Source organism: Rhizobium sp. PRIMUS64 (assembly GCF_023006465.1).
Classification (GTDB): Bacteria; Pseudomonadota; Alphaproteobacteria; order Rhizobiales; family Rhizobiaceae; genus Rhizobium; species Rhizobium leguminosarum.
This window is the reverse complement of sequence record NZ_JALBGX010000044.1, coordinates 1-51,924: the sequence shown is the minus strand read 5'-3', so window position 1 is coordinate 51,924 and position 51,924 is coordinate 1. Positions and strand designations below refer to the sequence as shown.

Here is a 51,924-nt window from a genome sequence, read left to right as displayed (position 1 = left end):
CGCTCGGCGTCGAGGCCTGGGTCGCCGGCCTTGCCGCCGTGCCGATCTGGCAGGCGATCGCACTGGTGATGACCTCGCCCTTCTTCATCATTCTGGGTGCCCGGCTTTTCCTCGGTGAGCGCGTCGGCCCGGCCCGCTGGGCCGCGACGGCGGCGGGTTTCACCGGAGCGATGATCATCCTGCAGCCATGGTCGGACGGCTTTGGCTGGGCGGCACTCCTGCCTGTGCTCTCGGCGATGCTGTGGGGCGCCTCGTCGCTGATCACCAAAAGCCTGACGGGCATTGAACGACCGGAGACGATCACCGTCTGGCTGCTCGTTCTGCTGACCCCGATAAACGGCGGGCTGGCGCTTGCGGCAGGTTTTGCAGTGCCGACGGGCGCAACCCTTGCCCTGTTCTTGCTGGCGGGGCTGCTGACCGCCGCAGCGCAGTATTTCCTGACGCTTGCCTATGCCGCAGCCGATGCCGCCTACGTCCAGCCATTCGATGATCTCAAGCTGCCGTTGAACGTGCTGGCCGGTTGGCTGTTCTTTGGCTATGCGCCGGCGGGTTACCTTTGGCTGGGAGCAGCTCTCATCCTGTCTGCCTCGCTCTTCATCATGCGAAACGAGATGCGCCGGGAGCGCAAACCAGCCTGATGTGGTCTGGCGCAAAATGTCGCCTCTGTCATGCCTCTGTCATGCCGCTCGCGCAGAAAACTCCTGTTTCGAATGTTCGACACATGGGGGATTTCATGACAATTTCATCGCGCAAGGCAGCGCTCGCTGCCGTGCTTCTCGCATCCGTTGCCTTTCCGGCCGCGGCCGAACCGGTTTTCAATCGCATCGCTTCCTTCCCGGTTGCGCAGAACCTGCCGGCTGACAAGGACAAGCTTTCGGTGAGCTCCGCCGAAATCATCACCGCGACCGACGACGGCAACACGCTGATCTATAGCGACAGCCCGCTCGGCGCGATCGGCTTCATCGACATTACCGATGCCAAGGCTCCGAAGGCCGGCGGCGCGGTGATGATGGACGGCGAGCCGACATCGGTCACCTCGAGCGCCGGCAAGGCGCTCGTTGCCGTCAACACTTCCGAAAACAAGGCGAAGCCCTCGGGCCGTCTCGCCATCGTCGACGTGGCGACCAAGAAGATCGAAAACAGCTGCGATCTCGGCGGCCAGCCGGATTCGATCGCCCTCAACAAGGATAAGACACTCGGCACCATCGCGATCGAAAACGAGCGCGACGAAGACGTCAATGACGGCAAGATTCCGCAGATGCCGGCTGGCGACCTCGTCGTCTTCCAGGTCAGGAACGGCACCGTCGATTGCGGCACGATCAAGCACGTGGCGCTGACCGGGCTTGCCGGCGTCGCCCCGGAGGATCCGGAGCCGGAATTCGTCGCCTTCAACAGCCTGAACGAGATTGCTCTGACGCTGCAGGAAAACAATGAGATCGTCATCATCGACGCCAACACGGCTGAAGTGAAGACGCATTTCTCCGCCGGCAGCGTCGATCTCACCGGTATCGACACCAAGCGTGACGGCGCCCTGAAATTCTCGGGCGAAGCCAAAGGCGTGCTGCGCGAACCCGACGCCGTGAAGTGGCTGGACGACAACCGCCTTGTCGTCGCCAATGAAGGCGACTACCAGGGCGGCTCGCGCGGCTTCACCATCTTCGACAAGACGGGCAAGCTTCTCTACGAATCGGGCGCATCCTTCGAACGCGCCGTCGCCCATATCGGCCACTATCCGGAAAGCCGGTCAGGATCGAAGGGCGTCGAGCCGGAAGGCCTCGAAGCCGCCAAGTTCGGGGACGATCAGTATTTCTTCCTGCTCGCCGAGCGTGCTTCGGTCGTCGGCGTCTATAAGGATACCGGCGCCGATCCCGAACTCGTCCAGCTGCTGCCGTCCGGCATTTCGCCGGAAGGCGCGATCGCCATCCCTAGGCGCAATCTCCTCGCGACTGCCAACGAACTCGACCTCGGCAAGGATGGCGGCGCGCGCTCGCATGTGATGATCTACGAGCGCTCGGAAGGCGAAAAGGCCTATCCGCAGATCGTCTCCGCCGAGAAGGACGGCAATCCGATCGGCTTTGCAGCCCTTTCGGGTCTCGCAGCCGTTCCGGGCAAGCCGGGCATGCTCTACGCCGTCAGCGACAGCGTTCTGGGTTCGCAGCCGACGATCTACACGATCGATGCCAGCAAGAAGCCGGCCGTCATCACCGATGCCCTCGTCATCAAGCGTGACGGCGCCCCGGCCCAGAAGCTCGACATCGAAGGCATCGCGGCTGCTGCCGACGGCTCCTTCTGGCTCGCCTCGGAAGGTTACAGCGAGCGTCTGGTTCCGCATGCCCTCTACAACGTCAATGCCAAGGGCGACATCAAGGCCGAGATCGCCCTGCCGAAGGAGCTCGTCGCCAACGAAATCCGCTACGGCTTCGAAGGCGTGACCATTGTCGGCACCGGCGACGATGCGACGCTGTGGATGGCGGTCCAGCGTGAGTGGAGCGATGACGAGAAGGGCTTCGTCAAGCTCGTCTCCTACAATCCGAAGAAGAAGGAATGGGGTGCTGTGCGCTATCCGCTCGACAAGACGGAAAGCGGCTGGGTCGGCCTGTCGGAAATCTCGGCCCAGGGCGACAGCGTCTACATCATCGAGCGCGACAACCTCGTCGGTGATGCCGCCAGGCTGAAGAAGCTCTACAGGGTCGCGATATCGGACCTGAAGCCCGCCAAGCTCGGCGGCGAGCTGCCGGTCGTCAAGAAGACCGAAGCCCACGACTTCCTCGGTGAGCTGAAGACCGCGACCAACGGCTACGTGCTGGACAAGCTTGAAGGCTTCACCTTCGACGCATCGGGCAAGCCCTATGCGGTCACCGACAATGACGGCGTCAGCGACTCCTCCGGCGAGACCCTGTTCTTTCCGGTTGATCTGGTCGGCACCAACTGAGCCCACCAACTGACCTTGACGGATCGATGACACGAAAATGGCCGGGTTTTCGCCCGGCCATTTTCGTTTCGAAATGTCGGACGGCCTACCAGCGCTGATGCACATGCGGCGCGATCAGCCGCTCGTAAATCTCGCGCGTTGCTGCCATGACATCGGCCGAAAGCGGCGCCAGATTGGCAGCAGCCGCATTGCCCTTGGCCTGCTCGGCGTTACGCGCGCCGGGGATGACGACGGTGACGGCGTCGCTCATCAGGATCCAGCGGAGCGCGAAGGCGGCCATGGTGGCGCCCTCGGGCACCAGCTTGCGCACCTCTTCCACCGCCTGCAGGCCGACCTCGAAGGGCACCCCGGCAAAGGTCTCGCCGACATCGAAGGCTTCGCCGTTGCGGTTGAAATTGCGGTGGTCGTCGCTGGCGAAATGTGTGTCCCGGGTGATCTTTCCCGAGAGAAGACCGCTGGCGAGCGGTACGCGGACGATGATCGCCACGTTCCTGCGGCGTGCTTCCTGGAAGAACAGGTGATCGGGGCGCTGGCGGAAGATGTTGTAGATGATCTGGATGCTGACGACGCCGGGATATTCGATCGCCTTCAGGCCGTCCTCCACCTTTTCGACGCTGACGCCGTAACCCTTGATCTTGCCGGCCTTCTGCAGCTCGTTCAGGTCCTCGAAGACCTCCGGCTGGTAAAGCACCTCACGCGGCGGGCAGTGGAGCTGCACGAGGTCGAGACTGTCGACGGCAAGATTCGTCAGGCTGCGGTCGATGAAGCCTTCGAGATTAGCCTTGGTGTAGCCTTCCGCGACATGCGGGTTGAGGCGGCGGCCCGCCTTGGTAGCGACCATCGGACGCACATCGCCGCGCGTCTTCAGCACGTCGGCAATGATCTTTTCCGAGCGCCCGTCGCCATAGACGTCAGCCGTATCGATGAATGTCATGCCGGCATCGAGCGCGGCATTGAGCGCCGCGCGTCCGTCGGCCTCGCTGATATCGCCCCAGGAGCCGCCGATCTGCCAGGCGCCGAAGCCGACATTGGTGACGGTGAAGGGCATGCGGCCAAAAGCATGGTGTTTCATGAAAAATCCTCCCTACTGCATGTCGCCCGGAAGTGTGCGGGGACAACGACATGCATAAAAACAAAGAGCCAAAGCGCATCGCATGAATCAAGCACGATGCGACGCGCTTTGGTGATGAAAGCCACTGGAACTATCAGGCGGGTGACTCCGCGGCAATTACCGATCCGGCTTTGATTGGTCGCCTCGATGAAATATCGTCGCGATATAAGGCTTCAACCGCAATGAATGGAAAAGGAAAGATCATGGAGATCAAACCCGCCGGCTCTCGCCCCTCGACGAAGCCACCGGCCGACTATTTCACCGGCGCCGTTCGCCAGGATCCGCTGATGGAAACGCCGGCGCCGGCACGGGCGAGGGCGGTCTCCGTCACCTTTGAACCCGGCGCCCGCACGGCCTGGCATACGCATCCGCTCGGCCAGACACTGATCGTGACATCAGGTAAGGGCCTCGCCCAGAGCTGGGGCGAGGACATCCGCGAGATCCGCCCCGGCGATACCGTCTGGTTCGCGCCAGGCGAAAAACATTGGCACGGCGCTGCCCCGGACACGGCGATGACGCATATCGCCATCCATGAAGCGCTGGACGGCAGCCACGTCGACTGGATGGAAAAGGTCAGCGACGAGCAATATTCCGGTAAAATGTGAGCTGATCAGAGCCGTTTCAGGCAATAGGAAAAATGCGCGTGCGATTCGACCGTCAGGAACTCGAATTGCCAGCCGTAATCCTTGCAGAATTTGGTGACCGCCTCGACGACGCCATAGACGATCGGCTTGACCGTATTGCCGGTGCAGAAATCATGCCCGGCAATACGCCCCGTCCGCTTCACCTTCTTTTCGCAGAGCTGGAGTTCCTGCCAGGTGAGCTCGAAGGAATGGTCGGTATCGATATAGGCCCAATCGAGGAAATCGTCCTCGAATTCGGCAAGCTTGTCGAGCGATGTGCCTTGCATCAGATGCAGCCGGCCGGCCGCGATCTCGGCCGCGAAATTCGTGTGGATCGCATCGAGCCCGGAGCTGTAGCGATCCATTGACCAGGGATCGATGAGGTAGAGCTGCGCCGGGCGATTCTTTTCCAGGATCTCCGCCGTATATTCGCCAAAGGCTGCCCCGACCTCGACGCCGATGCCGCCGTTCGGGATCCGATAAAGCAATTCGCCGCGATCCGGCAGCAGCCGGGCGTTTTCCATATGATGGGCGCTGAGCGGGGTGCGCGGCATGCTCGCCCGGAGCGCCTGCCTTTCTTCACGTGTCTTCATTTCTGATCTCGGGATTGCGGGCGACTGACGGCCCTGATGCGGTTTGACGGCAAGGTAGGAGCAGCCGGCACCGATGACAACCGCATGACGGGAATTTGCTTCTTTCGAACAAACCGCTAAGTTCCATCTGTGAACTGACGAAAAAGCCTCGGGAGGAGCGATTTCATGAGACGCATGTGGCCTGAAGAATTCAACGCCATCATCAGCGGAGCTGAGGAGGTGATGTTGGAAACACCAGCCGAGGCCGGCGAAGCGCCGCTGCAGCGCAAGGCGCTGAAGGCGCGAATCACCATGCAGGATTACGAGCGGATCTGGCCGCTCGCCGAGATGCGCTTCCGGCTTGGTGAAAGAGATGGCAAGGCCATCACGCTGATCACCACCAATCCCCACTACCACGCCTGGCACCCGAAGGACGGCGGCAGCGTCGATTCCGTGTCGGACAGCGGCCGCCATTACAAGACGGATTATCTCGTCGTGCACTTCCTGCTCGACGACGTGAAGGAAACGTCTCCCGCCTGAGGCTAAGGCCCGGTGCGGCCGGAAGCCGTACCGGCGTCCTGTGGAAGCCAAGTTGATCCCGACGCTGATGACAACGGCGGCGATATCGGTAAGCTTGGGCGAAACATATCCTTACGAAATTGGAGGTTCCCGTGACGGGCAACGTGCTGGATATCCCGGTCAAGACTGTGGATGGTCGTGAGACCACGCTCAACGAATACAGGGGCAGGGTGCTCTTGGTCGTCAATGTCGCCTCGAAATGCGGGCTGACCGTCCAATATGAGGGGCTGGAAAAGCTCTATGGGGAAAAGCGCGAGCGCGGCTTCGTCATCGCAGCTTTCCCCGCCAACGACTTCAAGGGTCAGGAGCCCGGCACCGACGCCGAGATCCTCGATTTCTGCACCAGCACCTATGACGTCACCTTCCCGATCTTCTCGAAGATCTCGGTCAAGGGCGAGGCCCAGCACCCGCTTTACCGGCAGCTGACCAAGTCGGGTGTCGCGACGACGGGTGACGGCCCGATGCGCGAACGCCTGAAATCCCATGGCATGACAGGCGGAGATGAGGACGACATCCTCTGGAACTTCGAGAAATTCCTGATCGGCCGCGACGGCAAAGTCGCCGCCCGTTTCGCGCCTGACGTGACGGCGGACGATTCGCGGCTGGTTTCCGCTGTGGATAAAGAACTGGCGAAGGGATGAATGGTGGGCCATGAGCACCCACCGGACAGCGGGATGCTCACTACCCCGATCACGCTCTCACATCTCAGTCGGAGAAAATGAGAAAGCGCATCCGGCGCCGTTCCAAGATCCTCAGATCCCAAGCACGGTCACAAGCGGGGGCGTAAAGTTCTTGAAGCCCACCCTCGGCCAGTCGCACCTCTTGTCGAATTTCGTCTTTGGTTCGTGGCGCTGGCATGTCGGATTCGTCTTGAATGCATATCCGGGCAGGGCGACGTATGTGGCACTTGGCGTGCCAAGGGCAATCGCGATGCACAGCATCAATGCGGAGCGCAGGGTCCTCATGGCACACCTCCAGGCGTGATGAACCTTCAAGCGCGGAGACTTTCCGGGCGGCGAATTCTCCCACTTTTGCCGGCCCCTATCCATTCGCCCAATAGGAGGTGGCGCGGTGGTTGGGAGTAGTCCGTTTTGCGGAGCGCTGGCGGGACGGCGCGCATCTGAAGCTGCCGGGATGTACGTCTTGCTGCGCCGGAACGTCTTGCCGCATGCTGCCTCGAGAACGCAGTCCTGCCCACAACTCGGACCGTGGTGTGCCGCCGAACGGGGGCATCGGCAGCCAGTTCACCGGATACGGAGAGTCGTGACGAAGCGATAGGCAGCGGGTGGGTTTTCGGCGTGGATGTAATCGCATGAAATGGCAGACGATGGGCGTCCTCCAAACGGCGAGGGATGCCCATCACCCCACAGTCACTTCTGCGTGAGAGAAAATGAGAAGGCGCACCGGGCGCCGCTCATAAATGAAACGCGGTTTTGGAAAAACGAAAACGTATATTTATCGCCACTTTGACCGCTGTCTCTGAAAGACGCAGGGAATCGGCTGATGGTGCTTAAGACGCCGCGCTGGCTGGCTTTGCTGATTTCCAAGCTGCAGGCTGAATTGTCGGCATCGACCGAAAAATTAATCGGCAGATCTGACTGCATTCTCAGCAGATATGTTCTGGCTTCACGCGCCGGGGTTTCTCCCGAGGTTGTAATCGCCTGATCCCCGGCAGACAGGAACACCTCTTGCGCTGGCTCTCTGGCAATGCACGGCGGCGCAGCCACGCTGGCGAGAAGCAGCGTAGAGATGATGGCAACGGTTTTCATGAGGTGTCTCCTGACAAAACACCTTGCGCAGATCCTGATCGGATTAGCGAGCTAATTCGGGAGTCTAATTCCGATGAACAAGCAGCAGGAAAGATTGAAAATGGTGGGCGATGAGAGACTCGAACTCCCGACATCCTCGGTGTAAACGAGGCGCTCTACCAACTGAGCTAATCGCCCATCGCAAACGAAGCCGGATCGGCCTGCCGCGTTGGTGGCCGTGATCTATGCGGATCGCGGCAAAACCGCAAGAGTGTTTGTGAAGATTTTTTGATTTTTTTGGCGGTGGCCCCGTGTCTTCAATGCCGCTTAGGTTTGGCTCGGCTGTGGAAAAGTGAGGGGAGGGCGGCGAGCATCTCCGTTTCGAAGGCGCTGCGTCTGCGCCTGAGCATCGCTGCGGAAGACGGAAGTGCCGGCTTTTGTTCGTCTGGCACCCAACCCGCAGAAACATTTCACGGACTGTCATGGTTTTGTCTCCAAACCTGCTTGACACTAAAAGGCGAACCCCGTAGTTAGCCGCTCATCGAAACGGGCAGCCGTTTTGGAGAGGGTGCGAAGGCATCCGGACTGCTTGAAATGAATTGCGGGTGTAGCTCAGTTGGTTAGAGTGCCGGCCTGTCACGCCGGAGGTCGCGGGTTCGAGCCCCGTCACTCGCGCCATTTCAAGTCTTGTAAAACGCAAATGCGATTTGTCGTTTGTCCGGTTCTCTTCTTCCTCGCGGCCGCAAAATGGCCGATCAATGCGCGGGTGTAGCTCAGTCGGTTAGAGTGCCGGCCTGTCACGCCGGAGGTCGCGGGTTCGAGCCCCGTCACTCGCGCCATTTCTCTTGAAAGCTATGCAGTTTCCAGTGGTCCGGCATGCGCGCTGAAGCGGCTTGCGCGGATTTGTCGCGACATCATTGCATGTGCTTGATAGTGTCCCTCGGCTACTCGTCGAATTGCTTCTGTAAAAGTCTTGCGCCGGGGCTTCGGCTGCGCTAACCACGGCTTGTTGCAACGCACGTTCGCTTGCCGGGCATTTGCCCAAATGCGCCACCTGGCGTCTCCGGCAAGCAGGGATGAACATGATGACTGAACTACTCAGTTCTTATATTCCAATCGCTATCTTCATTGCTATTGCGCTCGTGATCGGTCTGGCGCTGCTCATCGCGCCGTTCGCCGTGGCTTTCAAAGCGCCAGATTCGGAAAAGCTCTCGGCTTACGAATGCGGCTTCAACGCTTTCGACGACGCCCGCATGAAGTTCGACATCCGCTTCTACCTCGTGTCGATCCTCTTCATCATCTTCGACCTCGAAGTCGCCTTCCTCTTCCCCTGGGCCGTTTCCTTCGGCGCCATCGGCTGGTTCGGCTTCTGGTCCATGATGGTCTTCCTTCTCGTGCTGACCATCGGCTTTATCTATGAATGGAAGAAGGGAGCCCTGGAATGGGAGTAGCCCCTGTGAGCAATCAGCCGCTCGTCGCACAGCAGCCAAAAGGGATCATCGATCCTTCGACCGGCAAGCCGATCGGCAGCAACGACCCATTTTTCGGTGAGATCAACAACGAGCTCGCCGACAAGGGTTTTCTCGTCACCTCCACCGACGAGCTGATCAACTGGGCCCGCACCGGCTCGCTGATGTGGATGACCTTCGGCCTTGCCTGCTGCGCCGTCGAAATGATGCAGCTGTCGATGCCGCGTTACGACGTCGAGCGCTTTGGTTTTGCGCCGCGCGCCTCGCCGCGCCAGTCCGACGTGATGATCGTCGCCGGCACGCTGACCAACAAGATGGCGCCGGCGCTGCGTAAGGTCTATGACCAGATGCCCGAGCCGCGTTATGTCATCTCGATGGGCTCCTGCGCCAATGGCGGCGGCTATTATCACTATTCCTATTCGGTGGTGCGCGGTTGCGACCGCATCGTGCCGATCGACATCTACGTGCCGGGCTGTCCCCCCACGGCAGAGGCGCTGCTTTATGGCGTGCTTCTGCTGCAGAAGAAGATCCGGCGTACCGGCACGATCGAACGCTAAGGGTTAAGGACAAGGCATATGAGTGAAGCCCTGACTGAGCTTGCGTCCTACCTTGGCGAAGCGCGCGCCAACCTGATCGCCGCATCGCAGATGAAGTATGGCGAGCTGACGCTGACGACGACGGGTGAAAACCTGGTCGCTCTTCTGACCTTCCTGCGCGACGACGCCAAATGCGGTTTCGTCAACCTGATCGATATTTGCGGGGTCGACTGGCCGCAGCGCGAGTTGCGTTTCGACGTCGTCTACCACCTGTTGTCGCCGAAGAAGAACCTGCGCATCCGCGTCAAGGTCCCGACCGACGAGGATACGCCGGTTCCGTCGGCCTGCCCCGTCTATCCAGGTGCCGACTGGTTCGAGCGCGAGACCTGGGACATGTATGGCGTGCTCTTCACCGGCCATCCGGACCTGCGCCGCATCCTGACCGACTATGGCTTCGAAGGCCATCCGCTGCGCAAGGACTTCCCGACCACCGGCTTCGTCGAAGTGCGTTACGACGACGCCGCAAAGCGCGTCGTCTACGAGCCGGTCGAGCTGAAGCAGGAATTCCGCAACTTCGACTTTATGTCGCCTTGGGAAGGCACGGAGTATGTGCTGCCCGGCGACGAAAAGGCGAAGCAATAAATTCAAGGCGGCTGGTGGGCTTAGCCCGCCATTCACTGGTTATCTGAGAACGCGAGCCCATCGCCATGACAGAACATAACGTCCGCAACTTCAACATCAACTTCGGACCGCAGCATCCGGCGGCGCATGGCGTTCTTCGTCTTGTCCTGGAGCTTGACGGCGAAATTGTGGAGCGTGTCGATCCGCATATCGGCCTTTTGCATCGCGGCACCGAGAAGCTGATCGAGACAAAGACCTATCTTCAGGCCGTGCCCTATTTCGATCGTCTCGACTACGTCGCGCCGATGAACCAGGAGCATGCCTATGCGATGGCCGTCGAAAAGCTGCTCGGCATTGAGATCCCGATTCGCGGCCAGCTGATCCGCGTTCTCTATTCGGAAATCGGTCGTATCCTCTCGCACCTTCTGAACGTCACGACGCAGGCCATGGACGTCGGCGCGCTGACGCCGCCGCTCTGGGGCTTCGAAGAGCGCGAAAAGCTGATGGTGTTCTACGAGCGCGCCAGCGGCTCACGCATGCACGCCGCCTATTTCCGTCCGGGTGGCGTCCACCAGGATCTGCCCGAACAGCTCGTGCAGGATATCGGCAACTGGTGCGACCCGTTCCTGAAGGCGCTCGACGACATCGACAACCTGTTGACCGGCAACCGTATCTTCAAGCAGCGCAACGTCGATATCGGCGTCGTCTCGCTGGAGGAATGCTGGGCCTGGGGCTTCTCCGGCGTCATGGTGCGCGGTTCGGGTGCGGCTTGGGATCTGCGTCGCGCCCAGCCGTATGAATGTTATTCCGATCTCGAATTCGACATTCCGATCGGCAAGAATGGCGACAACTACGACCGCTATCTGATCCGCATGATCGAGATGCGCGAGTCGGTTCGCATCATGAAGCAATGCGTCAACCGGCTGCTCTCGGATGCGAAGACCGGTCCTTTCTCGTCGATTGACGGCAAGGTCGTGCCGCCGAAGCGCGGCGAGATGAAGCGTTCGATGGAAGCGCTGATCCACCACTTCAAACTCTATACCGAAGGCTACCACGTGCCGGCCGGCGAGGTTTACGCCGCCGTCGAGGCGCCGAAGGGCGAGTTCGGCGTCTATCTGGTCTCCGACGGCACCAACAAGCCCTATCGCTGCAAGATCCGCGCCCCGGGCTACGCCCATCTGCAGGCCATGGATTTCATGTGCCGCGGCCACCAGCTTGCCGACGTCGCGGCCGTCCTCGGCTCGCTCGACATCGTCTTCGGTGAGGTGGACCGCTGATGCAGCTTCTGCCGCTGGCCGTCGTAATCCTTCTTTCGGCATCCGGGGTTTCGGCTCAGGAGTCCGATAGCCTCGGCACGCCGCTGGGCCGTAAGGAAGAGACGCCGCCGGCGCAGCAATCGTCCATGGGCGAGCTTTTGTCCAAGGGCTATCAGATCAAGGCTGCCATTCAGAACGGCAGCAAATTCGTAGTGTTTATGCAAAAAGACCAGTCGGCCTATGCCTGCGAAATGCAGTCTTTGACCGCTTCGCGGTGTGGAACCCTAAACTGACAAGGCGTGAGGAAGAATGTCCGTTCGTCGATTAGCCGAAGATCAATTCCAGCCTGCCGCATTCGCCTTCAGCGATGAGAATGCGGTCTGGGCGGACAAGACGATCCAGAAATACCCCGCCGGCCGCCAGCAATCGGCGGTCATTCCGCTGTTGATGCGGGCGCAGGAGCAGGACGGCTGGGTCACGCGCGCGGCGATCGAAAAGATCGCCGACATGCTCGACATGGCCTATATAAGAGTGCTCGAGGTCGCGACCTTCTATACGCAGTTCCAGCTGCACCCTGTGGGAACGCGCGCCCATGTCCAGGTCTGCGGCACGACGCCCTGCATGCTGCGCGGCTCGGAAGCGCTGATGTCGGTCTGCAAGAGCAAGATCCATGCCCATGCCTTCGAGCGTAACGCCGAAGGAACGTTGTCCTGGGAAGAGGTCGAATGTCTCGGGGCCTGTGTCAACGCCCCGATGGTGATGATCGGCAAGGACACCTATGAGGACCTGACGCCCGAGCGTCTCGAAGAGATCATCGACGTCTTTGCCGCCGGCAATGGCGCCAGCATCAAGCCCGGCACCCAGATCGACCGCGTGTTTTCGGCGCCTGAAGGCGGCCTGACCTCGCTGACGACGGAAGAGCCGAAGGCAAGGACGCGCGCCAAGAAGGCCAATGCCGAAACCGTGTCGGCTCCAGTCGACGCCGCGCCGGTTCCGCCCTCCGAGGCCGCGCGCCCGAAGAGCACCGACGCCGAGACCAATGCTGCCCTGAAGACGCCGGCAACGGCGCCGAAGGCGGCTGCGAAAAACGCAAAGGCTGCCGAGCAGCAGCCGATATCAGGCACTGCGGCCGCCGAACCGGCGCCGAAAGCTGCCGTCAAGGCTGAAGCTGCCCCTGCGGCAAAGCCTGCTCTGACCGACAAGAACCGTCCGGCCGGCGTCGAAAAGCCTGCCGCACCGGATGATCTGAAGATGATCTCGGGTGTCGGCCCGAAAATCGAGGCGACGTTGAACGAAATCGGCATCTTCACCTTTGCGCAGGTCGCAGGCTGGAAGAAGGCCGAACGCGAATGGGTCGACGGCTACCTGAACTTCCGCGGCCGCATCGAGCGCGATGACTGGGTCAAGCAGGCCAAGGCGCTCGCCAAGGGCGGGGAAGCGGAATATATCAAGGTCTTCGGCAAGAAGCCGCGGTAAGAGGTGAAGCATGTTACAAGATAAAGACCGCATCTTTACCAATATCTACGGCCTCAAGGACAAATCCCTGAAGGGCGCGATGAGCCGCGGCCACTGGGACGGCACCAAGCAGATCCTCGAAAAGGGCCGCGACTGGATCATCAACGAGATGAAGGCGTCTGGTCTTCGCGGTCGTGGCGGCGCCGGTTTCCCCACAGGTCTCAAATGGTCCTTCATGCCGAAGGAAAGCGACGGCCGCCCACATTACCTCGTCGTCAACGCTGACGAATCGGAGCCCGGCACCTGCAAGGACCGCGATATCATGCGCCACGATCCGCATACGCTGATCGAAGGCTGTGTCATCGCGAGCTTCGCCATGGGCGCCAATGCGGCCTACATCTATGTGCGCGGCGAATATATAAGAGAGCGCGAAGCGCTGCAGGCGGCGATCGACGAATGCTATGATTATGGCCTGCTCGGCAAGAACAACAAGCTCGGCTGGGACATGGACATCTTCGTCCATCACGGCGCCGGCGCCTATATCTGCGGCGAGGAAACCGCGCTGCTCGAAAGCCTCGAAGGCAAGAAGGGCCAGCCGCGCCTGAAGCCGCCGTTCCCGGCCAATATGGGCCTCTACGGCTGCCCGACGACGGTCAACAATGTCGAATCGATCGCTGTTGCGCCGACGATCCTGCGCCGCGGCGCCGGTTGGTTCTCGGCCATCGGCCGCCCGAACAATGTCGGCACCAAGCTGTTCATGCTCTCCGGCCACGTCAACAAGCCGTGCACGGTCGAAGAGGAAATGGGTATCACCTTCCGCGAACTGGTCGACCGCCATGCCGGCGGCATCCGCGGCGGCTGGGACAACCTGCTTGCCGTCATTCCGGGCGGGGCGTCCTGCCCGATCGTTCCTGCCAAGGACATCATCGATTGCCCGATGGATTTCGACGGCCTGCGCGGCGTCGGCTCTTCCTTCGGTACTGCCGCCGCGATCGTCATGGACAAGTCCACCGACGTCATCAAGGCGATCGCCCGTATCTCCGCCTTCTTCAAGCATGAGAGCTGCGGCCAGTGCACGCCCTGCCGCGAAGGCACCGGCTGGATGTGGCGCGTGATGGAACGCATGGCCAAGGGCAATGCCCAGAAGCGCGAAATCGACATGCTGTTCCAGGTGACGAAGCAGATCGAGGGCCATACCATCTGTGCGCTGGGCGATGCAGCCGCATGGCCGGTGCAGGGTCTGATCCGTAACTTCCGTCCCGAGATCGAAAAGCGCATCGACCAGTATACGGCAAGCGCCCTCGATCACGGTGCGGTTCTGGAGGCGGCTGAATAATCATGGCGGACAACGCATCCAAGGTTGGGAAGAAGGAAGAAGTCACCGATTTCGCGGCCGGTTTCGGCCGTCTTGCCGCCGAGATGCTGGAAAATGCACGGGCGATGCCGGTGCATCCGCTGATGGCGCATCCCGCTGCAGCCTTTGCTGCCGCAACGGCGATCGGCTTCGGTTTCTCGACCCAGATGGCGGGCGCCTTCTTCGGCGCCTTCCAGAGCGCCCTGGAAACGACCGGCAAGGTCGCGGCCGCCCTCGATGACACGCCGCCGGACGAACTGAAGCCCGATGTCGATATCCGGCCGGAGAATATTCGCCCGGATGTCAGGGCTTTCACCAAGCCGCCGGCTGAGAAGAAGGCAAGGCCGACCCTGACTGTTGTCAAGCCGGTCAGCGAGCCGACCCCAGCCAGCCACACGAAGCCAGCAAGCCAAGTGAAGACCAGCCAACCAAAGCCGGCTGTGAAGGCAAAACCGGTTGCGCGTAGGAAGGCCGACGATCTGAAGCTGATCGCCGGCATCGGCCCGAAGCTGGAGCAGGTGCTGAATGCCAAGGGCATTCGCAACTTCGCTGAGATCGCCGCCTGGACCGACGAGGAAATCGCCCGGCTCGACGCCGAACTCGGCTTCAATGGCCGCATCGGCCGTGACGACTGGACCGGTCAGGCGAAAATTCTGGCGGGACGGGGCCGCAGGAAGAAATGAACTGTCCGGCCGTGCAATCGGCCGGAAGGATGGGCAGATCGGCGGACGGGCGGGGACCTCAAGCTGTAGATGCCGGTGCGGGTTCCGGGTCTGGAATGCGCGACAGAGAATTTGGGCGACATCAGATGTCGGCAGGACGAAAGATCCGGCTTGGCAATGAGAGTGTTGCAAAAATAGGTTTGTTTGCCGTCATCAGGCAAACGGGAAACAGGACTGAGCGACGATGGCAAAACTGAAGATTGACGGCAACGAGATCGAAGTTCCGGATCATTTCACGCTATTGCAGGCGTGTGAGGATGCCGGTGCCGAGGTTCCGCGCTTCTGCTTCCACGAGCGCCTGTCGGTTGCCGGCAATTGCCGCATGTGCCTCGTCGAGGTAAAGGGCGGACCGCCGAAGCCGCAGGCTTCCTGCGCCATGAGCGTGCGCGATATCCGCGGCGGCCCTAACGGCGAACTGCCTGAGGTCTTCACCAACACGCCGATGGTCAAGAAGGCCCGCGAAGGCGTGATGGAATTCCTGCTGATCAACCATCCGCTGGATTGCCCGATCTGCGACCAGGGCGGCGAATGCGACCTGCAGGACCAGGCGATGGCCTTTGGTATCGACACCTCGCGCTATCAGGAAGACAAGCGCGCCGTCGAAGACAAGTATATCGGCCCGCTCGTCAAGACGGTGATGAACCGCTGCATCCACTGCACGCGCTGCGTCCGCTTCACGACCGAGGTCGCCGGCATTTCGGAACTCGGCCTGATCGGCCGCGGCGAGGATGCCGAGATCACCACCTATCTCGAACAGGCGATGACCTCCGAGCTGCAGGGCAACGTCGTCGACCTTTGCCCGGTCGGCGCGCTTACCTCGAAGCCCTTCGCGTTTACCGCGCGCCCGTGGGAATTGAACAAGACCGAATCGATCGACGTCATGGATGCCGTCGGTTCGGCGATCCGCGTCGATACCCGCGGCCGCGAAGTCATGCGCATCCTGCCGCGCGTCAATGAGACGATCAACGAAGAGTGGATCTCCGACAAGAGCCGCTTCATCTGGGACGGCCTGAAGACCCAGCGCCTCGATCGGCCTTATGTTCGCCGCGACGGCCGCCTGCAGCCCGCTACCTGGGCCGAAGCCTTCGGCGCCATCAAGGCCGCGGTCGGCGCGACCTCGGGCGACAAGATCGGCGCTATCGCCGGCGATCTCGCTTCCGTCGAGGAGATGTATGCGCTCTCCGAACTGGTGAAGTCGCTGGGGTCAGCCAATCTCGACTGTCGCCAGGATGGGGCGGCACTCGATCCGTCGCTCGGCCGTGCAAGCTACCTGTTCAACCCGACCATATCGGGCATCGACCAGGCCGATGCGCTGCTGATCATCGGCGCCAATCCGCGCTTCGAGGCCGCCATCCTCAACGCCCGCATCCGCAAGCGCTGGCGCCGCGGCAAGTTCCCGATCGGCGTGATCGGCGAGCCGGGCGAACTGCGCTACAGCTATGATTACCTCGGCGGCGGTCCCGACACGCTGAAGGATCTGGTCGACGGCACCCACGCCTTCGCCGACGTGCTGAAGAACGCCGCCAAGCCGATGATCATCATCGGCCAGGGCGCGCTGTCGCGCACCGATGGCGCCGGCGTTCTCGCCAGTGCTGCCAAGCTCGCCGGTTCGGTCGGCGCGGTCGTCGAAGGCTGGAACGGCTTTGCCGTCCTCCATACCGCTGCCTCGCGTGTCGGCGGCCTCGATCTCGGCTTCGTGCCGGGCACCAAGGGCGTCAACGCTGCCGAGATGCTGACGGCGATGGACGTGCTCTTCCTGCTCGGTGCCGACGAACTCGACTTCACCGCCAAGAAGGCCAAGCTCACCGTCTATATCGGCTCGCATGGCGACAACGGCGCACACCATGCCGACGTCATCCTGCCGGCGGCAGCCTATACCGAAAAGTCCGGCACCTGGGTCAACACCGAAGGCCGCGTCCAGATGGGCAATCGCGCAGGTTTTGCGCCGGGTGACGCCCGCGAGGACTGGGCGATCATCCGTGCCCTTTCCGACGTGCTCGGCAAGAAGCTTCCCTTCGATTCGCTCAGCGAATTGCGTGTCCGCCTCTATGCCGCTTTCCCGCATTTCGCCGCCATCGACGAGATCGCCGAAACCGATAGCGCCCAAATTGCCGCAGTTGCGAAAAAAGCCGGCAAGATGAACAAATCCGGGTTTGCGTCGCCGGTGAAAGACTTCTATTTGACGAACCCGATAGCGCGTGCCTCGGCTGTCATGGCGGAGTGCTCGGCATTGGCCCGCAACAACTTCAAAGTCGCGGCAGAGTAAGGGCAGGGGACTATGGATTCTTTCTTTTCGACCTATGTCTGGCCGGCGATCATCATGATTGGTCAGTCGCTGCTGCTTCTCGTCTGCCTGCTCGTCTTCATCGCCTACGTGCTGCTCGCCGACCGCAAGATCTGGGCGGCCGTGCAGCTGCGCCGCGGGCCGAACGTCGTCGGTCCCTTCGGCCTGTTTCAGTCCTTCGCCGACCTTTTGAAGTTCGTCTTCAAGGAGCCGATCATTCCGGCCGGCGCCAACAAGGCGGTGTTCCTGCTTGCCCCGCTGGTGACGGTGCTTCTGGCGCTATCCACCTGGGCGGTGGTGCCGCTGGCCGACGGATGGGTGATCGCCAACATCAATGTCGGCATCCTCTATATTTTCGCGATCTCCTCGCTCGAGGTTTACGGCATCATCATGGGCGGCTGGGCTTCGAACTCGAAGTATCCGTTCCTCGGTGCGCTGCGCTCGGCGGCCCAGATGGTGTCCTATGAAGTCTCGATCGGCTTTGTCATCGTCACCGTGCTTCTCTGCGTCGGCTCGCTGAATCTGACCGATATCGTCAATGCGCAGCATACCGGCCTCGGCACCATGCTCGGCCTGCCGGCGTCGTTCCTCGACTGGCACTGGCTGTCGCTGTTCCCGATGTTCATCATCTTCTTCATTTCGGCACTCGCCGAGACGAACCGTCCGCCCTTCGACCTTCCGGAAGCTGAATCGGAACTCGTTGCCGGCTTCATGGTCGAATACGGCTCCTCGCCCTACATGATGTTCATGCTCGGCGAATATGCGGCCGTCTGCCTGATGTGCGCGCTGACGACGATCCTCTTCCTCGGCGGCTGGCTGCCCCCGGTCGATATCTGGATCCTCAACTGGGTCCCAGGAATCATCTGGTTCACGCTGAAGGCCTGCCTGGTGTTCTTCATGTTCGCGATGGTCAAGGCCTTCGTTCCGCGCTACCGCTACGACCAGCTCATGCGCCTCGGCTGGAAGGTCTTCCTGCCGCTGTCGCTCGCCATGGTCGTCATCGTTGCATTCGTGCTGAAACTGACGGGTTGGGCATGATCATGCCCGCTCTTGTTTCCGGCAAAATTGGAGGTTGAAGATGGCTAGCTTGTCCGGCTCCATCAGCTCGCTGTTTCTCAAGGAATTCGTCGGCGCGTTCTTTCTGTCGATGCGCTATTTCTTCCGCCAGAAGGCGACGATCAACTATCCCTTCGAAAAAGGCCCGGTCTCCCCGCGTTTCCGCGGCGAGCATGCGCTGCGCCGTTATCCGAACGGCGAGGAACGCTGCATCGCCTGCAAGCTCTGCGAGGCGATCTGTCCTGCCCAGGCGATCACCATCGAGGCGGGTCCCCGCCGCAATGACGGCACGCGCCGTACGGTGCGCTACGACATCGACATGGTGAAGTGCATCTATTGCGGCTTCTGCCAGGAAGCTTGCCCGGTCGACGCGATCGTCGAAGGCCCGAATTTCGAATTTGCGACGGAAACCCGCGAAGAGCTCTATTTCGACAAGGCGCGGCTTCTGGACAACGGAGACCGGTGGGAGCGCGAAATCGCCCGCAACATCGCGATCGACTCGCCGTACCGCTGATCGAGTTTTTGAAATGCCGTAATGGAGCTTGAGCGCTTCGGTCGCGGTCAATATGCACAGGAGTTTTGCCGGTCAGCCGCGCAAAGTTCTATCGGGCAGAAAAACTCCCGGCTGCCCGGGGGAAGATGAAAAAGGCACCAACATGGGTCTGCAGGCTCTATTTTTCTATCTTTTCGCCTTTGTCGCGGTGGCGTCGGCGTTCATGGTCATCTGGGCGAAGAACCCGGTTCACTCGGTTCTGTTCCTGATCCTGGTGTTCTTCAATGCGGCCGGCCTCTTCCTGCTGCTCGGTGCCGAATTCCTGGCGATGATCCTGCTTGTCGTCTATGTCGGCGCCGTCGCCGTGCTCTTCCTCTTCGTGGTGATGATGCTCGATATCGACTTCACCGAACTGAGGGCCGGCGTTCTCGAATATGCGCCGATCGGCGGGCTGATCGGGGTGATCCTCGCAGCCGAACTGATCGTCGTCATCGGTGGCAGTGTCATCTCGCCTGAGATCGCCAAATCAGTCGCCATGCCGATCCCGGCGCTGAGCGAGCGCACCAATACCGCCGCTCTCGGCGACGTGCTCTACACCAACTACGTCTATTTCTTCCAGATCGCCGGTCTGGTGCTGCTGGTCGCCATGATCGGCGCGATCGTGCTGACGTTGAGACATCGCACCAACATCAAGCGGCAGAATATTCCCAGGCAGGTTGCCCGCACGCCGGCCACCGCCGTCGAGGTGGTTTCGGTCAAGCCCGGGCAGGGCGTCTAAAGGCAGGTCAAGGAACAAAGAACATGGTCATCGGACTTTCCCACTACCTGACGGTCAGCGCCATCCTCTTCACGCTTGGCGTCTTCGGCATCTTCCTGAACCGGAAGAACGTCATCGTCATCCTGATGTCGATCGAACTGATCCTGCTCGCCGTCAACATCAACATGGTCGCCTTCTCCTCCTTCCTGAACGACATCGTCGGGCAGGTCTTCGCGCTGTTCATCCTGACGGTCGCGGCTGCCGAAGCGGCGATCGGTCTTGCAATTCTCGTTGTCTTCTACCGCAACCGCGGCTCGATCGCGGTCGAAGACGTCAATATGATGAAGGGCTGAGTGGCTCATGTTCCTCTATAAGGCTATCGTCTTTCTTCCCTTGATCGGTGCAATCGTCGCCGGCCTTTTTGGCCGCTCGATCGGCGCCAAGGCTTCGGAATATGTCACCAGCGGCCTGATGATCATCGCCGCCATCCTGTCCTGGGTCGTCTTCTTCACCGTCGGCATGGGCCATGCCGAAGGTGGCCCGATCAAGGTCGAGGTGCTGCGCTGGATCCAGTCCGGCGGCATCGACGTCTCCTGGTCGCTGCGCGTGGATACGCTGACCTCCGTCATGCTGATCGTCGTCAACACGGTCTCGACGCTGGTGCATGTCTATTCGATCGGCTACATGCATACCGATCCGCATCGCCCGCGCTTCTTCGCCTATCTCTCGCTCTTCACCTTCGCCATGCTGATGCTGGTGACCGCTGACAACCTTGCCCAGATGTTCTTCGGCTGGGAAGGCGTCGGTCTCGCCTCCTATCTGCTGATCGGCTTCTGGTTCAAGAAGCCGTCGGCGACGGCTGCGGCAATGAAGGCCTTCATCGTCAACCGCGTCGGCGACTTCGGCTTCGTGCTCGGCATTGCCGGCGTCTTCGTGCTGTTCGGCTCGATCAACCTCGACACGATCTTCGCCAATGCCTCGAACTTCGCCCCGCATGAAGGCGGCGAAGCGGGCGAGGTGTTCCTCAATCTCTTCGGCATGCAGCTCGATAAGGCGCATGCGCTGACCGGCATCTGCCTGCTGCTCTTCATGGGCGCGATGGGCAAGTCGGCGCAGTTCCTGCTGCACACCTGGCTGCCGGACGCCATGGAAGGCCCGACCCCGGTCTCGGCTCTGATCCATGCCGCCACCATGGTCACCGCCGGCGTCTTCCTCGTCGCCCGCATGTCGCCGCTCTTCGAACTGTCGCCGGATGCGCTGGTTGTCGTCACCGTGATCGGCGCCATCACCGCCTTCTTCGCGGCAACAGTCGCTCTCGTGCAGAACGACATCAAGCGTGTCATCGCCTATTCCACCTGCTCGCAGCTCGGCTACATGTTCGTGGCACTCGGAGCCGGGGCTTATGGCGCAGCGATCTTCCATCTCTTCACGCACGCTTTTTTCAAGGCGCTGCTCTTCCTCTGCGCCGGCTCGGTCATCCATGCCGTCGATGGCGAGCAGGACATGCGCTACATGGGCGGCCTGTGGCCGCATATTAAAGTTACTGCCGTGCTGATGATCATCGGCACGCTGGCGATCACCGGTTTTGGCATTCCCTTCACGCCGATCGGTTTTGCCGGCTTCTTCTCCAAGGACGTGATCATCGAGGCGACCTATGCATCGCATTCGCCGGTCTCGGGCTTTGCCTTCTCGCTGCTGGTCATTGCGGCTCTGTTCACCAGCTTCTATTCCTGGCGCCTGATCTTCATGACCTTCTTCGGCAAGCCACGCGCCTCGCACGAGGTGATGCACCACGTCCACGAGTCGCCGCAGGTCATGCTGGTGCCGCTCTATCTCCTCGCGATCGGCGCTGTGCTTGCTGGCGTGATCTTCGAAGGTCGCTTCTACGGCGAGGAATATGCCGAGTTCTGGAAGGGTGCGCTCTTCACCGGCGCCGAGAACGAACTTGTCGAAGAGTTCCACCATGTTCCGGCGCTCGTGGGCTTGAGCCCGTTCATCGCTATGATCCTCGGCTTTGTCACCGCCTGGTACATGTATATCCGCTCGCCGCAGACGCCGCGCATCCTGGCGCAGCAGCACCGCGTGCTCTACCAGTTCCTGTTGAACAAGTGGTATTTCGACGAGCTCTATGACTTCCTCTTCGTCCGCTCCGCCAAGGCACTCGGCCGCTTCCTGTGGAAGAAAGGTGATGTCGGCGTCATCGACACCTACGGCCCGAACGGCGTCGCCGCCCGCGTCGTCGCCGTCACCGATCGCGTGGTTCGCCTGCAGACCGGTTACCTCTATCACTACGCCTTCGCCATGCTGATCGGCATTGCGGCGCTCGTTACCTGGATGATGCTCGGGAGTTCCTTCTGATGACCGATTGGCCTATTCTTTCAACGGTCACCTTCCTGCCGCTCGTCGGCGTGGTGCTCCTGCTATTGATGAACGGCGAGAGCGAAACCGGCCGGAAGAACGTGCTGTGGATCTCGCTGATCACCACCGTCTTCACTTTCGTCGTCTCGCTTTTCATCTGGACCGGCTTCGACAATGCCAATCCGGGCTTCCAGATGCTCGAAAAGCATGACTGGCTCGGCACCGGCATCGGCTACCACGTCGGCGTCGACGGCATCTCGATGCTGTTTGTCATCCTGTCGACCTTCCTCATGCCCTTCTGCGTGCTGGCGAGCTGGCTCTCGATCGAGAAGCGCCTGAAGGAATATATGATCGCCTTCCTCATCCTCGAAACGATGATGATCGGCGTCTTCGTCTCGCTTGATATCGTGCTCTTCTACGTCTTCTTCGAGGCGGGCCTCATTCCGATGTTCCTGATCATCGGCGTCTGGGGCGGCAAGGACCGCGTCTATGCGAGCTACAAGTTCTTCCTCTATACGCTGCTCGGCTCGGTGCTGATGCTGCTCGCCATCATGGCGATGTACTGGCAGGCCGGCACGACCGATATCACCGCGCTGCTCGCCTACAAGTTCCCGCCGGCGCTGCAGACCTGGTTATGGCTTGCCTTCTTCGCCTCCTTCGCGGTGAAGATGCCGATGTGGCCGGTCCATACCTGGCTTCCGGATGCCCACGTTCAGGCGCCGACGGCAGGTTCGGTGATCCTGGCCGGCGTTCTGCTGAAGCTCGGCGGCTACGGTCTCATCCGCTTCTCGCTCGGCATGTTCCCGGTGGCGTCCGATTATTTCGCGCCGCTTGTCTTCGCCATGTCCGTTATCGCCATCATCTATACCTCTCTGGTGGCGATGATGCAGGATGATATCAAGAAGCTCATCGCCTATTCCTCCGTGGCGCACATGGGCTACGTGACCATGGGCATCTTTGCCGCCAACATGCAGGGCGTCCAGGGCTCGATCTTCCAGATGCTCTCGCACGGCATCGTCTCCGGCGCGCTCTTCCTCTGCGTCGGCGTCGTCTACGACCGTACCCACACCCGCGAGATCAACGCCTATGGCGGCCTCGTCAACAATATGCCGAAATATGCCGTGGCGATGATGGTCTTCACCATGGCAAATGTCGGGCTTCCCGGCACGTCGGGCTTCATCGGCGAATTCCTGACGCTGATCGGCGTCTTCCGTGTCAATACCTGGGTGGCGCTCTTTGCCGCAACCGGCGTCATCCTCTCGGCCGCCTACGCGCTCTGGCTTTATCGCCGGGTGATCTTCGGCGCGCTGGAGAAGGAGAAGCTGAAGGCGCTGCTCGATCTTTCCAGACGCGAACAGTTGATCCTCTACCCGCTGGTCGCGCTGACCATCTTCTTCGGCGTTTATCCGGCTCCGGTCTTCGATGCGACGGCCGCCTCGGTGGATCTGCTGGTCAACAACTACACGGCCGCCGTGCACGCAGCGCAGAATGTTGCGCTGTCTATGAAATGATGACGGGACTTATTGGACATGACCGCTGAAACAATTCTCCTCAGTCTGCATCTTTCCGCGCCGGAGCTCATCCTCGCGGTCGGCGCCCTTGTCCTGTTGATGGTCGGCGTCTTCTCAGGCGAGCGGTCGGGCCTTGTCGTCACCGGCCTCGCCATCGTCCTGCTCCTGGCCTCCGGCCTGTGGCTGCTCTTCGTGCCGGCAGAAGGCCTTGCCTATGGCGGCGTCTACATGGCCGACGGCTTCTCGCGCTTCATGAAGCTGGTGGCGCTCATCGGTTCGCTGGTTGCCATGTTCATGTCGATCGGCCACGCCCGCGAAAATCAGCTCGACAAGTTCGAGTTCCCGGTTCTCCTGGTGCTTGCGACCCTCGGCATCCTGCTGATGATCTCGGCCAACGACCTGATCTCGCTCTATCTCGCGCTGGAACTGCAGTCGCTGGCGCTTTATGTCGTCGCCGCGATCAACCGTGACAGCCTGAAGTCGACCGAAGCCGGCCTGAAATATTTCGTCCTCGGCGCGCTTTCCTCCGGCATGCTGCTCTACGGCATGTCGCTGATCTATGGCTTCACCGGCCACACCCACTTCTCCGAGATCGCCCAGGCGCTGTCCGTCGAGGGTGCGCGCTCGCTCGGCCTCATCTTCGGCCTGGTCTTCATCCTCGCCGGCATCGCCTTCAAGATCTCGGCCGTTCCCTTCCACATGTGGACGCCGGACGTTTATGAAGGCGCGCCGACGCCGGTCACCGCCTTCCTTGCCGCAGCACCCAAGGTCGCCGCCATGGCGATGATGACCCGCATCGTCATCACCGCCTTCCACCCGGTTCTGGCGGACTGGCAGCAGGTCGTCGTCTTCATCTCGATCGCCTCGATGCTGCTCGGCTCGTTTGCCGCGATCGGCCAGAAGAACATCAAGCGGCTGATGGCCTATTCCTCGATCGGTCATATGGGTTATGCGCTGGTCGGCCTTGCCGCCGGCAACCAGACCGGCGTCACCGGCGTTATGCTTTATATGGTCATCTACATGGTCATGACGCTCGGCAGCTTTGCGATCATCATGTCGATGCGCCGCAAGGACGGCACCGTCGTCGAGGAGGTCAACGATCTCGCCGGCCTCTCCACAACGAACCCGTTCATGGCCGTGGTGCTGACGGCGCTGATGTTCTCGCTCGCCGGCATCCCGCCGCTCGCCGGCTTCTTCGCGAAGTACTTCGTCTTCGTTGCCGCCATCGAGGCCAAGCTCTATGCGCTCGCCATCATCGGCGTTCTCGCCTCGGTCGTCGGCGCTTACTACTATCTGCGTGTCATCAAGCTGATGTGGTTCGATGAGGCGACCGGCGAATTCGCCCGTGTCTCCGGAACGCTGCGTCTGGTCTTCGGTCTCTCCGGTCTCTTCGTCACCGCCTATGTCCTCATCGGCGGCCCGATCGGTGGCGCGGCAGAGCTTGCCGCTGCGACGCTCTTTTGATGGCTTCCGACAGACGGCGCCGGATATCGCTCGGCGATTTCAGGCACGAGGCTCTGTCGGAAACATCGTCTACCAACAGCGAATGCCTCGCCCGGGCTCGGGCGGGCGATGGCGGTAATCTCTGGGTGACCGCCGAGAGGCAGACGGGCGGCCGCGGCCGCCGCGGCAGGCTCTGGGTTTCCGAACGCGGCAATCTCTACGCTTCTCTTCTTCTGATCGACCCGGCCCCGATGGAGCGCCTGGGCTCTCTGCCGCTGGCGATCGCCGTTGCGGTGCATCAGGCGATCCGCCGGGTGCTGCCGCCGGGTGCCGAACCGCTCGAGGTCAAATGGCCGAACGATATCCTCATCGGTCGAAAGAAGACCTGCGGCATTCTCGTCGAAGGTGAGGGGCTGCCGGACGGACGTTACGCGCTGATCGTCGGCATTGGGATCAATATCTCTGTGATGCCGGACAATCCGCTTTACCCGGTCACCTGCCTGCGTCAGCAGGGAAGCGCGGCTTCGCCGGAGGAACTCTTCGCGCATCTCTTCGCCGCCACGGCGGAAGTGCTTGAAATATGGGACCAGGGCCGCGGCATCGGCGAGATCACGGCGCTCTGGCGCGCGATCGCCTGCGGCATCGGCGAAAAGATTACGGTGAATTTGCCGGACAGATCGATTTCCGGACAATTCGCGGGAATTGATGATAATGGCTTGTTGATGCTCGATACCGGCGCTGGCAGGATAATGCCCATTGCTGCCGGTGATGTGTTTTTTGGATAGCGGAACAAACGAAAATTATGGCGAAACAGGACGAACTGGTATTCCTGCCTCTGGGCGGCGTTGGCGAGATAGGCATGAATCTCGCTCTCTATGGCTATGGCCCGCCCGAGCATCGCCAGTGGATCATGGTCGATTGTGGCGTCACTTTTCCGGGGCCTGACCTGCCGGGTGTCGACCTCGTTTTGCCCGATATCCGCTTCCTCGCCAGCGAACGAAAGAACCTCAAGGCGATCATCATCACCCATGCGCATGAGGACCATTATGGTGCGCTCGCCGACCTCTGGCCCGGCCTCAACGTGCCGGTCTATGCCTCTGGCTTTACATCAGGCCTGCTCGAAGCCAAGCGAAATTTCGAGAAGGCGACGATCGGCGAAGTGCCGGTGACGCCGTTCAAGGCAGGCGATACGATCAATGTCGGCCCCTTCAGCATCGAAGGTGTGGCCGTCAACCATTCGATCCCCGAGCCGATGTCGCTGATGATCCGCACGCCGGTCGGCAATGTCATCCATACCGGCGACTGGAAGATCGACCACGAGCCTTCGCTCGGCCCCCTGACCGATGAGACACGTTTCCGCCAGCTCGGCGACGAGGGCGTGCTGGCGCTGATGTGTGATTCCACCAATGCGTTGCGCGACGGTGTTTCGCCCTCCGAGAAGGATGTGTCCGAAAGCCTGCGTAAGATCATCGAGAATGCCGAGGGCCGGGTGGCGATCACCACCTTCTCGTCGAATGTCGGGCGCATCCGTACCGTTGCCGAGGCTGCCGAGGCGGCAGGCCGTGAAGTGCTACTGCTCGGCAGTTCGCTGAAGCGCGTCGTCAACGTCGCCCAGGACATCGGCCTGATGGAAGGCGTGAAGCCCTTCATCTCCGAGGACGAATACGGCTATATCCCGCGCGACAAGGTGGTCGTCATCCTGACCGGCAGCCAGGGCGAGGCGCGGGCAGCACTTGCCAAGCTCTCCCGCGACGAGATGCGCAATGTGGCGTTTGCGGCAGGCGATATCGTCGTCTTTTCCTCGCGCGCCATTCCCGGCAACGAGAAGGCGATCCAGGACATCAAGAACGGCCTCGTCGAGCAAGGTGTGCACATCATCACCGATACCGAGGCGCTGGTCCACGTTTCAGGCCATCCGCGCCGCAACGAGTTGCAGAGGATGTACGAGTGGACGCGGCCGAAGATCGTCGTGCCGGTGCACGGCGAGGCGACGCATCTGACGGCGCACAAGGAACTTGCCGAGCAATCCGGCATCGCCGTGGTGCCGCGCGTGCGCAACGGCGATATCCTGCGGCTGGCGCCCGGTCCCGTCGAGGTGATCGGCGAGGCGCCGCATGGCCGCATTTATAAGGACGGCACGCTGATCGGCGATTTCGACGAGATGGGTATCGGCGAGCGCAAGAAGCTCTCCTATGTCGGCCATGTCGCTGTTAACGTCGTGCTCGACGCCCGCTATGACATCGTCGGCGATCCCGATCTCGTTTCGATCGGCCTGCCGGTCTATGACGACGAGGGCGAGGAGATGGAGGACACCCTCTTCGACGCCGCGATCAGCGCCATCGAGAGCATTCCGCGCGCCCGTCGCAAGGATATCGATATGCTGCAGGAGGCCGTGCGCCGCGCCATTCGCTCTGCTGCGAACCAGGCCTGGGGCAAGAAGCCCGTCGTCACCGCCTTCGTCACCAGGGTCTGACCATGCTCGGCCGGGTCAACCATATCGCCATCGCAGTGCCCGACCTGGCCGCGGCGACGGCGGCCTATCGCGATAGGCTGGGTGCTGCCGTGTCGCAGCCGCAGGCTCTGCCGGAGCATGGCGTCACCGTCGTTTTCGTCGAATTGCCGAACACCAAGGTAGAATTGCTGCAGCCGCTCGGCGATACTTCGCCGATCGCAGCCTTCCTCGAAAAGAACCCATCCGGCGGCATGCACCACATCTGCTACGAGGTGGACGATATTCTTCTCGCCCGTGACCGACTGGTAGAGGCGGGCGCCAGGGTGCTCGGCGACGGCCAGCCGAAAACCGGCGCGCATGGCAAGCCGGTGCTCTTTCTGCATCCCAAGGATTTCTTCGGCACGCTGATCGAACTCGAACAGGCCTGAGCTTGCGGCAGAGTGAAAGCCCTGCTGCGGCAGAGTGACCAGAAGGCGGTTAAACGCTTCGCCTGCTTTGAGTTGGTCGCCATTCCGCCGTATAAGGACGCGATATCAGCGCGGCATCAACGGGAACCATAATGCTCCAGATCTTTCTTCAGGGATTTGCCGTCTACTTCATCATCTGGTGGATGACGCTTTTTGCCGTCCTGCCGATCGGCCTGCGCACCCAGGCGGACGACAACGACGTCGTGCTCGGCACCGTTCCGAGCGCGCCCACCCGGTTTCGCGCTGCTTTCGTGTTTTCGCTGACGACGCTGATTTCGGCTCTGATCTACGGCCTATGGTATGTCTGCGACACCTATTTCGGCTGGGGCTTCGATGCCCTGCCGCAACTCGGCCCCAGCTTCTATTGAGCCGTGGCTTTTGCTCAAACTTTGAGCAGATGCAAGCTTAATGAAAGCGAACTTCGTCATACCAGCGTCATGCTGTTGCGGCAAAGAGCTCGCGTAACGGAATGAGGATCATCCCGTTACGGAAGTCGGCGGGACTTTTGGATGGGGCGAGGCCGAAATGCCAAAAAAAAACAAGGCTAAAAGCCTTGTTTTAAGTATCGCGTGATCTGTAACCGTTGCCGGGGCTGCGACGAGCGCGCCTAAGATCTGATCCTCCCAAGACTTGACCGCGAATTCGGCAAGAATTTAACTCCCTGCCTGTTTTGTGAGCTAAAACTAGCTCAAACATTGGGCTTTGTCATCAGCTTTTTTTGCATTTTTGCTACACTCTAGCAAAATTTTTCTGTTGACAAGATTTTCGTTCAAGTCCTTATAAACACGCGCTTTTTCACGCCCTTCCATTTTGCGGGTGCGAACATGCGCTTCCGGGAGGTTGCCGACATCCGTTGCGGGTTTCCTTCCTGCCGCGAAGCGGCTATGAACGCTCCCACATCAACACTTGCCTTCGATTCCGCCTGCCGCGGGATCTCAACTGCTCCGGAATCCGCCATGCGTCTGTCCCGTTATTTCATGCCCATCCTCAAGGAAAATCCCAAGGAGGCGGAAATCGTCTCGCACCGGCTGATGCTGCGCGCCGGCATGATCCGCCAGCAGTCACAGGGCATCTATTCCTGGTTGCCGCTGGGCAAACGCGTGTTGGACAAGGTCAACGCCATTATCCGCGAGGAGCAGAACCGTGCCGGCGCCATCGAGCTTTCGATGCCGACCCTGCAATCGGCCGAGCTCTGGCAGGAAAGCGGCCGCTATGACGCCTACGGCAAGGAGATGCTACGCATCAAGGACCGTCAGGATCGGCCGATGCTCTACGGCCCCACCAACGAAGAGATGGTGACGGATATTTTCCGCTCCTCCATCAAGTCCTACAAGGACCTGCCGCTTAATCTCTATCATATCCAGCTGAAGTTCCGTGACGAGATCCGTCCGCGCTTCGGCACCATGCGCTCGCGCGAATTCATGATGAAGGATGCCTATTCATTCGATCTGACGCGCGAAGGGGCGGAGCATTCCTATAACAAGATGTTCGCCGCCTATCTCAGAACCTTCGACCGGCTCGGCCTGCGCGCCATACCGATGCGCGCCGACACCGGCCCGATCGGCGGCAAGCTCAGCCATGAATTCATCATCCTCGCCGACACGGGCGAATCCGAGGTCTTCTGCCATAAGGATTTCGTCGATTTCGATATTCCTGGTGAACATACCGATTTCGACAGTGTCGAGGGTTTGCAGGCGATCTTCGACAAGTGGACCTCGCTCTATGCGGCGACCTCGGAAATGCACGACGAGGCGGCCTTCAACGCCGTTCCCGAAGGCGACCGCCTGTCGGCACGCGGCATCGAGGTCGGCCATATCTTCTACTTCGGCACGAAATATTCCGAGCCGATGGGCGCGAAAGTGCAGGGACCTGATGGCAAGGAACACTTCGTTCACATGGGTTCCTACGGCATCGGCCCGACACGCCTTGTTCCCGCCATCATCGAAGCATCGCATGATGATAACGGAATCATCTGGCCGGCATCGGTCGCGCCCTTCGATATCGTTGTGATCAACATGAAGGCGGGCGATCAGGCCTGCGACGATACCTGCGAGCTGATCTATGCCGCGCTGACCAAGGCCGGCAAGGATGTGCTCTACGACGATACCGACGACCGGGCCGGCACCAAATTCGCGACCGCCGACTTGATCGGTGTGCCTGTCCAGATCATCGCCGGCCCGCGCGCGGTCGCAAACGGCGAAGTTGAGGTGAAAGACCGCAAGACCGGCGCCCGCGAAACGATGACCATCGAAGCGGCGATCAATCGGTTTGTGGCTTAGGAAACGGAGGCGAAATGGCAGAGGCAGCAGTGGACCGGAGTTCAAAATCCGGCTTGGGTCCGGCTGGCAAGCCATTTTCCACCTTTGAACGCCTCGTGGCGTGGCGTTATCTGCGCGCCCGCCGCAAGGAGGCCTTCATTTCAGTCATCGCCGGCTTCTCCTTCGTCGGCATCATGCTGGGTGTTGCGACGCTGATCATCGTCATGGCCGTGATGAACGGCTTCCGCACCGAACTCGTCTCGCGTATTCTCGGCATCAACGGCCACATGATCGTCCAGCCGGTCGACGGCCCCTTCACCGATTATCCTGTCCTCAGCGGCAAGCTCGCCGCCGTACCCGGCATCAAGATGGCGCTACCCCTGGTGGAAGGCCAGGTGCTCGCCTCCGCCCAGGCCGGCGGCAGCACCGGTGCGCTGGTGCGTGGCGCGCGCGCCGAGGACCTGACCAAGCTCAAGACGATCTCCGACAACATCAAATCAGGCGACATGGTGGGTTATGCCTCCGGCGAAGGCGTGCTGATCGGCACCCGCATGGCCGACCAGCTCGGTCTGCGCGTCGGCGACCTCATCACGCTGACCTCGCCGGAAGGCGACATCACGCCGATGGGCGTCAATCCGCGCATCAAGTCCTACAAGATCTCCGGGCTCTTCGAGATCGGCATGTCGGAATATGACTCCTCGATCATCTTCATGCCGCTCGAGGAAGCGCAGCTCTTTTTCAATGCCGAGGGACTGGTGCAGTCGATCGAGCTCTTCGTCGACAACCCCGACGATATCGACAATCTAAGGCCCAAGGTGGAGGAGGCGGCCGGCCGCCAGATCGCCATCACCGACTGGCGCCAGCGCAACCAGACCTTCTTCTCGGCGCTGCAGGTCGAGCGCAACGTCATGTTCATGATCCTGACGCTGATCGTGCTCGTGGCGGCTCTGAACATCATCTCCGGCCTCATCATGCTGGTGAAGGACAAGGGCAGCGATATCGCCATCCTGCGCACCATGGGCGCCAGCGCCGGTGCGATCATGCGCATCTTCTTCATGACCGGGGCGGCGATCGGCATTGTCGGTACCATTGCCGGCGTTCTGCTCGGCGTCCTCGTCTGCGTCAACATCGAATCCATCCGCCAGTTCTTCTCCTGGATTTCAGGCACCGTGCTCTTCAATCCGCAGGTCTATTTCCTCAGCCAACTGCCGGCCGAGATGGATCTCAGCGAAACGATCTCGATCGTCGTCATGGCGCTGACGCTCTCCTTCATCGCGACCATTTTCCCGGCCTGGCGTGCCTCCAGGCTCGATCCGGTGCAGGCCCTGCGCTACGAATAAGGAATGCCGCCTTCATGAATCGCAACGTCGTTCTCAAGCTTACCGGCGTCGAGCGCCAATACGGGCAGGGCCATACGCTGCTCCCGATCCTGAAGGGCGCGGATTTTTCGATGTCGAAGGGCGAGATCGTCGCTCTTGTCGCGCCCTCCGGCACCGGCAAATCGACGCTGCTGCATATCGCCGGCCTGCTGGAGCATCCGGACGGCGGTGAAGTCAACATCAACGGCCATGCCTGTGACGGCCTGAGCGACGAGAAACGCACTGCGATCCGCCGCAGTGAAATCGGCTTCGTCTACCAGTTCCATCACCTGCTGCCGGAATTCTCGGCGCTTGAAAATATCATGATGCCGCAACTGATCGCCGGGCTGTCCTGGAAGGAAGCCGGAGAGCGGGCCGGCCAGCTTCTCGATTATATGCGCATCGGCCATCGTGGCTCGCATCGCCCGGGCGAGCTTTCCGGCGGCGAGCAGCAGCGCGTTGCGATTGCCCGTGCCGTCGCCAATGCGCCGACTCTTCTTCTTGCCGACGAGCCGACCGGCAATCTCGATCCCGAAACGGCAAGCTACGTCTTCGATGCGCTGGAAGCGTTGGTGCGTCAGTCCGGCCTTGCTGCCCTCATCGCCACCCATAATCACGAGCTCGCCCGCCGCATGGATCGCCGCGTGACGATCTCTGACGGCAAGATCGTCGATTTCTGATGCATGTCGCCCAAAAGCCTGCAGTGGTTTTGGGATAACGACATGCATAAATCAGAGACTTAATGTGCATCGCATGAATCCAGATTGACGCGATGCGCTTTAAGGCTGTGATCAGGGCACGATCAGCCCGCCGCGATAATCAAGCGCATAGGCCTTCTGGCCGCCGACCATGATGCATTCGTGGCCGCTGAACCGCTCGCAGCAGCCTTCGTTGCGATCGAGATAGCGGCCGAAAGGATGGTCGAATTCCATTCCGCCAAGAAATCGGCCCTCTCGATACATCGCCGAAAGTGCAGCCTTGATCACCGTCCCGGCTACTGTGCCGTCGATGAGCTTCGGCGCGATGACGCAGCCGAAATAATTCATCGCCCAGATGGGCTCGTCGGCAAGCCACACCACCTCCTGTCCGGCGAAATCGGTGCCGCCGAAATAGCTGTCGAGATAGCGCCAGTCGCCGCGTTCGTAACCGATATCGTGGGAGCTCGGCCGGCAGGGTACGCGCGCCACGCCGCCGCCGACATAGGTCGCAGCCTTCGCCTCCACGACGAATTCGTTCAGCATCGGAATATCGAACATCTCGTTCTCCTCTTCTCGGCTGGATGCTGGCAAATATGCTGCGAGGTGTAAAGAACAAAAGAGGAACAAAGATTTGAAATAAACGGGTCGCCTCGAGGAGGCTGGCCGTCTAGGCGCCATGACCGATCTGTGGCAGGCCAGAAGGGACAGCTGCCGCCCATATCATCGGGTACTGGCTCCCAGCGATTCGAAGGTGCGCATCCCGGCATTTTTCAAACACAAGAAAGAAGGAAAAGATTCCTGTTGACAACAGAACATACATGGAACAAATTGACAACATAACGAGTAAAGGAGAGCCCGATGACTGACATGATCCGTGATATCGCAGCATTCACCTCCATCGCAATGTTCGTTGCCAGCTTCTCGCTCATCGTCATGGCGCTCTAAAGTTTTCAGGGGACTGCATGGCAATCATGCGGCCCGGATGCGGGACTTCTTCTGGACATCATCGCCCTCTATGCCGACAATGCGTCCGATTCATTCGGGTGATTGGGAAGGCATGTCATGGCGGATACGGCAAAGGGTTCAACGGGTGAGGCGACCGGCGGCACGCCGGGCTTCATCCACCTGAGGGTCCATTCCGCCTATTCGCTCCTCGAGGGCGCACTGCCGCTGAAGAAGATCCTCTACAAGGCGACCGGCGACAGCCAGCCGGCGATTGCGATTACCGACACCAACAATCTGTTCGTCGCCCTCGAATTCTCCCAGAAGGCGATGGAGGATGGCCTGCAGCCGATCATCGGCTGCCAGGTCTCGATCGACATGGAAGACGGGTTGGAAACGGAAAAGCGCGGCGGCCAGCAGGCCCTGGTCAAGCTGCCGGCGATCGTTCTTCTCGCTGCGACGGATGCCGGTTACGAAAGGCTGGTCGATCTCGTCAGCCGCGCCTATCTCGGCGGCGAGAGCAATCAGGCCGTTCATATCAGTGCCTCCTGGCTGGAGGAGGCAGGCACGGAAGGGCTGATCGCATTGACCGGCGCCCTGACCGGGCCGGTCGACGTGGCGATCAAGGAAGGCCATCCGGCCCAGGCGGAAGCCCGGCTGCTGACGCTGAAGCGTCTCTTCGGCGACAGGCTCTATGTCGAGCTGCAGCGGCACGGCACTTACGACAAGCGGCACGAGCAGAAGATTGTCGGGCTCGCCTATGCCCACGACCTGCCGCTGGTTGCGACCAACGAGGCGTTCTTTCCGACACGCGACGACTACGACGCCCATGATGCGCTGATGGCGGTCGCGCACAACGCCATCGTCTCCGACGACAGCCGCTTCCGGCTGACGCCGGATCATTATCTGAAGAGCCGGGCCGAGATGGCCAAGCTCTTCGCCGACCTGCCGGAAGCGCTGGAAAATACGATCGAGATCGCGAGGCGCTGCTCCTTCGTGCTGAAGACGCGAAAGCCGATCCTGCCGCGCTTCACCGGTGCGACCGACGATGCCGAGGAGGCCGAGCGCGCCGAGGCGAGCGAGTTGCGTCGCCAGGCGGTCGAAGGGCTGGACATGCGGCTTTCGACGCTCGGCATGTCGCCGGGTTACGAGGAGAAGGATTATCGCGAGCGGCTGGAATTCGAGCTCAGCGTCATCGAGCGCATGCGTTTCCCCGGTTACTTTCTGATCGTTGCCGACTTCATCAAATGGGCCAAGCAGCATGACATTCCGGTCGGTCCCGGCCGCGGGTCGGGCGCCGGTTCGCTGGTCGCCTATGCATTGACGATCACCGACGTCGACCCACTGCGTTTTTCGCTGCTGTTCGAGCGCTTCCTCAATCCGGAACGTGTCTCGATGCCCGACTTCGACATCGACTTCTGCCAGGATCGCCGCGAAGAGGTGATCCGCTACGTCCAGGCCAAGTATGGCCGCGAGCAGGTGGCGCAGATCATCACCTTCGGTTCGCTGCAGGCGCGCGCCGCCCTTCGCGACGTCGGCCGCGTGTTGGAAATGCCCTATGGCCAGGTCGACAAGATCTGCAAACTGGTGCCGAACAATCCCGCCAATCCGACGCCGCTGTCCAAGGCGATCGAGGAGGAGCCGAAGCTGCAGGAGGAGGCGGCGAAAGAACCTGTTGTCGCGCGGCTGCTCGACATCGCCCAGAAGATCGAGGGGCTTTATCGCCATGCCTCGACACATGCCGCCGGCATCGTCATCGGCGACCGGCCGCTTTCCAAGCTGGTGCCGATGTATCGCGATCCGCGCTCGGACATGCCGGTCACCCAGTTCAACATGAAATGGGTGGAGCAGGCAGGCCTCGTCAAGTTCGACTTCCTCGGCCTGAAGACGCTGACCGTGCTGAAGGTCGCGGTCGATTTCGTCGCCAAGCTCGGCGTCAAGGTCGATCTCGCGGCCATTCCTCTCGACGACAAGAAGACCTACGAGATGCTGTCGCGCGGCGAGACGGTCGGCGTGTTCCAGGTGGAAAGTGCCGGCATGCGCAAGGCGCTGATCGGCATGAAGCCGGACTGCATCGAGGACATCATCGCGCTGGTGGCGCTCTATCGTCCCGGCCCGATGGAGAACATCCCGACCTACAATGCCCGCAAGCACGGCGACGAAGAGCTGGAATCGATCCATCCGATGATCGACCACCTGCTCAAGGAAACCCAGGGCGTCATCGTCTACCAGGAACAGGTGATGCAGATCGCCCAGGTGCTGTCCGGCTATTCGCTGGGCGAAGCCGACCTTCTGCGTCGCGCCATGGGTAAGAAGATCAAGGCCGAGATGGACCAGCAGCGCGAACGCTTTGTCGTTGGCGCCGTCAAGAATGGCGTATCGAAGCCGCAGGCCGACAATATCTTCGAACTGCTGGCGAAGTTCGCCAATTACGGCTTCAACAAGTCGCATGCCGCCGCCTATGCCATCGTCTCCTACCAGACGGCCTACATGAAGGCGCATTATCCGGTCGAATTCCTCGCCGCCTCGATGACGCTCGACATGTCCAACACGGAAAAGGTCAATGATTTCCGCCAGGATGCCAAGCGCCTCGGCATCGAGGTGATCGCGCCCTCGGTGCAGACTTCCTTCCGCCATTTCGAGACCGGCAACAACCGCATCTATTACGCGCTCGCCGCCCTCAAGGGCGTCGGCGAATCCGCCGTCGACCATATCGTCGAGGTGCGTGGCGACAAGCCCTTTGCCAGCATCGAGGATTTCTGCCTGCGCATCGATCCGCGTCAGGTCAATCGCCGCGTGCTCGAAAGCCTGATCTATGCCGGCGCCTTCGATTGTTTCGACATGGACCGCGCCCAGCTAGCTGCCGGCCTGGACCGCATTCTCGGTTATGCCCAGCGCGCCCAGGAGAACAAGCTGAGCGGCCAGTCGGACATTTTCGGCAGTACGTTGACGTCGGGGCCTGAGAAGATCTCCCTGCCGCCGTTCTCGCCCTGGCTCCCATCCGAGCGGCTGCTCAAGGAATTCCAGGTGCTGGGCTTCTATCTCACAGCCCACCCGCTCGATTCCTACAACAACATCCTGCAGAAGATGCGGGTGCAGACCTTTGCCGAGTTTTCCGCAGCCATCAAACAGGGGGCGGCCAATGCGCGCCTTGCCGGCACCGTCATCTCCAAGCAGGAGCGCAAGACTCGCACCGGCAACAAGATGGGCATCATCGTCTTTTCGGATTCTTCGGGCCAGTTCGAAGCGGTGCTGTTTTCGGAAATGCTGAACCAGTATCGCGACGTGTTGGAGTCAGGCAAATCCTTCGTGCTGACGGCGACGGGCGAGGAGCGGCCGGAGGGCATCGGCCTGCGCATCCAGACGATCCAGTCGCTGGAGGAAAAGTCGCTGCAGATGCAGAAGGCGCTGCGCGTCTATGTCCGCGATTCCGGACCGCTGAGAATGGTTGCCGGCCATTTGAACGCCAAGGGCGATGGCCTCGTTTCATTCATTGTCATCAAGGAGGAGGGCAAACGCGAGGTGGAAGTGGCGCTGCCGGAGAAATACCGCATCACGCCGGAGATCGCCGCCGCCCTTCGTGCGGCCCCCGGCGTCGTCGACGTCGAGCTTGTCTGATCAGCCTAAAGCGCGCCGCGACAATCCGGATTCATGCGACGCGCTTTAAGTCTTTGATTTGTGCATGTTTTTATCCCGAAACCGCTGCGCACTTTTGGGCGACACGCATCAGAGCATGATGCCGAAAAGTGTGAACGGTTTTCGGGCGACATCATGCTCCAACTATTTAGTGTTGAACAGGATTCAGATTTTAGGCCGACCCGGCTTAAAATCATCCTGTTCTAGCGTGATGGCCATCACCCGCGGGTGATTGTGATGAAATCCGTGCCTTCGCCGGTCTCCCGGCCGAGGCCGGTATCGGAGATTGTCAGCGTCGAGCCGGGCGCGATGAGGGCGTCGATCTTGCGGCGGGTCTCATCGGGGATGGCAATCCGGCTGAGCGAACGGGCGATCGGCTTGCCTGTGATGATCGAGCTTTCCTGATTGGTAATGCCGAGCCGCTTCATCGTCTCGCGAGACAGATTGTTCTCCAGCGTGATGCCGAGCCAGTCGGCCGTGCCGGCCCTTTCATCGACTGCATGCAGCGTGAAGAAATGTGTGCCGAGCGCCAATCCCGGATCGGTGATCGTCACCGGCGCTTCGAAGATCGGCTTGAAGGCCTGCCGCACCATGATGACGCCGTTCGGCGGCTCGCCCTTGCCAGCCGCGGCATAGACTTCTCTGAGGAGCGTGTCGGAGACCAGGCTCTTGTCGGCGGCAAATTCCGCCGGCCGCAGCGTCTTGAAAGCCTTGATCGCCTGCACGGTCGACGGACCGAGCAAGCCGTCCGGATTGCCGGCGGAAAAACCGAGCTGGTTGAGCAGGGCCTGGATGTCGATCACCGTCTCGCGCAGCGTTCGGCGCGTAATCAGCATGCTGATCGGCTCGGACGGCGGCTCGGGTTCGGGCGCCGCAATCGGCTGCGCTGCCGGCATCGGCATTGCAGCGGTATCGTTCATCGCCACCTGCACCGGCTTCTCGGGGCTGTCGGGCATTGAGGGCCGCAGTTCGACGTCCGAAAGCAGTGGCATCGCCGCCGGTGCATCCGGATGGAAAAGGGTCGGATGGTCGATCGGCTGCGGCACCAGTTCACCGTCGCTGATAATGACCGGGACACCGGGATCGGTCATCCCATAGAGCATTTTTGCGAAGGCGCCGGGCATGCGCACGCAGCCATGCGAGGCCGGATAACGCGGCACGGAATTGGATTCGTGCAGGGCGATGCCGGACCAGGTCAGCCTTTGCATAAACGGCATCGGGGCCGCCGAATAGAGATTGGATTCGTGGTATTTCTGCTTTTCCAGGACCGAGAAGATGCCGCTCGGCGTCGTGTGGCCGTCCTTGCCGGTCGAGACCTTCGAGGTCGCGACGACCTCGGTGCCGTCATAGACCGCAAGCGACTGCTTGTCCTTCGAGACGAAGATCTGCAGCGTGCGCGCAGCATCCGCGGCAAGAGCAGGGTGCACGAGTGCGGTGGCCGACAGCAAGCCGAGGCCGAAGACGAGACGCGAGAACATGATACCCAACCATACGCAATACTTGCCCGGCACATTATGGGACGAAGTTTAAGGAAGATTTTATAGGCCGCCTGGCTGACAGGCCTCACGCGTTAGAGCGCCGTGCGTCTTTTCTGACGCGCTAAGGACGCTCTATCACTTTGAATCTGCGCATAACCCCGAAAATCGATGCAGATTTTCGGGATTATGCGCTAGTGATCGCGCTTGCTGTTGCCGAACGTATAGCCGGTCTCGACCGTCCGCTTGCCGAACTTGTCGCGCAGCTTGTCCATCGCCGCTTCGGCCGCCGCTCGCCGGCCCGATTGCTGGTCGATCAGATCGGGCGGATCGGCGCGGGCGGCATCGCCGAGATCGGTGACGCCGATGCCGATCAGGCGGAACTTCGTACCGTCAGTCTCTTTTTCGAGAAGCTCGAGCCCGGTGCGGAAGATCTTGTCGGCAAGCTGGGTCGGGTTTTCGAGCCTGCGGTTGCGGGTGCGCGATTTGAAATCGGCGCTCTTCATCTTCAGAACCACGGTCTGGCCGGCAATGCCGTTTTTTTTCAGCCGCCAGGAGACCTTTTCGGAGAGGTTGCGCAGGATCGGCACCAGATCGTCATAACGTGAGATATCGTCGAAGAAAGTCGTCTCGGACGAGACGCTCTTGGCCGCATCGTTGAGATGCACTTCGCGGTCGTCTATGCCGCGCGACAGCCGGGCGAGCCGCTGACCGATGCTGCCGTAGCGGCGCATCAGGTCGTTCTCCTCCATCTGCTGCAATTGGCTGATGGTACGGATGCCGTCCGCCTCCAGCGTCGCCGCAAAGGCCTTGCCGACGCCCCAGATCGTGGTGACGGGACGCGGTGCCAGGAACTCGACCGCTTCCTCGCGGCCGATGACCGAAAAGCCGCGCGGCTTCTGCAGGTCGGAGGCGACCTTGGCGAGGAATTTGCAGTAGGAAAGCCCGACCGAAACGGTGATGCCGATCTCCCTTTCGATGCGACGAGCGAATTTGGCCAGCGTACGCGCCGGGGGATCGTGATGCAGCCTCTCGGTACCGCCGAGCTCCAGGAAGGCCTCGTCGATCGATAGCGGCTGCACCAGCGGCGTCAGATCCTGCATCATTGCGCGCACCTGGCGCCCGACACGGACATATTTCTCCATGTCGGGGCGGATGACGATCGCCTCAGGGCATGCCTCCAGCGCCTTGAACATCGGCATGGCCGAACGCACGCCGTGGATACGGGCGATATAGCAGGCAGTGGAAACCACACCACGTTTGCCGCCGCCGATGATGACAGGCTTGTCGGCAAGCTCCGGATTGTCGCGTTTCTCCACTGCTGCGTAGAAGGCGTCGCAATCGATATGTGCAAGCGTCAATGCGTAGAGTTCGCGATGGCGCACGAGACGGGGGCTGCCACAGGAAACGCAGCGGCGCGCCTCGCCCTTCTGCTCGGCAAGGCAGTCGCGACAGAAGCCGGGTGTCTTGTCAGGCGCGGGCGTCATGATGAGAACAAAGATTGAACGCCGGGACATTACGCCTTAAGCTTCCGAGTCTCAAGAGAGGGCGGGAGCTTTGCCTTTGGATAACGATCTTCGTTTCGAGCCGGTAACGCCAGAACGCTTGGACGATTTCGAAATCGTGTTCGGGCCGCAGGGTGCCTTCTATAATTGCTGGTGCGTGGCGCTGCGCCTGCCGCATGCGATAAGGACTGAGATGGCGGCCGACGAACGCAAGGCGCATATGCGGAGACGGATCAAGGCGGGTCCGCCGCCTGGCATCCTCTGTTATGCCGAGGGCGCGCCGGTCGCCTGGGTGCAGGTCGGGCCGCGCCACGACGTGCCGCAGTTCAATTCGCCGCGCACCGTCTCGCGGCCGCTGGAAGAGGGAGATGCGCAGGATCCATCAATCTGGGCCGTCAGTTGCTTCTTCCTGCTGCCCAAACTGCGCGGCAAGGGAATGAGCCACCGCCTGCTCGCCTGCGCGATCGACCATGCGCGGCGCCAGGGAGCACGGCTGCTCGAAGCCTGTCCGATCGATCATGTGAAGCAGTCGAAATCAGTGACGCTCTGCATCGGCTCGACGGCGATCTTCGATGCGGCCGGTTTCGAGACGGTAGCGCGGCGCAAGGACGGTCGTCCGCTCATGCGGCTGGAACTGCGCGCGTGAACGTGCCGGAAACAAAATGCGCCTCGATGAGCTCGGCCGCGTGCGTCCAGTCGGTGGCGCGGGTGATGTCGTCGGCCGCCGCTGGCGCGAAACGATGGACGGGCGAGTTAGGCATCAGGTGAATCAGCAAGCAATCGGCGACGTGTTCCCTAACGGAATGCAGATTGCGCGCCATATCATCAATGAAGACGACGGGAAGGGAGCGGCTGGCATGCAATGCGTGAACGATCGGCCCTTTGGGTTGTTCGGTGGCAAGCAGCGGAAAGAGCAGGCCCATCCTGTCCAGCAGCCGACGGCGCTGGTTCTGGAACCGCGGCTGCATGGCTGTCAGGAAAAGGATGTCGGCCTCTTCCGAAAGTCGGTCGAGCGTTTCGACCACGCGGTCGAGCGGCGTCTGCCACAGCTCTTGGGCCTCGAAGAATTCCTCGATCAGCCGGCTGACCTCATGATCTTCGATCTCCACGCCGTCGGCTTGCGAGACGATGTTGCCATGAAGCCGGAACGATCGCGGCAGAAACGTGTGGCCCCGGCTCTGAAGGAAAAGCTGGAAGGGACCGATGAACTGCAACACGACGTCGTCGACGTCACAGACGATCAACGGCCGCTTGCCGAGGCGGATGTGCGAGATATCGAATTCTTCGGAGGCCACGATCAGTATTCTCCGGAATCGAGGCCCGGCGAAGAGAAATGCTGCCAGGCGCCGGTCACCGTCTCCGGGCTTATGCCGCTCGCCGCGCAGAAGGCCATGGCTGTCGGTTCGTGGTTCATCAGAAAATCCATCAGGCCGGCGAGGAATCCGGGATCGTTGACGGCGTTGCGCACCTGGCCGGGCGCCACACCCGTCAGGGCGAGAAAGCGGCCGAACATTTCGGGATCATCGGCAAGCCAGCCGAGCACGGCGATCGCCGTCTCGTGCGGGTCGGCAGCCTGTTGTTTCGAAGTCTTGAAGTTGCTTTGCATTTCGCTGGGTAAGTTACCTTTTCTTCAACCAAATACCGGTAGCGTGCGCTATCGGTTTCACGGAGCTATTTGTCCGCATGTGCCTTTGTCATGGGACGAACCGCTGCGCGAACGGACGTAGGGACAGCTTGTCATGCCCAAACAGGTGATGATTGTAGAAGATAACGAGCTCAACATGAAGCTCTTTCGCGACCTCATCGAGGCGTCCGGCTATACGACGATCCAGACCAGAAACGGCATGGAGGCGCTCGATCTGGCGCGCAAGCATCGTCCCGACCTCATCCTGATGGATATTCAGCTTCCCGAGGTCTCCGGCCTCGAAGTTACGAAGTGGCTGAAGGAAGACGACGAGCTGCACGTGATTCCCGTCATCGCCGTGACGGCTTTCGCGATGAAGGGGGACGAGGAGCGGATCCGCCAAGGCGGCTGCGAGGCCTATGTTTCAAAGCCGATCTCGGTTCCGAAATTCATCGAGACGATCAAGACCTATCTGGGCGATGCCTGACGCATCGGAAAGACGCTTATGACTGCGCGAATACTGGTGGTTGACGATATTCCGGCCAACGTGAAGCTGCTCGAAGCGCGGCTGCTTGCGGAGTATTTCGACGTGATGACCGCAGCGGACGGCTACACGGCACTGGCGATCTGCGAGCGCAATCAAGTCGATCTCATTCTGCTCGACATCATGATGCCCGGCATAGACGGTTTCGAGGTCTGCGAGCGGCTGAAGGCCAGCCAGAAGACCGCCCATATTCCAGTCGTCATGGTCACCGCGCTCGACCAGCCGACCGATCGCGTACGCGGCCTGAAGGCCGGCGCTGACGATTTTCTCACCAAGCCGGTCAACGATCTGCAGCTGATCTCCCGGGTGAAGAGCCTGCTGCGGCTGAAGACGTTGAGCGATGAGCTGCGCATCCGCGCCGACACCGCCCACACGATGGGCATCGACGACCTCACGCGGGCAGGCGAGGGCCGCGCCGACGAGACCGCCCAGGTCCTGCTCGTCGACGGCCGCGCCAATTCGCAGGAGCGCATCATCAAGGCGCTGAAGCCCGTCGCCGACGTGCTTGCCCTCTCCGATCCGCAGGCCGCCCTCTTCGAGGCGGCCGAAAGCGCCTTCGATCTCGTCATCGTCAATGCCAACTTCGACGATTACGATCCGCTTCGCCTCTGCTCGCAGCTGCGTTCGCTGGAGCGCACGCGCTTTCTGCCGGTCCTGATCATCACTGAGCAAGGCGCTGACGACATGGTCGTGCGCGCGCTCGATCTCGGCGTCAACGACTACATCATCCGCCCGGTCGATCCCAACGAACTGGTCGCCCGTAGCCTGACGCAGATCCGCCGCAAGCGCTACAACGACCGGCTGCGCGCCAGCGTCAAGCAGACGATCGAGCTTGCCGTGACCGATCCGCTGACCGGCCTTTATAACCGGCGCTATCTCGACAATCACCTGAACGTGCTTTTCAACCGTTCTATGGCGCGGGGCCGGCCGCTTTCGGTGCTGATCACCGATATCGACCGCTTCAAGCATGTGAACGACACCTACGGCCATGACGGCGGCGATGAGGTGCTGCGGGAATTCGCAAATCGCGTCCGTTCGACCATCCGCGGTGCCGATCTCGCCTGCCGCTACGGTGGAGAGGAATTCGTTGTCGTGATGCCCGACACCTCGCCGGAAATTGCCGCCGCCGTCGCCGAGCGCCTGCGTGCGGCGATCGAAAACGCTCCCTTCATGCTGAAACACGCCGGAGAAGCGCTGAATGTCACTGCTTCCTTCGGCATCGCCTCGCGCATTACGTCGGTGCTGACACCGGACCAGCTGATGAAACAGGCGGATCTGGCCCTTTACGAGGCCAAAAATACCGGCCGCAACCGTGTGGTCGCCGCAGCCGCCTGACGAATCACTTGCCGCCATATGCGCCATTTGCGGGTTTTCCACTGCGGTAAGCGAATTGTTACCGATTTTTAATCTTCGCCTGTGCACTGCGGGGCGAAAAAATTGCTGCTCAATAGCCCAAAAATGGACTCGCCGCGTTGCCGCGGATGTGTTGCCGCGCGATAGTCTTGAGAGCGTCAGGCCGTAGCTCAAAATGAAATGAAGACTATAAAAGATGCCTGCCGCCGACAGGGTCAAATAGATTGCGGCGGCGTCACCTCACGTAAGGGGAGGGGTGGCGTAAGTTATTAAGTTATATTGTCGAATTTCTTGGAAAGAGCAGGTGCTACGCTTCGATCCAAAGCAGAGACGACAAATCTTTGTATGTCCCAAATCTGGACTTTTAACCATAGAATCAAGATGAGAAAATTCATCATTAAGAATTTGTTGATTTTCTTTCATTTTTGCGCAAATTATCGGCTCATAAGAGAAGCGCTCCCGTTGAGGAGTTGTCGATACCCCATGATGCTCAGGTCCGCCGCATCTCCTGGGTCGTGGGGTCGGTCGGCTAGTAGGCAAGTTATAGCGGTTCCTCGTGCCGTTTTGCATGCTGGCCGACCCCCTTTCAAGAAAACGCCGCCACTTCCCGACGTTGGAAGGGCGGCGTTTTGTCTGTTTGCGCTATCATCTTGAAAACCACAAAGCCGGACAATAAAAAACGCGCAACCCGAAAGCGCGCGCTTTTGTGAAATCCGTCAGGCCAAGTGGTTACTTGATCTTGGTTTCCTTGAACTCGACATGCTTCTTTGCAACCGGGTCGTACTTCGTCTTCGTCATCTTGTCCGTCATCGTGCGGCTGTTCTTCGTGGTGACGTAGAAGAAACCGGTGTCGGCTGTCGACAGCAGCTTGATCTTGATTGTTGTAGCCTTGGCCATGGTCGTCCTGCCTTTAAGAAAATGAAAGCCGTGGAAGCCGGATGGGCTCCACGGCAAATCCTGGCGCGAAACTACGAATCTCGCCCGAAAAGTCAAGCCCGTTTTCGAATGAACATCAGTCTGATGCCGGAAAGTAGGGCGTAAAGACCGAAGAAAGCGGCAATCGCCCAGGCAAACCCGTTATTTCCCGCGACATCGATCGCCGCGCCGATCGCCTGCGGCCCGGCCACGGTCCCCATCGCATAACAGAAGACAAAGGCAGCATTGGCCGCCGCAAGATCGGAGCCCGTCAGCCGCGAGCCGAGATGGCTGAGGCCGACCGTATAGAGGCCTGAGACGCAGCCGCCCCAGAAAAGCAGGAGCCCGGCCATCAGAAGCCAGTTGTCGAGCAGCAGCGGCAACATCATCGAGCCGATGAAGCCCATCAGCGCCATGCCGGCCAGAAGCGGCCGCTTGTCGGCGATGCGGTCGGAAAGCAGGCCGAGCGGGATCTGAAAGATGACGTTGCCGACGCCCATCATGGTGAGCAGCAGCGCGGCCTGCGATTCGGTGAAATGGGCGCGCACGGCAAAGATCGGGAAAAGCGACAGCCCGCCGGCTTCGACCGCGCCGAAGATGAAGACCGCCGCCGTCGCCGTCGGCACCAGGAATACGTAGCGCATGAAATGCAGCTCCGGTTTTTCCTCGAGCACCGGGCTCTCGTCGCGGGCGATGAAGATTGGGATGGCCGCAAGCAGGATGGCGGCGGCGCCGATCAGGAAGGGGAAGATGCCGTCGCTGCCGAGGACCGAAAAGAGCAGAGGTCCGGCTGCGAAGCCAAGGGAAAGCACCGTCGCATAGATGCCGAGCACGAAACCGCGCTTGGAAGGCGGCGAAGCGGCGTTGATCCAGAATTCCGAGAGGATGAACAGCGTCGTCGTCGCGCCATGGAAGGCGAAGCGCAGCGGAAACCACATCCAGAAATCCTGGGCGTAATAGAAACCGAGCGCGCTCAGCGCCGAAATCAGCACGGCCCAGAGCATTGTCGGCGCAACGCCGTATTTATGGGCGAGTTTGGTGGTGATCGGTGCGGCGGCCATCGCCGCGACCCCGGCCATCGCCGTGTTGAGCCCAATCAGGGTGGACGAGATGCCGCGTTTTTCGAGGATGATGCTGAGAAGCGGGAGACCGAGGCCGATTGCTATGCCAACGGCAGATATGGACGAGATGGCTGCCACCAGAGAAGGCCAATGGATTTCTTCGACATCGCCCGGTGTGCCGGTTCTCGGCTGAGACATTTATCCATCCTTAGAAAGCTGCGCGAACGAAACGGCCGATTCCCGTCAGATAGATAGACACAGACGTGCCAAATCCAGGTGATGGATGCCGCTTCGCAGTATTTCCGATGTGAGTGACCATCTGCGGAATGTAAAGCCCGTTCGGGCAAGAAATGCTTACCATGTCAGGTCTTGAGGATCTTCGGCTCTCGCATTCGGGTGGTGGTCGGTGGAGGGCTGGCACTACACGTTAAATATGTCTGGAAGGTGAAGGCGCTAATTCGGCCGGCCGGGGATGTCATAGTCGTCCGGACCGTCACTCTCGCCACCGAAGCCGTGCATGCGCAGCGCCCATTGCAGACCGATGACCCCGCCCTTGATCGGCTGAATCGAGGCAAGCGCGGTGATGACGGTGATCGGCGCCCAGATGGCGATATGCACCCAGACCGGCAGCACGAAGGTCATGTCGGTCAGCATATAGCCGCCGACCACGACGTGGCCGAGGACGAGGATGACGATATAAGGCGGCAGGTCGTCCGCGCGTTGGTGATGCATCGCCTCGCCGCAGACCGCGCAATGATCGACCGGTTTCAGGAAGGCGCGAAAGAGCTTGCCGTTGCCGCAGGCCGGGCAGCGATTCATCAACCCGCGCATGATGGAGCGCCCAAGCGGACGCTCGACCTCGGGCGCATCGCCGTAGCGGGCAACCGGATCGGTCGGTGTGCTCATCGCATGTTCCTCTTTCAGACCGAAAGCGTCGGATTCGTCTTGTGAACCACGTCCAACACCGGCGATCTTCGTTGTTGCAGCGTTTTGCCGAAAACCAGCGTCCGCTTTCGGCGCGATGCTTAGTGGCGTCCGCGTGGCGGCCTTGTTCCAGGTTTCTTGCGAACCTGGCCTCTGTCGCGGCGGCCCGCCTTGTGGAAGGAGCGCACTGCCGCAGGCATCTCGCGGCCCTCGCTGATCATCTCGAAACGCAACGCGCCGGCAAGCGGGATCGCTTCGGCAAGCTTCACGGTAACGCTATCGCCCAGGCGATAACCGAGCCCTGTTCGTTCACCCGAGAGTGCCTGATGCGCCTCGTCGTAAATGAAATAATCGGTGCCGAGCGTAGATATAGGGACGAAACCATCGGCGCCATAGTCTGGCAGGGCGACAAAAAGCCCCGATTTCGTCACGCCCGAGACCCGTCCGGCAAACTCCTCGCCGACGCGGCCGCTGAGGTGATGCGCGATCAGCCGGTCTACGGTCTCGCGCTCGGCTGCCATCGCCCGACGCTCGAAGGTCGAGATTTCGGCGGCGATATCGTCGAGCGCCGCCTCTTCGTCGGGTGTGATGCCGCCTTCGCCGAAACCGAGCGAGCCGACAAGCGCGCGGTGCACGATGAGATCGGCATAGCGGCGGATCGGCGAGGTGAAGTGGGCGTATTTCATCAAATTGAGGCCGAAATGGCCGATATTCTCAGGGCCGTAGATCGCCTGGCTCTGCGAACGCAGCACCATCTCGTTGACCATGGTCTGGTGCGGCGTGCCGTCCGCCTTCGCCAGGATGCCGTTGAAGTTGTTGGCGCGCATGTTGCCGCCCTTGGCAAGCGAGATGCCGAGCGTGGCCAGGAACTCACGCAGGATCTCCTGCTTGGCAAGCGTCGGGCCGTCATGAATGCGATAGATCAGCGGCTGCCGCTTCTTTTCCAGCGTCTCGGCGGCGCAGACATTCGCCTGGATCATCATCTCTTCGATCAGCTTGTGCGCGTCGAGCCGTGGCGGCACGACGACCCGGTCGACCGTACCGTCGGGCTTCAGCAGGATCTTGCGCTCCGGCATGTCGAGTTCGAGCGGCTGGCGCCGGTCGCGTCCGCGCTTCATCACCTCATAGGCGTGCCAGAGCGGCTTCAGGATTGGCTCGAGCATCGGTCCGGTCTGATCGTCCGGTTTGCCGTCGATCGCTGCCTGGGCCTGCTGGTAGGACAGCTTGGCCGCGCTCTTCATCATGATGCGATGGAAAGTGTGGCCGATCTTGCGGCCTTCGCCGGAAAAGCTCATGCGCACGGCGAGCGCCGGACGGTCGACGCCTTCCTTCAGCGAGCAGAGATCGTTGGAGATGCGCTCCGGCAGCATCGGCACGACGCGATCCGGGAAATAGACCGAGTTGCCGCGCTTCAGCGCCTCGCGGTCGAGCGGTGAATTGGGGCGGACATACCAGGAGACGTCGGCAATCGCGACAGTGACGATGACGCCGCCGGGATTGTCGGGCGAGGGGTCGAGCTCGGCATAGACGGCGTCGTCATGGTCCTTGGCATCGGCCGGGTCGATGGTGATCAGCGGCACGTCGCCCCAATCCTCGCGATGCGACATGCTGGCCGGTTTTGCGGCGTCCGCCTCAGCGATAACGGCCGGCGGGAAGACATGCGGGATGCCGTGCGCATGAATCGCGATCATCGAGATCGCCTTTTCCGAACCGACGGAACCGACGACGGAGAGAACCTTGGCGCGCGGAAGGCCGAAACGGCCGAGACGGGCGATTTCGACTTCGACCAGATCGCCGTCCGTGGCGCCGCCGGTGAAGTCGGGATCGATCACCATCTCCTCGCCGCGCCGTTCGATCGGCAGCAGACGGCCGCCGCCGCCCGGTGCCGTGCGGAAAACGCCCATCGATGCGCCGCGGCGCCTGTCGATCACCTTGATGATCCGCGCCGTATAGGCCGGCCCGCCACGATCGACAGCCGGGAAGATCTTCGCCAGAATGCGGTCGCCGAGCCCGGCGACGGGCGCCTTGCCCTTGCCCTGGCGGCCTGCGGGCGATTGCTGGCGGATGGCGACGGCGGGTGCTACGCCTTGGTCTTCCGGCCATTCCGCCGGCCGGCCGATCAGATCGCCATCCTTGTCGCGCGTGGTGATATCGAGAACCGTGACGGGCGGCAGCGCACCGGGACGGATCAGTGACTTGCGGTTCTTCTGCAGCATGCCTTCTTGCTCGAGCTCCTGCAGCATGTGCTTGAGCTCGACGCGGTTGTCGCCCTTCAGGCCGAAAGCCTTGGCGAGTTCGCGTTTGGACGCTTTCTGCGGGTGATCGGCGATGAAGCGCAAGATCACCTCGCGCGAAGGCAGCGCGCCGTGGACGATGTTCAGCGGCTCGACTGCGGGGGCATCCTTGCCGGCGCGGCCGATCTTGCCTGGACGCTTGCCCGCAGGGTTCGTTCTGTCGCGCGGTATCCTGCTCACGTCAGCTCTTTTTCGATTTCGCGGGCGCTTTCGCCTTCGTTGCCTTCGGCTTGGCGGCCGTCTTGGTGGCTTTGGCTTCCGCGGCTGCCGCCTTCGGCTTGGCTTTCGCCTTGGCCGCCTTGCCCACAGGTGCCTTGCCGGCCTTTTCGGCGATCAGCGCAAGCGCCTCCTCGACGGTGATCGCCTGCGGATCCTTGCCCTTCGGCAGTGTGGCGTTGACCTTGCCCCAGTTGACATAGGGGCCGTACTTGCCGTCGCGAACGGTGATGGCGCCGCCATCAGGATGATCACCGAGTGTCTTCAGCGCCGCCGGCGTGCCGCGCGCGCCCCGGCCCGGGGCCTGTTTTGCCTTTTCGGCGATAACAGTCACGGCGCGGTTGAGGCCGACGGAGAACACGTCCTCGACGGTTTCCAGATTGGCATAGGAACCGTCATGCAGGAGGAACGGCCCATAGCGGCCGATCCCGGACGAGATCATCTTGCCGGATTCTGGATGTTTGCCGATATCGCGCGGCAGCGAGATCAGCGCCATCGCCTTTTCATAGTCGATGTCCTCGGGCTTCCAACCCTTCGGCAGCGAAGCGCGTTTGGCTTCCTTGCCGTCGCCGCGCTGGATATAGGGGCCGAAGCGGCCGGAACGCAGCGTCAGCTCTTCGCCGGTGGTCGGATCGGTGCCGAGGTTCTTCGGCTCGTTAAGTGCTGCGCCGTCTGCGTCTCCGCTGTTTTCAGAAGAGAGCTGGCGGGTGTAGTTGCATTCCGGATAGTTCGAACAGCCGACGAAGGCGCCGTATTTGCCAAGCTTCAGCGACAGGTTACCGGTACCGCAGACTTGGCAGATTCTGGGATCGCTGCCGTCTTCCCGTTTCGGGAAGACGAGTGGTGCCAGCGCCTCGTTCAGTGAATCGAGCACATTGGTGACGCGCAGTTCTTTGGTGTCCTCGATCTGGGCGAAGAAATCCTTCCAGAAATCGCGCAGCACCTGCTTCCAGTTCAGCTCGCCGGCCGAAATCCGGTCGAGCTTTTCCTCGAGGTCGGCGGTGAAGTCGTATTCGACATATTTGGTGAAGAAGCTTTCGAGGAAAGCCGTTACCAGCCGGCCCTTTGCCTGCGGGATCAGCTTGCGTTTGTCGATCGTCACATAGTCGCGGTCGCGCAGCGTCGCGAGCGTCGCGGCATAGGTGGAGGGGCGGCCGATGCCGAGCTCTTCCATCTTCTTGATGAGCGAGGCTTCCGAATAACGCGGCGGCGGCTCGGTGAAATGCTGGGTCGAATTGATCTTCTGCTTGGCGAGCGTTTCGCGCGCAATGATCTCCGGCAGGCGGCCATCCTCGTCGCCGTCGTCGCTCTGCTCGCCATCCTCCTTCTGGTCGGTATAGGCGGCGATGAAGCCGTCGAAGCGGATCACGGAGCCGACGGCGCGAAGCCCGGCTTTCTCACCCTTGTTGTCGGCGGTGATTTCAGCCGTCGTGCGCTCGATCTCGGCCGACGCCATCTGGCTGGCGATACCGCGCTTCCAGATCAGCTCGTAGAGCCGGATCTGGTCGGCATCGAGGAATTTGCGCACACGGTCGGGTGAGCGGTAGAAATCGGTCGGACGGATCGCCTCGTGCGCCTCCTGGGCATTTTTCGCCTTGGTCGAGTAGAAGCGTGGCTTTTCCGGCATATAGCGTTCGCCGAACTGGTCAACGATGGCGCTGCGAGCCGCATCGATCGCCTCGGGTGCCATCTGAACGCCGTCGGTTCGCATGTAGGTGATGAGACCCACCGTCTCGCCGCCGATATCGACGCCCTCATAGAGCCTCTGGGCAATCTGCATGGTGCGCGAGGCGGAGAAGCCGAGATTGGAGGAGGCGGCCTGCTGCAGCGTCGAGGTCGTAAACGGCGGTCCGGGGTTGCGCTTGACCGGCTTCGCCTCGACCGTGTCGACGACATAGCTCGCACCTTCGAGCAAGGCCTTCAGCCGGCCGGCATCTTCGCCGTTGCCGATTGCGCGCGGCTGCAGCCGTTTACCGTTCGCCGAAACCAGCCTTGCCTCGAACTCGTCGCCGCGCGGCGTCTTCAGAAGCGCCGAGATGTTCCAGTACTCCTCGGAAATGAAGCGCTCGATCTCGGATTCGCGGTCGCAGACCAGGCGAAGCGCCACAGACTGAACGCGGCCGGCCGACCGCGCACCGGGCAGCTTGCGCCACAGCACTGGCGAAAGATTGAAGCCGACGAGATAATCGAGCGCGCGGCGCGCGAGATAGGCGTCGACCAGCGGCACGTCGATGTCGCGCGGATCGGCCATCGCGTCGAGCACCGCCTTCTTGGTGATCGCATTGAAGACGACGCGCTTGACCGGCTTGCCGTTCAGCACGCGCTTCTTGTTCAGCATGTCGAGAACGTGCCAGGAAATCGCTTCGCCTTCGCGATCCGGGTCGGTTGCGAGAAACAGGCCATCGGCGGATTTCACCGCGTCGGCAATGTCCTTCATCCGCTTGGCGGAGGCGCTATCGACCTCCCAAAGCATTTCGAAATCCTGATCGGGGAGGACAGAGCCATCCTTGGCAGGCAGATCGCGCACATGACCGAAGGAGGCGAGCACTTTGTATCCCGGACCCAGATACTTATTGATCGTCTTGGCCTTGGCAGGCGATTCCACCACTACAACATTCATGATGATTCTCTAAAAAGGAAGCGACGCCAGCGTTGAAACCAGCGCAACACATACCGCAACTTGGATATCGGCCCTCCGACATGGACAGGGAAATCGCCGCGGTCAAGGGGTTTGCTACAATTTTACCTCTTGCATCTGTTGCAGCCGAGGGGAGATTATCGGGAAAATACAATTTTAGATAGGTTATCAAAGGTTTTTCGATACAGGGTTCGGCAATTCGCGTAGCCGCCGCCTGATGTCGCGCAAGGTTCAATCGGAAAGCGAGACGAGGCCGCCCTGCTGCCGGTGCAGCCTGCCGGCAATATCAAGCTCCAGAAGGATCAGATAGACCGCGGATGCCGACAGGCCCGTATGGCGGATGACGTCGTCGATCTCGACCGGCGTCGGCCCGAGCGCATCGATGATGCGGTTTCGATCGGAATCGCCGGGTGGCACCGATATCGACTTGCCGTCACGCGCAGGCTCTTCCGCCATCGATGACGGGAACAGGTCGAATTGCGCAAGCGGCGCCAGGGCCTCAATGACATCGGCGGGTGCGGTGACGATCGAAGCACCGTCCTTCAGCAGGCCGTTGGTGCCATGGCAGCGCGGATCGAGCGGTGATCCGGGCACGGCAAACACCAGGCGGCCGAACTCGCCGGCAAGCCGTGCCGTGATCTGGTAGCCGGACCGCGTTGCCGCTTCGATGACGACGAGGCCGAG

47 protein-coding genes and 3 tRNA genes are annotated in these 51,924 nt (G+C 61.0%); 34 read left to right on the top strand and 16 right to left on the bottom strand.

Annotated features, from left to right (window positions below):
• Together MOV76_RS18635 and MOV76_RS18630 are read left to right on the top strand one after the other, a co-directional pair.
• Nucleotides 1-638, top strand: a 638-nt coding sequence (locus tag MOV76_RS18635) for a DMT family transporter (protein ID WP_247265053.1), incomplete at its 5' end; no start/stop codon positions are given.
• An 83-nt stretch (nucleotides 639-721) separates the two neighbouring features.
• Complete coding sequence (locus MOV76_RS18630) at nucleotides 722-2,932, top strand: esterase-like activity of phytase family protein (protein ID WP_247265052.1); 2,211 nt, start codon at nucleotides 722-724, stop codon at nucleotides 2,930-2,932.
• 85 nt (nucleotides 2,933-3,017) lie between these two features.
• Here the strand turns inward: MOV76_RS18630 and MOV76_RS18625 are convergent, their stop codons facing one another.
• Complete coding sequence (locus MOV76_RS18625; RefSeq protein ID WP_130652184.1) at nucleotides 3,018-4,004, bottom strand: aldo/keto reductase; 987 nt, start codon at nucleotides 4,002-4,004, stop codon at nucleotides 3,018-3,020.
• A 242-nt stretch (nucleotides 4,005-4,246) separates the two neighbouring features.
• Between MOV76_RS18625 and MOV76_RS18620 the strand changes: the two genes are divergently transcribed.
• The gene (locus MOV76_RS18620; RefSeq protein WP_018516857.1) at nucleotides 4,247-4,648 is read left to right on the top strand and encodes a cupin domain-containing protein; all 402 of its coding nucleotides are present in this window, start codon (nucleotides 4,247-4,249) and stop codon (nucleotides 4,646-4,648) included.
• 5 nt (nucleotides 4,649-4,653) lie between these two features.
• Here the strand turns inward: MOV76_RS18620 and MOV76_RS18615 are convergent, their stop codons facing one another.
• Nucleotides 4,654-5,259 (bottom strand): class I SAM-dependent methyltransferase, encoded by a 606-nt coding sequence (locus MOV76_RS18615; RefSeq protein ID WP_065276271.1) that lies wholly within the window; start codon nucleotides 5,257-5,259, stop codon nucleotides 4,654-4,656.
• Between the two features lie 165 nt (nucleotides 5,260-5,424).
• Here MOV76_RS18615 and MOV76_RS18610 point away from each other — a divergent pair, with 165 nt between their 5' ends.
• Both MOV76_RS18610 and MOV76_RS18605 read left to right on the top strand, forming a co-directional pair.
• A complete protein-coding gene (locus MOV76_RS18610; protein ID WP_018241586.1) occupies nucleotides 5,425-5,778 on the top strand; it encodes a hypothetical protein in 354 nt (117 codons plus the stop codon).
• Nucleotides 5,779-5,909: 131 nt separating this feature from the next.
• Nucleotides 5,910-6,458 carry a glutathione peroxidase gene (locus MOV76_RS18605; protein ID WP_018241587.1) on the top strand — a complete coding sequence of 183 codons (549 nt, stop codon included), beginning with the start codon at nucleotides 5,910-5,912 and terminating at the stop codon, nucleotides 6,456-6,458.
• A 111-nt stretch (nucleotides 6,459-6,569) separates the two neighbouring features.
• On the opposite strand, the gene MOV76_RS40115 is transcribed toward MOV76_RS18605, so the two are convergent.
• From MOV76_RS40115 to MOV76_RS18595, 3 genes are all read right to left on the bottom strand, one after another.
• Nucleotides 6,570-6,782, bottom strand: coding sequence for a hypothetical protein (locus MOV76_RS40115; protein WP_018447536.1), 213 nt, complete (start codon nucleotides 6,780-6,782; stop codon nucleotides 6,570-6,572).
• Between the two features lie 405 nt (nucleotides 6,783-7,187).
• Nucleotides 7,188-7,586 (bottom strand): hypothetical protein, encoded by a 399-nt coding sequence (locus tag MOV76_RS18600; RefSeq protein WP_028733659.1) that lies wholly within the window; start codon nucleotides 7,584-7,586, stop codon nucleotides 7,188-7,190.
• Nucleotides 7,587-7,687: 101 nt separating this feature from the next.
• Nucleotides 7,688-7,763: transfer RNA gene (locus tag MOV76_RS18595), tRNA-Val, on the bottom strand.
• A 403-nt stretch (nucleotides 7,764-8,166) separates the two neighbouring features.
• Between MOV76_RS18595 and MOV76_RS18590 the strand changes: the two genes are divergently transcribed.
• From MOV76_RS18590 to MOV76_RS18470, 25 genes are all read left to right on the top strand, one after another.
• Nucleotides 8,167-8,243, top strand: a tRNA-Asp gene (locus tag MOV76_RS18590).
• Between the two features lie 84 nt (nucleotides 8,244-8,327).
• A tRNA-Asp gene (locus MOV76_RS18585) sits at nucleotides 8,328-8,404 on the top strand.
• 246 nt (nucleotides 8,405-8,650) lie between these two features.
• Entirely contained in the window at nucleotides 8,651-9,016 is a 366-nt protein-coding gene (locus tag MOV76_RS18580; RefSeq protein WP_010055493.1) for an NADH-quinone oxidoreductase subunit A, read from the top strand.
• On the top strand, nucleotides 9,007-9,591 hold the full coding sequence (locus MOV76_RS18575; protein WP_003547368.1) for an NADH-quinone oxidoreductase subunit B family protein: 585 nt from the start codon (nucleotides 9,007-9,009) through the stop codon (nucleotides 9,589-9,591). The genes MOV76_RS18580 and MOV76_RS18575 overlap by 10 nt, the downstream gene beginning before the upstream one ends.
• An 18-nt stretch (nucleotides 9,592-9,609) precedes the next feature.
• The gene (locus MOV76_RS18570) at nucleotides 9,610-10,212 is read left to right on the top strand and encodes an NADH-quinone oxidoreductase subunit C (protein ID WP_247265051.1); all 603 of its coding nucleotides are present in this window, start codon (nucleotides 9,610-9,612) and stop codon (nucleotides 10,210-10,212) included.
• Between the two features lie 65 nt (nucleotides 10,213-10,277).
• Entirely contained in the window at nucleotides 10,278-11,468 is a 1,191-nt protein-coding gene (locus tag MOV76_RS18565) for an NADH-quinone oxidoreductase subunit D (protein WP_018241591.1), read from the top strand.
• Nucleotides 11,468-11,740 carry a hypothetical protein gene (locus MOV76_RS18560; RefSeq protein WP_247265050.1) on the top strand — a complete coding sequence of 91 codons (273 nt, stop codon included), beginning with the start codon at nucleotides 11,468-11,470 and terminating at the stop codon, nucleotides 11,738-11,740. The genes MOV76_RS18565 and MOV76_RS18560 overlap by 1 nt, the downstream gene beginning before the upstream one ends.
• Before the next feature lie 16 nt (nucleotides 11,741-11,756).
• Nucleotides 11,757-12,923 carry an NADH-quinone oxidoreductase subunit E gene (locus MOV76_RS18555; RefSeq protein WP_130716145.1) on the top strand — a complete coding sequence of 389 codons (1,167 nt, stop codon included), beginning with the start codon at nucleotides 11,757-11,759 and terminating at the stop codon, nucleotides 12,921-12,923.
• A gap of 10 nt (nucleotides 12,924-12,933) precedes the next feature.
• Nucleotides 12,934-14,238, top strand: coding sequence for an NADH-quinone oxidoreductase subunit NuoF (nuoF, locus tag MOV76_RS18550; protein WP_003547378.1), 1,305 nt, complete (start codon nucleotides 12,934-12,936; stop codon nucleotides 14,236-14,238).
• Nucleotides 14,239-14,240: 2 nt separating this feature from the next.
• Complete coding sequence (locus tag MOV76_RS18545) at nucleotides 14,241-14,939, top strand: 5' DNA nuclease (RefSeq protein ID WP_193444405.1); 699 nt, start codon at nucleotides 14,241-14,243, stop codon at nucleotides 14,937-14,939.
• A gap of 223 nt (nucleotides 14,940-15,162) precedes the next feature.
• A complete protein-coding gene (gene nuoG / locus MOV76_RS18540) occupies nucleotides 15,163-17,244 on the top strand; it encodes an NADH-quinone oxidoreductase subunit NuoG (protein ID WP_047622589.1) in 2,082 nt (693 codons plus the stop codon).
• A gap of 12 nt (nucleotides 17,245-17,256) precedes the next feature.
• Nucleotides 17,257-18,300, top strand: a complete 1,044-nt coding sequence (nuoH, locus tag MOV76_RS18535; RefSeq protein ID WP_018241596.1) for an NADH-quinone oxidoreductase subunit NuoH — start codon at nucleotides 17,257-17,259, stop codon at nucleotides 18,298-18,300.
• A gap of 40 nt (nucleotides 18,301-18,340) precedes the next feature.
• Entirely contained in the window at nucleotides 18,341-18,832 is a 492-nt protein-coding gene (nuoI, locus tag MOV76_RS18530; RefSeq protein ID WP_003547385.1) for an NADH-quinone oxidoreductase subunit NuoI, read from the top strand.
• 142 nt (nucleotides 18,833-18,974) lie between these two features.
• Nucleotides 18,975-19,589 (top strand): NADH-quinone oxidoreductase subunit J, encoded by a 615-nt coding sequence (locus tag MOV76_RS18525; RefSeq protein ID WP_003547387.1) that lies wholly within the window; start codon nucleotides 18,975-18,977, stop codon nucleotides 19,587-19,589.
• Between the two features lie 23 nt (nucleotides 19,590-19,612).
• Nucleotides 19,613-19,921 carry an NADH-quinone oxidoreductase subunit NuoK gene (gene nuoK, locus MOV76_RS18520; RefSeq protein WP_003547388.1) on the top strand — a complete coding sequence of 103 codons (309 nt, stop codon included), beginning with the start codon at nucleotides 19,613-19,615 and terminating at the stop codon, nucleotides 19,919-19,921.
• Nucleotides 19,922-19,928: 7 nt separating this feature from the next.
• On the top strand, nucleotides 19,929-21,926 hold the full coding sequence (gene nuoL / locus MOV76_RS18515; RefSeq protein ID WP_247265049.1) for an NADH-quinone oxidoreductase subunit L: 1,998 nt from the start codon (nucleotides 19,929-19,931) through the stop codon (nucleotides 21,924-21,926).
• Nucleotides 21,926-23,437, top strand: coding sequence for an NADH-quinone oxidoreductase subunit M (locus MOV76_RS18510; protein ID WP_018447545.1), 1,512 nt, complete (start codon nucleotides 21,926-21,928; stop codon nucleotides 23,435-23,437). Before nuoL ends, MOV76_RS18510 begins: the two co-directional genes overlap by 1 nt.
• 18 nt (nucleotides 23,438-23,455) lie before the next feature.
• Nucleotides 23,456-24,901: an NADH-quinone oxidoreductase subunit NuoN gene (gene nuoN / locus MOV76_RS18505; RefSeq protein ID WP_247265048.1), complete on the top strand. Its 1,446-nt coding sequence runs from the start codon at nucleotides 23,456-23,458 to the stop codon at nucleotides 24,899-24,901.
• Nucleotides 24,901-25,665, top strand: coding sequence for a biotin--[acetyl-CoA-carboxylase] ligase (locus MOV76_RS18500; protein WP_018241600.1), 765 nt, complete (start codon nucleotides 24,901-24,903; stop codon nucleotides 25,663-25,665). The genes nuoN and MOV76_RS18500 overlap by 1 nt, the downstream gene beginning before the upstream one ends.
• Nucleotides 25,666-25,682: 17 nt before the next feature.
• Complete coding sequence (locus MOV76_RS18495) at nucleotides 25,683-27,353, top strand: ribonuclease J (protein WP_018241601.1); 1,671 nt, start codon at nucleotides 25,683-25,685, stop codon at nucleotides 27,351-27,353.
• 2 nt (nucleotides 27,354-27,355) lie between these two features.
• Complete coding sequence (mce, locus tag MOV76_RS18490; RefSeq protein WP_018447548.1) at nucleotides 27,356-27,760, top strand: methylmalonyl-CoA epimerase; 405 nt, start codon at nucleotides 27,356-27,358, stop codon at nucleotides 27,758-27,760.
• Between the two features lie 131 nt (nucleotides 27,761-27,891).
• On the top strand, nucleotides 27,892-28,167 hold the full coding sequence (locus MOV76_RS18485; protein WP_018241603.1) for a DUF1467 family protein: 276 nt from the start codon (nucleotides 27,892-27,894) through the stop codon (nucleotides 28,165-28,167).
• A gap of 588 nt (nucleotides 28,168-28,755) precedes the next feature.
• Nucleotides 28,756-30,078, top strand: a complete 1,323-nt coding sequence (proS, locus tag MOV76_RS18480; RefSeq protein ID WP_018241605.1) for a proline--tRNA ligase — start codon at nucleotides 28,756-28,758, stop codon at nucleotides 30,076-30,078.
• A 14-nt stretch (nucleotides 30,079-30,092) separates the two neighbouring features.
• Nucleotides 30,093-31,397, top strand: a complete 1,305-nt coding sequence (locus MOV76_RS18475; protein WP_018241606.1) for a lipoprotein-releasing ABC transporter permease subunit — start codon at nucleotides 30,093-30,095, stop codon at nucleotides 31,395-31,397.
• 14 nt (nucleotides 31,398-31,411) lie between these two features.
• Nucleotides 31,412-32,095 (top strand): ABC transporter ATP-binding protein, encoded by a 684-nt coding sequence (locus tag MOV76_RS18470; protein WP_018241607.1) that lies wholly within the window; start codon nucleotides 31,412-31,414, stop codon nucleotides 32,093-32,095.
• A gap of 111 nt (nucleotides 32,096-32,206) precedes the next feature.
• Here the strand turns inward: MOV76_RS18470 and MOV76_RS18465 are convergent, their stop codons facing one another.
• Complete coding sequence (locus MOV76_RS18465; RefSeq protein WP_247265047.1) at nucleotides 32,207-32,671, bottom strand: DUF5680 domain-containing protein; 465 nt, start codon at nucleotides 32,669-32,671, stop codon at nucleotides 32,207-32,209.
• 504 nt (nucleotides 32,672-33,175) lie between these two features.
• Between MOV76_RS18465 and dnaE the strand changes: the two genes are divergently transcribed.
• Complete coding sequence (dnaE, locus tag MOV76_RS18460; RefSeq protein WP_018447550.1) at nucleotides 33,176-36,673, top strand: DNA polymerase III subunit alpha; 3,498 nt, start codon at nucleotides 33,176-33,178, stop codon at nucleotides 36,671-36,673.
• A gap of 236 nt (nucleotides 36,674-36,909) precedes the next feature.
• Here the strand turns inward: dnaE and MOV76_RS18455 are convergent, their stop codons facing one another.
• Both MOV76_RS18455 and MOV76_RS18450 read right to left on the bottom strand, forming a co-directional pair.
• Nucleotides 36,910-38,169, bottom strand: coding sequence for a L,D-transpeptidase family protein (locus tag MOV76_RS18455; RefSeq protein ID WP_247265046.1), 1,260 nt, complete (start codon nucleotides 38,167-38,169; stop codon nucleotides 36,910-36,912).
• Nucleotides 38,170-38,360: 191 nt separating this feature from the next.
• Complete coding sequence (locus MOV76_RS18450; RefSeq protein ID WP_247265054.1) at nucleotides 38,361-39,653, bottom strand: DNA polymerase IV; 1,293 nt, start codon at nucleotides 39,651-39,653, stop codon at nucleotides 38,361-38,363.
• Between the two features lie 76 nt (nucleotides 39,654-39,729).
• Here MOV76_RS18450 and MOV76_RS18445 point away from each other — a divergent pair, with 76 nt between their 5' ends.
• The gene (locus MOV76_RS18445) at nucleotides 39,730-40,317 is read left to right on the top strand and encodes a GNAT family N-acetyltransferase (RefSeq protein ID WP_247265045.1); all 588 of its coding nucleotides are present in this window, start codon (nucleotides 39,730-39,732) and stop codon (nucleotides 40,315-40,317) included.
• Here the strand turns inward: MOV76_RS18445 and MOV76_RS18440 are convergent.
• Nucleotides 40,292-40,966: a hypothetical protein gene (locus MOV76_RS18440; protein ID WP_247265044.1), complete on the bottom strand. Its 675-nt coding sequence runs from the start codon at nucleotides 40,964-40,966 to the stop codon at nucleotides 40,292-40,294. The two genes, MOV76_RS18445 and MOV76_RS18440, sit on opposite strands and share 26 nt — an antisense overlap.
• Nucleotides 40,967-40,968: 2 nt before the next feature.
• A complete protein-coding gene (locus tag MOV76_RS18435) occupies nucleotides 40,969-41,277 on the bottom strand; it encodes a DUF3572 domain-containing protein (protein WP_018241613.1) in 309 nt (102 codons plus the stop codon).
• 133 nt (nucleotides 41,278-41,410) lie between these two features.
• Between MOV76_RS18435 and MOV76_RS18430 the strand changes: the two genes are divergently transcribed.
• The gene (locus MOV76_RS18430) at nucleotides 41,411-41,782 is read left to right on the top strand and encodes a response regulator (RefSeq protein WP_003547430.1); all 372 of its coding nucleotides are present in this window, start codon (nucleotides 41,411-41,413) and stop codon (nucleotides 41,780-41,782) included.
• Nucleotides 41,783-41,800: 18 nt separating this feature from the next.
• On the top strand, nucleotides 41,801-43,174 hold the full coding sequence (locus MOV76_RS18425) for a PleD family two-component system response regulator (protein WP_047622597.1): 1,374 nt from the start codon (nucleotides 41,801-41,803) through the stop codon (nucleotides 43,172-43,174).
• Nucleotides 43,175-43,921: 747 nt separating this feature from the next.
• On the opposite strand, the gene rpmG is transcribed toward MOV76_RS18425, so the two are convergent.
• From rpmG to MOV76_RS18395, 6 genes are all read right to left on the bottom strand, one after another.
• On the bottom strand, nucleotides 43,922-44,089 hold the full coding sequence (gene rpmG, locus MOV76_RS18420) for a 50S ribosomal protein L33 (protein ID WP_003547442.1): 168 nt from the start codon (nucleotides 44,087-44,089) through the stop codon (nucleotides 43,922-43,924).
• Between the two features lie 92 nt (nucleotides 44,090-44,181).
• Entirely contained in the window at nucleotides 44,182-45,366 is a 1,185-nt protein-coding gene (locus tag MOV76_RS18415; protein ID WP_018241615.1) for an MFS transporter, read from the bottom strand.
• Nucleotides 45,367-45,621: 255 nt separating this feature from the next.
• Nucleotides 45,622-46,074, bottom strand: coding sequence for a DUF983 domain-containing protein (locus MOV76_RS18410; protein ID WP_247265043.1), 453 nt, complete (start codon nucleotides 46,072-46,074; stop codon nucleotides 45,622-45,624).
• 119 nt (nucleotides 46,075-46,193) lie between these two features.
• Nucleotides 46,194-48,566 carry a ribonuclease R gene (gene rnr, locus MOV76_RS18405; protein ID WP_247265042.1) on the bottom strand — a complete coding sequence of 791 codons (2,373 nt, stop codon included), beginning with the start codon at nucleotides 48,564-48,566 and terminating at the stop codon, nucleotides 46,194-46,196.
• 1 nt (nucleotide 48,567) lies between these two features.
• Nucleotides 48,568-51,222 (bottom strand): type I DNA topoisomerase, encoded by a 2,655-nt coding sequence (gene topA, locus MOV76_RS18400; RefSeq protein WP_247265041.1) that lies wholly within the window; start codon nucleotides 51,220-51,222, stop codon nucleotides 48,568-48,570.
• Nucleotides 51,223-51,471: 249 nt separating this feature from the next.
• Nucleotides 51,472-51,924, bottom strand: a 453-nt coding sequence (locus MOV76_RS18395; protein WP_247265040.1) for a DNA-processing protein DprA, incomplete at its 5' end; no start/stop codon positions are given.

Coding starts and splice junctions, on each gene's coding strand:
- MOV76_RS18565 (WP_018241591.1), top strand. CDS start 10,278: ATGACAGAACATAACGTCCGCAACTTCAACATCAACTTCGGACCGCAG.
- proS (WP_018241605.1), top strand. CDS start 28,756: ATGCGTCTGTCCCGTTATTTCATGCCCATCCTCAAGGAAAATCCCAAG.
- MOV76_RS18415 (WP_018241615.1), bottom strand. CDS start 45,366: ATGTCTCAGCCGAGAACCGGCACACCGGGCGATGTCGAAGAAATCCAT.
- MOV76_RS18625 (WP_130652184.1), bottom strand. CDS start 4,004: ATGAAACACCATGCTTTTGGCCGCATGCCCTTCACCGTCACCAATGTC.
- MOV76_RS18410 (WP_247265043.1), bottom strand. CDS start 46,074: ATGAGCACACCGACCGATCCGGTTGCCCGCTACGGCGATGCGCCCGAG.
- MOV76_RS18430 (WP_003547430.1), top strand. CDS start 41,411: ATGCCCAAACAGGTGATGATTGTAGAAGATAACGAGCTCAACATGAAG.
- rpmG (WP_003547442.1), bottom strand. CDS start 44,089: ATGGCCAAGGCTACAACAATCAAGATCAAGCTGCTGTCGACAGCCGAC.
- MOV76_RS18510 (WP_018447545.1), top strand. CDS start 21,926: ATGACCGATTGGCCTATTCTTTCAACGGTCACCTTCCTGCCGCTCGTC.
- MOV76_RS18465 (WP_247265047.1), bottom strand. CDS start 32,671: ATGTTCGATATTCCGATGCTGAACGAATTCGTCGTGGAGGCGAAGGCT.
- MOV76_RS18545 (WP_193444405.1), top strand. CDS start 14,241: ATGGCGGACAACGCATCCAAGGTTGGGAAGAAGGAAGAAGTCACCGAT.
- MOV76_RS40115 (WP_018447536.1), bottom strand. CDS start 6,782: ATGAGGACCCTGCGCTCCGCATTGATGCTGTGCATCGCGATTGCCCTT.
- nuoH (WP_018241596.1), top strand. CDS start 17,257: ATGGATTCTTTCTTTTCGACCTATGTCTGGCCGGCGATCATCATGATT.
- MOV76_RS18425 (WP_047622597.1), top strand. CDS start 41,801: ATGACTGCGCGAATACTGGTGGTTGACGATATTCCGGCCAACGTGAAG.
- topA (WP_247265041.1), bottom strand. CDS start 51,222: ATGAATGTTGTAGTGGTGGAATCGCCTGCCAAGGCCAAGACGATCAAT.
- MOV76_RS18495 (WP_018241601.1), top strand. CDS start 25,683: ATGGCGAAACAGGACGAACTGGTATTCCTGCCTCTGGGCGGCGTTGGC.
- MOV76_RS18470 (WP_018241607.1), top strand. CDS start 31,412: ATGAATCGCAACGTCGTTCTCAAGCTTACCGGCGTCGAGCGCCAATAC.
- MOV76_RS18615 (WP_065276271.1), bottom strand. CDS start 5,259: ATGAAGACACGTGAAGAAAGGCAGGCGCTCCGGGCGAGCATGCCGCGC.
- MOV76_RS18475 (WP_018241606.1), top strand. CDS start 30,093: ATGGCAGAGGCAGCAGTGGACCGGAGTTCAAAATCCGGCTTGGGTCCG.
- nuoI (WP_003547385.1), top strand. CDS start 18,341: ATGGCTAGCTTGTCCGGCTCCATCAGCTCGCTGTTTCTCAAGGAATTC.
- MOV76_RS18555 (WP_130716145.1), top strand. CDS start 11,757: ATGTCCGTTCGTCGATTAGCCGAAGATCAATTCCAGCCTGCCGCATTC.
- MOV76_RS18570 (WP_247265051.1), top strand. CDS start 9,610: ATGAGTGAAGCCCTGACTGAGCTTGCGTCCTACCTTGGCGAAGCGCGC.
- MOV76_RS18575 (WP_003547368.1), top strand. CDS start 9,007: ATGGGAGTAGCCCCTGTGAGCAATCAGCCGCTCGTCGCACAGCAGCCA.
- MOV76_RS18500 (WP_018241600.1), top strand. CDS start 24,901: ATGGCTTCCGACAGACGGCGCCGGATATCGCTCGGCGATTTCAGGCAC.
- MOV76_RS18630 (WP_247265052.1), top strand. CDS start 722: ATGGGGGATTTCATGACAATTTCATCGCGCAAGGCAGCGCTCGCTGCC.
- nuoL (WP_247265049.1), top strand. CDS start 19,929: ATGTTCCTCTATAAGGCTATCGTCTTTCTTCCCTTGATCGGTGCAATC.
- MOV76_RS18450 (WP_247265054.1), bottom strand. CDS start 39,653: ATGACGCCCGCGCCTGACAAGACACCCGGCTTCTGTCGCGACTGCCTT.
- nuoG (WP_047622589.1), top strand. CDS start 15,163: ATGGCAAAACTGAAGATTGACGGCAACGAGATCGAAGTTCCGGATCAT.
- MOV76_RS18560 (WP_247265050.1), top strand. CDS start 11,468: ATGCAGCTTCTGCCGCTGGCCGTCGTAATCCTTCTTTCGGCATCCGGG.
- MOV76_RS18600 (WP_028733659.1), bottom strand. CDS start 7,586: ATGAAAACCGTTGCCATCATCTCTACGCTGCTTCTCGCCAGCGTGGCT.
- dnaE (WP_018447550.1), top strand. CDS start 33,176: ATGGCGGATACGGCAAAGGGTTCAACGGGTGAGGCGACCGGCGGCACG.
- nuoK (WP_003547388.1), top strand. CDS start 19,613: ATGGTCATCGGACTTTCCCACTACCTGACGGTCAGCGCCATCCTCTTC.
- MOV76_RS18455 (WP_247265046.1), bottom strand. CDS start 38,169: ATGTTCTCGCGTCTCGTCTTCGGCCTCGGCTTGCTGTCGGCCACCGCA.
- MOV76_RS18525 (WP_003547387.1), top strand. CDS start 18,975: ATGGGTCTGCAGGCTCTATTTTTCTATCTTTTCGCCTTTGTCGCGGTG.
- nuoF (WP_003547378.1), top strand. CDS start 12,934: ATGTTACAAGATAAAGACCGCATCTTTACCAATATCTACGGCCTCAAG.
- MOV76_RS18580 (WP_010055493.1), top strand. CDS start 8,651: ATGACTGAACTACTCAGTTCTTATATTCCAATCGCTATCTTCATTGCT.
- MOV76_RS18435 (WP_018241613.1), bottom strand. CDS start 41,277: ATGCAAAGCAACTTCAAGACTTCGAAACAACAGGCTGCCGACCCGCAC.
- MOV76_RS18610 (WP_018241586.1), top strand. CDS start 5,425: ATGAGACGCATGTGGCCTGAAGAATTCAACGCCATCATCAGCGGAGCT.
- mce (WP_018447548.1), top strand. CDS start 27,356: ATGCTCGGCCGGGTCAACCATATCGCCATCGCAGTGCCCGACCTGGCC.
- MOV76_RS18620 (WP_018516857.1), top strand. CDS start 4,247: ATGGAGATCAAACCCGCCGGCTCTCGCCCCTCGACGAAGCCACCGGCC.
- MOV76_RS18485 (WP_018241603.1), top strand. CDS start 27,892: ATGCTCCAGATCTTTCTTCAGGGATTTGCCGTCTACTTCATCATCTGG.
- nuoN (WP_247265048.1), top strand. CDS start 23,456: ATGACCGCTGAAACAATTCTCCTCAGTCTGCATCTTTCCGCGCCGGAG.